54 protein-coding genes (1 of these 54 running past the window's edge) are annotated in these 57,671 nt (G+C 34.4%); 20 read left to right on the top strand and 34 right to left on the bottom strand.

Translation table 11 applies throughout. The features are described 5' to 3' along the window. The 3 genes in view from ACFSC2_RS04465 to ACFSC2_RS04455 are tightly spaced (at most 41 nt apart) and all read left to right on the top strand, a layout consistent with a single transcriptional unit that may run on beyond the window. Positions 1–646: the 3' portion of a hypothetical protein gene (locus tag ACFSC2_RS04465; protein WP_379817612.1), read on the top strand. 14 nt of this gene lie to the left of the window's left edge; the window shows 646 of its 660 coding nt (coding positions 15–660); the start codon falls outside the window, past its left edge; it ends in the stop codon at positions 644–646. A 41-nt stretch (positions 647–687) separates the two neighbouring features. Continuing rightward, positions 688–1,446 (top strand): hypothetical protein, encoded by a 759-nt coding sequence (locus ACFSC2_RS04460; RefSeq protein WP_379817613.1) that lies wholly within the window; start codon positions 688–690, stop codon positions 1,444–1,446. 38 nt (positions 1,447–1,484) lie between these two features. Next, positions 1,485–2,534, top strand: coding sequence for an XAC2610-related protein (locus ACFSC2_RS04455; RefSeq protein ID WP_379817614.1), 1,050 nt, complete (start codon positions 1,485–1,487; stop codon positions 2,532–2,534). Positions 2,535–2,584: 50 nt separating this feature from the next. Here ACFSC2_RS04455 and ACFSC2_RS04450 read toward each other — a convergent pair whose 3' ends face one another. The 8 genes from ACFSC2_RS04450 to ACFSC2_RS04415 all read right to left on the bottom strand — a co-directional run bounded on the left by ACFSC2_RS04450 (position 2,585) and on the right by ACFSC2_RS04415 (position 10,128). Further along, positions 2,585–2,815 (bottom strand): ferredoxin, encoded by a 231-nt coding sequence (locus tag ACFSC2_RS04450; RefSeq protein ID WP_379817615.1) that lies wholly within the window; start codon positions 2,813–2,815, stop codon positions 2,585–2,587. Beyond that, positions 2,815–4,056: a peptidase U32 family protein gene (locus ACFSC2_RS04445; RefSeq protein WP_379817616.1), complete on the bottom strand. Its 1,242-nt coding sequence runs from the start codon at positions 4,054–4,056 to the stop codon at positions 2,815–2,817. The genes ACFSC2_RS04450 and ACFSC2_RS04445 overlap by 1 nt, the downstream gene beginning before the upstream one ends. A 656-nt stretch (positions 4,057–4,712) precedes the next feature. Continuing rightward, complete coding sequence (tnpA, locus tag ACFSC2_RS04440) at positions 4,713–5,147, bottom strand: IS200/IS605 family transposase (protein ID WP_379817617.1); 435 nt, start codon at positions 5,145–5,147, stop codon at positions 4,713–4,715. Between the two features lie 25 nt (positions 5,148–5,172). Continuing rightward, positions 5,173–6,531, bottom strand: a complete 1,359-nt coding sequence (gene trhO, locus ACFSC2_RS04435; RefSeq protein ID WP_379817618.1) for an oxygen-dependent tRNA uridine(34) hydroxylase TrhO — start codon at positions 6,529–6,531, stop codon at positions 5,173–5,175. 360 nt (positions 6,532–6,891) lie between these two features. Then, positions 6,892–7,014, bottom strand: coding sequence for a FeoB-associated Cys-rich membrane protein (locus ACFSC2_RS04430; RefSeq protein ID WP_379817619.1), 123 nt, complete (start codon positions 7,012–7,014; stop codon positions 6,892–6,894). Between the two features lie 6 nt (positions 7,015–7,020). Beyond that, entirely contained in the window at positions 7,021–9,120 is a 2,100-nt protein-coding gene (gene feoB / locus ACFSC2_RS04425; protein WP_379817620.1) for a ferrous iron transport protein B, read from the bottom strand. Next, a complete protein-coding gene (locus tag ACFSC2_RS04420; RefSeq protein ID WP_379817621.1) occupies positions 9,120–9,359 on the bottom strand; it encodes a FeoA family protein in 240 nt (79 codons plus the stop codon). Before ACFSC2_RS04420 ends, feoB begins: the two co-directional genes overlap by 1 nt. Positions 9,360–9,462: 103 nt before the next feature. After that, positions 9,463–10,128 carry an SCO family protein gene (locus ACFSC2_RS04415; RefSeq protein ID WP_379817622.1) on the bottom strand — a complete coding sequence of 222 codons (666 nt, stop codon included), beginning with the start codon at positions 10,126–10,128 and terminating at the stop codon, positions 9,463–9,465. 313 nt (positions 10,129–10,441) lie between these two features. On the opposite strand from ACFSC2_RS04415, the gene ACFSC2_RS04410 reads away from it, so the two are divergent. Next, entirely contained in the window at positions 10,442–12,502 is a 2,061-nt protein-coding gene (locus ACFSC2_RS04410) for a M13 family metallopeptidase (RefSeq protein WP_379817623.1), read from the top strand. Positions 12,503–12,582: 80 nt separating this feature from the next. Here ACFSC2_RS04410 and ACFSC2_RS04405 read toward each other — a convergent pair whose 3' ends face one another. The 13 genes from ACFSC2_RS04405 to hemA form a co-directional block, all read right to left on the bottom strand. Further along, entirely contained in the window at positions 12,583–12,981 is a 399-nt protein-coding gene (locus ACFSC2_RS04405) for a c-type cytochrome (RefSeq protein WP_379817624.1), read from the bottom strand. 2 nt (positions 12,982–12,983) lie between these two features. Beyond that, positions 12,984–13,979 carry a porphobilinogen synthase gene (gene hemB, locus ACFSC2_RS04400; protein ID WP_379817625.1) on the bottom strand — a complete coding sequence of 332 codons (996 nt, stop codon included), beginning with the start codon at positions 13,977–13,979 and terminating at the stop codon, positions 12,984–12,986. 258 nt (positions 13,980–14,237) lie between these two features. Next, positions 14,238–15,128, bottom strand: a complete 891-nt coding sequence (locus ACFSC2_RS04395) for a fructose bisphosphate aldolase (protein WP_379817626.1) — start codon at positions 15,126–15,128, stop codon at positions 14,238–14,240. A 78-nt stretch (positions 15,129–15,206) separates the two neighbouring features. Continuing rightward, positions 15,207–16,145: a DUF4421 family protein gene (locus ACFSC2_RS04390; RefSeq protein ID WP_379817627.1), complete on the bottom strand. Its 939-nt coding sequence runs from the start codon at positions 16,143–16,145 to the stop codon at positions 15,207–15,209. Positions 16,146–16,286: 141 nt separating this feature from the next. Continuing rightward, positions 16,287–17,192: an oxygen-dependent coproporphyrinogen oxidase gene (gene hemF / locus ACFSC2_RS04385; protein ID WP_379817628.1), complete on the bottom strand. Its 906-nt coding sequence runs from the start codon at positions 17,190–17,192 to the stop codon at positions 16,287–16,289. A 364-nt stretch (positions 17,193–17,556) separates the two neighbouring features. Next, complete coding sequence (locus ACFSC2_RS04380; protein WP_379817629.1) at positions 17,557–17,982, bottom strand: hypothetical protein; 426 nt, start codon at positions 17,980–17,982, stop codon at positions 17,557–17,559. Further along, positions 17,969–18,523 (bottom strand): GNAT family N-acetyltransferase, encoded by a 555-nt coding sequence (locus ACFSC2_RS04375; RefSeq protein ID WP_379817630.1) that lies wholly within the window; start codon positions 18,521–18,523, stop codon positions 17,969–17,971. Before ACFSC2_RS04375 ends, ACFSC2_RS04380 begins: the two co-directional genes overlap by 14 nt. Position 18,524: 1 nt before the next feature. Then, positions 18,525–18,902, bottom strand: coding sequence for a hypothetical protein (locus tag ACFSC2_RS04370; RefSeq protein ID WP_379817631.1), 378 nt, complete (start codon positions 18,900–18,902; stop codon positions 18,525–18,527). A gap of 127 nt (positions 18,903–19,029) precedes the next feature. Then, on the bottom strand, positions 19,030–19,593 hold the full coding sequence (locus tag ACFSC2_RS04365; RefSeq protein ID WP_379817632.1) for a transposase: 564 nt from the start codon (positions 19,591–19,593) through the stop codon (positions 19,030–19,032). A gap of 115 nt (positions 19,594–19,708) precedes the next feature. Beyond that, positions 19,709–20,734 carry a uroporphyrinogen decarboxylase gene (gene hemE, locus ACFSC2_RS04360; RefSeq protein WP_379817633.1) on the bottom strand — a complete coding sequence of 342 codons (1,026 nt, stop codon included), beginning with the start codon at positions 20,732–20,734 and terminating at the stop codon, positions 19,709–19,711. Between the two features lie 53 nt (positions 20,735–20,787). Further along, positions 20,788–21,453 (bottom strand): uroporphyrinogen-III synthase, encoded by a 666-nt coding sequence (locus ACFSC2_RS04355; RefSeq protein WP_379817634.1) that lies wholly within the window; start codon positions 21,451–21,453, stop codon positions 20,788–20,790. Further along, positions 21,453–22,376 (bottom strand): hydroxymethylbilane synthase, encoded by a 924-nt coding sequence (gene hemC / locus ACFSC2_RS04350; protein ID WP_379817635.1) that lies wholly within the window; start codon positions 22,374–22,376, stop codon positions 21,453–21,455. The genes ACFSC2_RS04355 and hemC overlap by 1 nt, the downstream gene beginning before the upstream one ends. Positions 22,377–22,556: 180 nt before the next feature. Next, a complete protein-coding gene (gene hemA / locus ACFSC2_RS04345) occupies positions 22,557–23,807 on the bottom strand; it encodes a glutamyl-tRNA reductase (RefSeq protein WP_379817636.1) in 1,251 nt (416 codons plus the stop codon). 227 nt (positions 23,808–24,034) lie between these two features. Here hemA and ACFSC2_RS04340 point away from each other — a divergent pair, with 227 nt between their 5' ends. The 6 genes from ACFSC2_RS04340 (at position 24,035) to ACFSC2_RS04315 (ending at position 29,746) form a co-directional block, all read left to right on the top strand. Beyond that, positions 24,035–24,910: an AraC family transcriptional regulator gene (locus tag ACFSC2_RS04340; RefSeq protein ID WP_379817637.1), complete on the top strand. Its 876-nt coding sequence runs from the start codon at positions 24,035–24,037 to the stop codon at positions 24,908–24,910. Positions 24,911–25,165: 255 nt separating this feature from the next. Continuing rightward, complete coding sequence (gene hemH, locus ACFSC2_RS04335; protein WP_379817638.1) at positions 25,166–26,179, top strand: ferrochelatase; 1,014 nt, start codon at positions 25,166–25,168, stop codon at positions 26,177–26,179. 81 nt (positions 26,180–26,260) lie between these two features. Continuing rightward, on the top strand, positions 26,261–26,809 hold the full coding sequence (locus ACFSC2_RS04330; protein ID WP_379817639.1) for a CopD family protein: 549 nt from the start codon (positions 26,261–26,263) through the stop codon (positions 26,807–26,809). A 228-nt stretch (positions 26,810–27,037) separates the two neighbouring features. Further along, positions 27,038–28,453 (top strand): sensor histidine kinase, encoded by a 1,416-nt coding sequence (locus tag ACFSC2_RS04325; RefSeq protein WP_379817690.1) that lies wholly within the window; start codon positions 27,038–27,040, stop codon positions 28,451–28,453. Positions 28,454–28,463: 10 nt separating this feature from the next. Beyond that, positions 28,464–29,246, top strand: a complete 783-nt coding sequence (locus ACFSC2_RS04320) for an enoyl-CoA hydratase/isomerase family protein (protein WP_379817640.1) — start codon at positions 28,464–28,466, stop codon at positions 29,244–29,246. 101 nt (positions 29,247–29,347) lie between these two features. Continuing rightward, a complete protein-coding gene (locus tag ACFSC2_RS04315) occupies positions 29,348–29,746 on the top strand; it encodes a hypothetical protein (protein WP_379817641.1) in 399 nt (132 codons plus the stop codon). Positions 29,747–29,855: 109 nt separating this feature from the next. On the opposite strand, the gene ACFSC2_RS04310 is transcribed toward ACFSC2_RS04315, so the two are convergent. From ACFSC2_RS04310 to ACFSC2_RS04300, 3 genes are all read right to left on the bottom strand, one after another. Further along, complete coding sequence (locus tag ACFSC2_RS04310; RefSeq protein WP_379817642.1) at positions 29,856–30,509, bottom strand: metal-dependent transcriptional regulator; 654 nt, start codon at positions 30,507–30,509, stop codon at positions 29,856–29,858. A 96-nt stretch (positions 30,510–30,605) separates the two neighbouring features. Further along, a complete protein-coding gene (locus tag ACFSC2_RS04305; RefSeq protein WP_379817643.1) occupies positions 30,606–32,474 on the bottom strand; it encodes an Nramp family divalent metal transporter in 1,869 nt (622 codons plus the stop codon). 74 nt (positions 32,475–32,548) lie between these two features. Next, positions 32,549–32,941: a Fur family transcriptional regulator gene (locus ACFSC2_RS04300; RefSeq protein ID WP_379817644.1), complete on the bottom strand. Its 393-nt coding sequence runs from the start codon at positions 32,939–32,941 to the stop codon at positions 32,549–32,551. A gap of 93 nt (positions 32,942–33,034) precedes the next feature. Between ACFSC2_RS04300 and ACFSC2_RS04295 the strand changes: the two genes are divergently transcribed. The 6 genes from ACFSC2_RS04295 to ACFSC2_RS04270 all read left to right on the top strand — a co-directional run bounded on the left by ACFSC2_RS04295 (position 33,035) and on the right by ACFSC2_RS04270 (position 39,278). After that, positions 33,035–33,388 (top strand): MerC domain-containing protein, encoded by a 354-nt coding sequence (locus tag ACFSC2_RS04295; RefSeq protein ID WP_379817646.1) that lies wholly within the window; start codon positions 33,035–33,037, stop codon positions 33,386–33,388. A gap of 11 nt (positions 33,389–33,399) precedes the next feature. Next, the gene (locus ACFSC2_RS04290; RefSeq protein ID WP_379817648.1) at positions 33,400–34,308 is read left to right on the top strand and encodes an NAD(P)/FAD-dependent oxidoreductase; all 909 of its coding nucleotides are present in this window, start codon (positions 33,400–33,402) and stop codon (positions 34,306–34,308) included. Positions 34,309–34,543: 235 nt separating this feature from the next. Next, positions 34,544–36,793: a TonB-dependent receptor gene (locus tag ACFSC2_RS04285; protein WP_379817650.1), complete on the top strand. Its 2,250-nt coding sequence runs from the start codon at positions 34,544–34,546 to the stop codon at positions 36,791–36,793. Between the two features lie 89 nt (positions 36,794–36,882). Continuing rightward, positions 36,883–37,347: a thioredoxin family protein gene (locus ACFSC2_RS04280; RefSeq protein ID WP_379817652.1), complete on the top strand. Its 465-nt coding sequence runs from the start codon at positions 36,883–36,885 to the stop codon at positions 37,345–37,347. A gap of 17 nt (positions 37,348–37,364) precedes the next feature. Further along, on the top strand, positions 37,365–38,534 hold the full coding sequence (locus ACFSC2_RS04275; RefSeq protein ID WP_379817654.1) for a lycopene cyclase family protein: 1,170 nt from the start codon (positions 37,365–37,367) through the stop codon (positions 38,532–38,534). A gap of 333 nt (positions 38,535–38,867) precedes the next feature. Further along, positions 38,868–39,278 carry a BrxA/BrxB family bacilliredoxin gene (locus ACFSC2_RS04270; protein ID WP_379817656.1) on the top strand — a complete coding sequence of 137 codons (411 nt, stop codon included), beginning with the start codon at positions 38,868–38,870 and terminating at the stop codon, positions 39,276–39,278. A gap of 365 nt (positions 39,279–39,643) precedes the next feature. Here ACFSC2_RS04270 and ACFSC2_RS04265 read toward each other — a convergent pair whose 3' ends face one another. The 3 genes from ACFSC2_RS04265 to ACFSC2_RS04255 form a co-directional block, all read right to left on the bottom strand. After that, positions 39,644–40,288, bottom strand: coding sequence for an HD domain-containing protein (locus tag ACFSC2_RS04265; RefSeq protein ID WP_379817658.1), 645 nt, complete (start codon positions 40,286–40,288; stop codon positions 39,644–39,646). 167 nt (positions 40,289–40,455) lie between these two features. After that, positions 40,456–41,448: an acyl-ACP desaturase gene (locus tag ACFSC2_RS04260; protein WP_379817660.1), complete on the bottom strand. Its 993-nt coding sequence runs from the start codon at positions 41,446–41,448 to the stop codon at positions 40,456–40,458. A 45-nt stretch (positions 41,449–41,493) separates the two neighbouring features. Continuing rightward, positions 41,494–42,240 (bottom strand): lysophospholipid acyltransferase family protein, encoded by a 747-nt coding sequence (locus ACFSC2_RS04255; RefSeq protein ID WP_379817662.1) that lies wholly within the window; start codon positions 42,238–42,240, stop codon positions 41,494–41,496. A 125-nt stretch (positions 42,241–42,365) separates the two neighbouring features. Between ACFSC2_RS04255 and rnpA the strand changes: the two genes are divergently transcribed. The 4 genes from rnpA (at position 42,366) to ACFSC2_RS04235 (ending at position 46,142) form a co-directional block, all read left to right on the top strand. Continuing rightward, complete coding sequence (gene rnpA / locus ACFSC2_RS04250; protein ID WP_379817664.1) at positions 42,366–42,770, top strand: ribonuclease P protein component; 405 nt, start codon at positions 42,366–42,368, stop codon at positions 42,768–42,770. Between the two features lie 70 nt (positions 42,771–42,840). Then, positions 42,841–43,695: a DUF4349 domain-containing protein gene (locus tag ACFSC2_RS04245; RefSeq protein ID WP_379817666.1), complete on the top strand. Its 855-nt coding sequence runs from the start codon at positions 42,841–42,843 to the stop codon at positions 43,693–43,695. 2 nt (positions 43,696–43,697) lie between these two features. Continuing rightward, a complete protein-coding gene (locus ACFSC2_RS04240) occupies positions 43,698–45,335 on the top strand; it encodes a S41 family peptidase (protein ID WP_379817668.1) in 1,638 nt (545 codons plus the stop codon). Between the two features lie 3 nt (positions 45,336–45,338). Continuing rightward, positions 45,339–46,142 (top strand): OmpA family protein, encoded by an 804-nt coding sequence (locus ACFSC2_RS04235; protein WP_379817670.1) that lies wholly within the window; start codon positions 45,339–45,341, stop codon positions 46,140–46,142. Between the two features lie 76 nt (positions 46,143–46,218). Here ACFSC2_RS04235 and ACFSC2_RS04230 read toward each other — a convergent pair whose 3' ends face one another. From ACFSC2_RS04230 to ACFSC2_RS04200, 7 genes are all read right to left on the bottom strand, one after another. After that, a complete protein-coding gene (locus ACFSC2_RS04230; RefSeq protein ID WP_379817672.1) occupies positions 46,219–46,665 on the bottom strand; it encodes a GNAT family N-acetyltransferase in 447 nt (148 codons plus the stop codon). A gap of 183 nt (positions 46,666–46,848) precedes the next feature. After that, positions 46,849–47,493 (bottom strand): DUF1579 domain-containing protein, encoded by a 645-nt coding sequence (locus ACFSC2_RS04225; protein WP_379817674.1) that lies wholly within the window; start codon positions 47,491–47,493, stop codon positions 46,849–46,851. Positions 47,494–47,629: 136 nt separating this feature from the next. After that, positions 47,630–48,598, bottom strand: coding sequence for a DUF4837 family protein (locus ACFSC2_RS04220; RefSeq protein WP_379817676.1), 969 nt, complete (start codon positions 48,596–48,598; stop codon positions 47,630–47,632). Positions 48,599–48,645: 47 nt separating this feature from the next. After that, on the bottom strand, positions 48,646–50,481 hold the full coding sequence (locus ACFSC2_RS04215; protein ID WP_379817678.1) for a lytic transglycosylase: 1,836 nt from the start codon (positions 50,479–50,481) through the stop codon (positions 48,646–48,648). Positions 50,482–50,591: 110 nt separating this feature from the next. Further along, positions 50,592–51,779: a phosphoglycerate kinase gene (locus tag ACFSC2_RS04210; RefSeq protein ID WP_379817680.1), complete on the bottom strand. Its 1,188-nt coding sequence runs from the start codon at positions 51,777–51,779 to the stop codon at positions 50,592–50,594. Between the two features lie 157 nt (positions 51,780–51,936). Continuing rightward, a complete protein-coding gene (locus ACFSC2_RS04205; protein WP_379817682.1) occupies positions 51,937–52,902 on the bottom strand; it encodes a PorP/SprF family type IX secretion system membrane protein in 966 nt (321 codons plus the stop codon). A gap of 43 nt (positions 52,903–52,945) precedes the next feature. After that, a partial coding sequence (locus ACFSC2_RS04200) for a T9SS type B sorting domain-containing protein (protein ID WP_379818566.1) occupies positions 52,946–57,671 on the bottom strand: 4,726 nt, incomplete at its 5' end.

Genomic DNA, 57,671 nt, shown 5'->3' with positions numbered 1-57,671 from the left:
AAAAGAGCAACAAATCTGGGAACGTTGGATTACAATTGAAGACTATCATAACTATCCTCAATTAGCTGATAGTCTGGCAGATTTTGAAGGATCTCATCTTTTATGTTATGTATATATAGATCATGATGCTGGTACAACTTTAGATGTTGTAAAAATATTTAACAAAGTTGACGATAAAATAGAATTTACTGAAAGCCTAATAGATAAACAAATACGTGTTATTATGAGGTATTCTGATTTTTCGGAAATTCCATACGAAATTTTAAGCGACACCTCTTTAGGAAATTTCGAACTTATAAAACCACAGCATCTAAAATTTTATGATAGAGATGATTTGATTGATTTTAGAAAGCATGATACTGTTAATTATTTTAGAGCCGAAGGTTATCCCGATGATATACAGATATTACTATTTTCGGAGAATGATTATAATAATCCTGAATTAGTTTGGGGACGTGTCGAAAAATACAATATTACAACCTATATTGGAGTAGCAATTTTACTAGTACAGCCACATCAAAATTTTGGAATTAACAAAAATGAGCCTTTAGCATTTGCTTTAAGGACGTTTAAGGAAAAATTAGCGATTATAGGGATAGTTGATGGTGAGAAGGCAAAAACGAAGCCGTGGTGGAAGATTTGGTAATTATAGTATTTAAAAGTTTAATAAAAGAATAGAACGTATAAATGATCAAAATTATAAAACCTTCGCTAGTTATTACACTCATTTTATTGACTTTAACTGCTGTCAGTTGTAAAAAAGATTCAAAAGCAACAAAAACATCAAACACAGAAGTTGTCGATCTTAAACAAACACCCGAAGTTGAAGAACAAGCCGTTGAAGTAAAAAAAGAGCCCGCAGATTTTATACCCAAAAGTTACGTTCCTTTTGATACCATTTATGGTGATTTAAATAAAGATGGAGCCGAAGATTTGGTTTATATCATAAAAGGCACAGACAAGAGCAAATTCGTTACAGATGAATATCGCGGCGAGTTAGACCGCAACCGAAGAGGAATCATTGTTCTTTTGAATACTAAAAATGGTTATGAGCTTGCGGTTAAAAATTACAATTGCTTTTCGTCTGAAAATGAAGACGGCGGCGTTTATTATGCTCCAGAATTAGACATCGAAATAAGTAAAGGAAAACTTTATGTTCATTATGCACACGGAAGATATGGCTATTGGAGATATACTTTTAGACTTCAAAATAATGATTTAGAACTTATTGGTTATGATGCGAGCGATAATCACGGTCCAATTGTACTTAGCGACATCAGCATCAATTTCTTGACTGGACAAAAAATTGTCAATCGAAACGTGAATGAAAACACCTATGATGGTGATGAAATTTTTGAGAAAACCGTTAGTAAAATCGAAAGAAAAAAATTGACTAAATTATCTGAAATTAAAGACTTTGATGAATTTGATACTAGAGAAGAATAGCATTTTCTACTACATTTAATTAATAGATAAATCAAAAAATGAAACCAGCAATTGGCTTTTTACTTTTACTAGTAACAGGATTTAATAATTTACATGCCCAAAAAGCTTATCTTATAAATGATTTCATGAAAGGTTATACTTTGTATTTTGTTCAACAAGATTCAAAGCCAAATACCAAAGAATATTATACACTTACAGAAAATACAAGTAAAAAAACAGTACTAGAGTTTGGCACAAAAGAACTTTCTAATCCTCAGATAAAGAAGACTGCAAAAATAGCCACTTTCAAAAGTATTCCAAACATCAATATTCATGTATTGGGAGATGTTAATTTTGATGGCAGAGAAGATATTCTTATTGATGGAACAGAACTATTCGATGAAGGCTGTTACAATCCAAGACCATCATCAAGCATTTTTATTAATACAGCGAACTCCTTTGTTTATAATCAAAGTATAAGTAGTGTTTATGAAGGAGCGTATTGTTTGCGTGGCGGCTCGTTTGAAATTGATTCTAAATATAAAAGACTTATCACATCATCTAGTGGCGGTGCCTTAATCCGAGGTTATGAATATTATAGCGTCACGAAAAATGAAGCGAAATTAATCTCCAGTTTTGAAATAGAAGCTTCTTACCCATCTCCGTTTTCAAAAATCACAGGCAAGAAATTAGAAAACAATAAGTGGGTTTCGTTCACATCTCTTTCACTATATGAAGAAGGCTTAGAAAAAGATAAATTACTTGCTTTCGACACAAAAAATGGAAAAGGGCGTGTGATTCTGTTTAAAGTTGATGATGTATTGTATTATGTTTTTCAGCAGAATGATGAATACAAATTTGTTTCTTTTGCTCATCCATCTATCCCTGAAAAAGCAGATAAAGCATTATTCAAATTCACAAAACAAAATATCAGTTTTCAATTGGAGTTTAATAGCGGCAGTATAAAATACATAATCTACGAAACCCCTAATGAAGTTGGCATCAAGATTTATGTGAACGGAAAATTATCTGACTGGCAGGGAACGGCTAAAGCTGGGAGTTTGTCTGCATTAGGAAATTTAAAATTCAAAAATATGTTTACACAATAAACCATTTCGTAAAAAAGATCCCAAAAGGCTCTTTTTTTATAATGCAATTTCTAGGTTTCCTTAACCGTAATAATCTTAACCGGACAAGCTCTCGCCGCCAATTCGCAGCTTTCTACAATAGTATGATTGGGCGATTTTAAAGTAAAAAATCCTTTTGCATTCTGTGAATGAAGCAATACCGATTTCCCATCTTTCTTTGACATTTGAAAATGCATCGGGTCCATTTCAACGCAGTAATTACAGCCAATGCATTTGTCTCTTTGTAAAGTGATGATAACCATTACGCTTCCACAATTTTATATAGTTTGTCTGACATTCTGATTCTGAATGGCAGTTTGAAAGTACAATCGTCTCCTTTAGTTGCTTTTTCAGCCGTAAGATCATTTACAAACATTTCATCGATAATCATTTCCTGAGCTCCAGTACTTGGTCCGGTTACCAGAATTTTATCGCCGACTTTAATATCATAAGCTTCAATTTTAAATTGTCCAATTGCTGCTTTTGGGAAATAATGTGTTCCTTTCCCCACATAAATCTTTTTCTGTGTTGCTGCTGATCCAGGAATATCGCTCCACTCGCCTAGTTCTTGCCCTAAATAATATCCAGACCAGAATCCGCGGTTGTAAACTGTGTTTAAGGCTTCCATCCAAACTTCCGTTTTTTCTTTTGAGAAAGTTCCTTCGTAATACGAATCAATGGCTTCACGATAGGTTTTGGTAACCGTTGCCACATATTCTGGTGCACGGCCACGACCTTCTAGTTTTAAAACCTGAATTCCAGAATCAATTACTTGATCTAAGAAATCGAGCGTACACAAATCTTTAGGAGACATCATGTATTCGTTATCCAATTCGATTTCAAAACCAGTTTCCTGATCGATCACGGTATATTTTTTACGGCAATTTTGTTTGCAGGCACCGCGATTGGCAGATGAATTATGCGAATGTAAACTCAAATAACATTTTCCTGAAACGGCCATACATAAAGCTCCATGCCCAAAAATTTCGATTTCTACTAAATTTCCGTTTGGTCCTTTGATCTGTTCTTTTTCAATTTGTTCGGTAATTTTCTTTACTTGTCGTAAACTTAATTCTCGGCTTAAAACCATTGTATCAGCAAACAAACTGTAGAATCTGATCGTTTCAATATTGGTAATATTCAACTGTGTCGAAATATGCACTTCTGTTGCAATAGACCTCGCCATCGCAATTACAGCTTGGTCTGATGCAATTACTGCTGTAATATTGGCTTCTTTAGCTTTATTTAATAATGTTTTTACAACTGATAAATCGTGATCGTAAATTATGGTATTTAAAGTCAAATAACTTCGAACGTTTTTGGTTTCGCAGCGTTTGGCGATTTCTGGTAAATCTTCAATAGTAAAATTTACGGTCGATCGTGCACGCATGTTGAGTTGTTCTACACCAAAGTAAATAGAATCGGCGCCGTTATCAAGTGCAGCTTGCAAAGACTCAAAGTTGCCAGCAGGGGCCATTAGTTCGATTTTGTTGTTAATTGTCATTTTTGATTTATTATTTCGATGACATATTTTTCGAATTTAGCCATCTAACAATTGACAAAAATAATGTGGTGTAGATTAGATTTCTATGATTTATATCATAGTCTATATTTTAAAATTATTTGTAGTAGTTTTTTGAAGATAGTGTACGGTTCCAATCGTGCGAAACGTATTGTTGAACATTTTTCAATACAGAAAACCAATAAGTGGAAAAATCTAATCGCTATGGACATTCTTTGCGTTCCTGCGGTTGAAACCGCAGGCTATGTTTTCCTATTTGTATCTGCCGTTTCAAATATAGCCCGTGGTTTCAACCACGGGGAACGTATTGCTTGAACATTTTTCAATACAAAAAACATTAGTTGAAAAAAATCTAATCGCTATTTACATGCTTTGCGTTCCTGCGGTTGAAACCGCAGGCTATGTTTTCCTATTTGTATCTGCCGTTTCAAGTATAGCGCGTTGTTTAAACCACGGGGAACGTATTGCTTAAACATCCTCAATACAGAAAAAAATATTTGGAAAAAAACGTAAACGTTATGGAAATGCTTTGCGTTCCTGCGGTTGAAACCGCAGGCTATGTTCTCCTATTTGTATCTGCCGTTTCAAGTATAGTGCGTTGTTTCAACCACGAGAATCGTATGATTTAGACCAAGTAATCATTTATCTTTCAATCCATGCAATTTTACAAACTCATCAAATTCATCCTGCCCATTTTTCTTAAGATGATGTTCTTTTTGATTTTTGATATAATTGTAAACAGCATACAGTTGAGATTCACTGACAGAGAAAGCACCAAAGCCGGTTTGCCAAGCAAACTTTTCAAGGATAAATTCTCCTCTATTCATAAAATGAGAAGAACTTCCTTTTATTTGTTTTACAATGTCTGTAATAGTTTTTTGTGGATTTTGTAAAAATAAAACATGCACATGATCCGGCATTCCGTTTATGATTCTAACAGGGCATCCAAGTTCAGTTAACTCTTGCCAAATGTAATCGTACAGTTTTTTCTCAATTGAAAAATGAATTAATTCCTGACGATTTTTGGTCGCCCAAATTAAATGAATCCATAATTTGGTAAAAGATTGTGACATAAATAAATTAGCATAAAAATTTCGGCTAATTTACAATTTTATACAATTTATCTGACAATCTAACTCGAAAAGGAACTTCAAAAGTCACTTTATCACCAATTTTAGCAGATTGAGTTGCTGCTCCGTTAACGATGATTTTTTCTAAAACCAATTCCTGATCCCCTGTAGTTGGACCTGAAATTAAGATTTTATCACCACTGTTTAACTCTTGGTTTTCGATCATAAATTGTGCTACTTGCGCTTTAACATAGTAATGTTCTGCTTTTCCAAGTAATACTTTTTTGATTTTTATTTTTTGACGAATATCAGCAGGTTTTTGTGCTGTAGCCAAAGCAGTTTCTGGCAATTCTCCCGAATGTTTAAATTTTAAGTTTTCAGACTTTCCTTTTCTGAACACTTTATTTCCAACTTGTTTTCCAGTTCTTAAACGAACTTGGTCAACTAATGGCATATGGATGATTTCTAGACATTCTGTAGAACAGCAGTTATCCATTGCGGCTTTACATTCGTCACACTGAATAAACAACAAATGACAACCGTCGTTTTCGCAATTAGTGTGATTATCGCAAGGTTTACCGCATTGGTGGCATTGCGAAATGATATCATCAGTAATTCTTTCGCCTAGACGATTATCAAATACAAAGTTCTTTCCGATGAATTTGCTTTCTAGACCTTCTTCTTCAAGTTGTTTTTTATAATTAATGATACCGCCTTCCAGCTGATGTACGTTTTTGAAACCCTGATGTTTGAAATAAGCACTTGCTTTTTCACAACGAATTCCACCTGTGCAATACATTACAAGGTTTTTATCGTCTTTATGATCTTTAAGCTGTTCGTTGATTATCGGTAAACTCTCTCTGAAAGTTTCTACATCTGGAGTAATCGCACCTTTAAAATGTCCTACTTCACTTTCATAGTGATTTCTAAAATCAACTACAATTGTGTTTGGATCGTCAAGGATATCATTGAATTCTTTGGCTTTTAAGTGAACGCCAATATTGGTTACATCAAAAGTATCGTCGTTTAGACCGTCAGCAACAATTTTGTGACGCACTTTGATGGTTAATTTTAAAAATGAATGATCATCATGTTCTACAGCTTCATTCAAACGAATGCCTTTCATAAAATCATAAACTTCCAAAGTTGCTCTAAAAGCTTCCAGATTCTCAGCTGGAATACTCATTTGAGCATTAATTCCTTCGTTGGCAACATAGATTCGACCTAAAGCATCGAGTGCATTCCAGGCAATAAATAAATCGTCGCGAAATTTTTTTGGATCTTGAATTTTGGCATACGCATAGAAAGACAACGTAAGTCGTTGTTTACCTGCATCATCGATCATGATGGCTCTTTCTTCTGCGCTTAAAGTGTTATACAGTTGCATGCTATAAACAATTTTAAGTTAAGAATAAATTAATTACGAATCTATAAATGGAATAAATTCGGCGCAAAGGTAAGCTTTTCTTCGCATTTTCAAAATCTGACCTTGTTTTCTTTTTTAATTGAAAAGTCAAGAAAAAAACAGAAAAACAAAAATATTGAAATTGATGTTACTTTTATTCAATTTATAAGCAATTGAAAACAAATAAATTAATACACAATAAGCAACAGAATACCTACTATTTAAACATTGTTGCATTTAGTACTTTATGGACGTTTAATACTAGCATATAAAGAAAAAGCTTCAAAAGGAATTTAAAATCCCTTTTGAAGCTTCTTTTGCACGGCAGCAAAATAGTAAATTTTAGCCACAGCCACAATTTCCATCTCCGCAGTCTTTTTTCTTTTTCGATTTCCAAAAGAACTTTTTAATCAAAAAAGCGACTGCAAATCCTAATATCGCGAAGGCCATTATTTCTTGAATCATAACTTTTTATTTTAAAAGTTGATATGCAATTAATGCTGAAAAATAAGCAAGACCGCTCATGAAAACCAACTGCATTGCAGGCCATTTCCACGAATTGGTTTCTTTTTTTGTGATCGCCAATGTACTCGCGCACTGCATGGCAAAAGCATAAAATAATAATAATGAAATTCCTGTTGCAAAATCAAACACCTTCTTACCAGTATCTGGTCGAACTTCTGCCTGCATTTTGCTTTTTATAGTCGATTCGTTATCGGTGTCTCCTACGCTGTAAATTGTTGCTAATGTTCCAACGAAAACCTCACGCGCCGCAAACGAACTAATTAATGCAATTCCGATTTTCCAATCGTACCCCAAAGGCTCGATTGCTGGTTCGATCGCTCTTCCCATTAGTCCGATATACGAATTTTCTAGTTTTTGAGAAGCAACTTCATTTTCAAATTGTGTTTCGTCTAAAGTGGTATTAGCAAATCTTTCTTTTACAATAGTTTCGGCATCGTTAAATTCTTTTCCAGGTCCATAAGATGCTAAAAACCATAAAATAACTGAGATTGCTAAAATGATTTTACCCGCACCAACAATAAAGGCTTTGGTTTTTTCTACAACATTAATTCCGACATTTTTAAAAAGCGGTAATTTATAACTCGGCATTTCGACAACGAAATACGTTTTTGAATCAATTTTTAAAACCTTATTTAAAATATAAGCTGACAAAATCGCAGCAAAAAATCCTAAAACATACAGTGCCATCAGCGTTAAACCCTGAACATTTAAAAATCCGAAAACACGTTTACTCGGAACTACTAATGAAATAATAATTGCGTAAACTGGCAATCGTGCTGAACAGGTTGTAAATGGCGTAACCAAAATGGTAATTAAACGTTCTTTCCAGTTTTCGATATTTCTTGTCGCCATAATTGCCGGAATCGCACACGCAGTTCCCGAAATTAAAGGCACGACACTCTTTCCAGAAAGTCCGAATCTGCGCATGATTTTATCCATTAAAAAGACAACTCGGCTCATATAACCGCTTTCTTCTAGAATAGAAATAAAAAGGAACAAGAAAGCAATTTGCGGAATAAATATAATAACACCGCCTATTCCTGGAATAATTCCCTGAGAAAGTAAATCGGTCAAAATACCGCTTGGCAATTCTGATGCAGTCCAAGCACTCAAAGAAGCAAATGTACTGTCAATAAAATCCATTGGAATGGTTGACCAGCTGAATATTGACTGGAAAATCAAAAATAATATGGCAAAGAAAATAACGTAACCAAAAACCTTATGCGTTAAAACGCGGTCTAATTTTGCTCGAACGTCTTTTGCCATCGAGGCATCGACTTTTAAACCTCCTTTTAAAACCTCATTGATAAACTGATATCTTTTGATGGTTTCTTTTTGTTGTAAACGCTTTAATTCTGAATGTGATTTGGTAAACGTACTTCTTACTTCGTTTCGATCTAAATTCGAAAAATTCACGTCCTGAGTGATTACCAGCCACAATTTATACATTAATTGATTTGGAAAAGCATGTTGCAGCTTTTCAAAATATTCTGGGTCAATTACCGAAGCATTCAAACAAGGTTCGTGCGTAATGCTCTTATAAGAAACAATTAGTTCTTTTAAATTTTCTATTCCGTGGCCTTTTCGTGAACTTACTAATGCAATTTTAGTTTTTAGTTTATCTTCTAAAAACGGAATATCCAAAGAAATTCCTTTTCGTTCCATTTGATCAGACATATTGATGACCAAAATCGTCGGAATTTCAAGATCTTTAATCTGCGTATAAATCAATAAGTTTCTCTTCAGATTTTCAACATCTGTTACTACAACAGCAACGTCTGGATATAATTTATCGTTTTTATTTAACAAAAGTTCAATCACAACGCTTTCATCCATTGAACTGGCGTTCAAACTATACGTTCCCGGTAAATCAAGAATATTAGCTTTTACGTTGTTTGGTAATTTGCAGAAACCCATTTTTTTCTCAACCGTGATTCCAGGATAATTTCCAACCTGTTGATTAAGACCTGTTAATTGATTAAAGACAGAAGTTTTACCTGTATTTGGATTTCCGATAAGGGCAACATTGATATTTTGAACGCTCATTATAAATTGTTTTCAATAAGTTCAACTTCAATTTCACGAGCGGTTTCAACACGAATTGCCACATGAGATCCGTTAATATCTAAATATAAAGGATCTCCAAAAGGAGCAATCTGCAGTAATTCAACTAAACTGCCAGGGAGGCAGCCCATTTCTAATAATTTCAGAGGAATAAGATCGATATCAAAATCTTTGATAATGGCTTTCTCGCCTTTTTTCAGAGTGTGAATTGTATTTTGCAAGCTTATTTAGATTGAATTTAGATTGCAAAAATAGGTAATTATTCTTTATTTCAAGGCATTTAACACTTGGACAAATGCTAAATGTTTCTAAAAATGCGGTTATTTACTCGTTTGACAAGAAATCGATGTCTTCTAAAAGACGTTTAATGTCTTCTTTATTTGTTCCGTCATAAAACCCGCGAACTCTACGTTTTTGATCTACTAAAACAAAATTCTCTGTGTGCACCATATCATACAATTGATCTGGTCTTCCAAGCTTTACTGCTAAATACGATTTTCGGGCCATTTTGTAAATTTCTTTTTTGTCGCCGGTAACCAAATTCCATTTGCTGTCCACTACTCCATATTTTATAGCATACGCTTTTAAAACAGAAACGCTGTCTACTTCTGGAAAAACGGTATGCGAAAGCAGCATTACTTTCGGATTCTTTAAAACCGCTTTTTGAACCTCAACAAGATTGGTTGACATTTTTGGACAGATCGAACCGCAGGTCGTAAAAAAGAAATCGGCAACATAAATTTTTCCTTCGTAATTCTTTTGCGTTATAGTATCTCCGTTCTGGTTTACAAAAGAGAAATCTGCAATGGTATGATATTTACTTTTATATTGAATGGTACTGTCGACCAATTCTGGATTTACGTCGGATGGATTGTAGATTGGAAGTGTTTTTTTAGGCTTTAATGCATTATAAAATAAGGATATAGTAACGGCAGAAAATATAATTAGTACAATAAAGAATTTGCGGTATTTATAAAGAAGCGATTTCATAAAAATAATTTGGCGCAAAAATACAAAAAGCACTTTTTAAAATCTTAATTAAGCTTTTATTTAACGATGTTTCTCTCTGAAAATGTAAGCAAATAAAATTTTGTTTTTGATTTTAACAAATAAATACATGAAAGCTTTCTTTAAAGATGTAACAAATAAAACATTAAATATACTAACTAACTTAAAGTGCTTCAATTTTAAACATTTTAAAAAATAACTTGACGCTAACTTATTGTTAAATAATGCGAAATTTTAACACTATATTCAAATTAATAACAATAAGTTTGTGTTTTACCTAAAACAATAAACTATTATGAAAAAACAGCTTGTAAAACCTGTGTTTTGTGTCGTTTCTGCAATGTTCTCTTTTGCGACACTGCAGGCTCAAAATGGCACACCAAAAGAACCTGGTATTAATGTTTCAAACATGGATACTAAAGTTAGTCCAAAACAAGATTTTTTCCGTTACGTAAACGGAGCATGGTTAGACAAAACTGAAATTCCTAGCGATAGAAACGCATGGGGAAGTTTTAATGAATTACGTCAGAAAACAGACGAAAACTCTCTGAAGATTTTAAAAGAAGCTTCAAAAGATCCAAAATACAAATCAAACACAGATCAAGGTAAAGCAATTGCTTTATTCAATACAATCTTAGATACTGTTGGAAGAAACAAAAGAGGTATTACGCCTTTGCAGCCTTATTTAAAGAAAATTGATGCTATTAAAAACGTAGCGGATCTTCAAAATTTCCTTACTGAAATGCAGCTTCAAGGCGGAATCGGTTTCTTTGGTGTTTATGTAAGCGCTGATGCGAAAAACAGTAATAAAAATGCCGTAAGCTTAACTCCAGGAGGTTTAGGATTATCTGATAAAGATTACTACAACTCTGATGATAAAGATTCTAAAGAAAAACGTGAAAAATACGAAGTTCACGTAGCAAGAATGCTTCAGTTTATTGGTGAGTCTCCTGCAAAAGCAAAAGAAAGTGCTAAACAAATTCTTGCTTTAGAAATCGAAATGTCGGCTCCAAGATTGGATCGCGTTGAGAGAAGAGACCGTAGAAAACAATACAATCCGACAGCTGTTGCAGATTTGAAAAAGAATACTCCTTCTATTCAATGGGAGAAATATTTTACTGGAATCGGAATGGCAAAATTGGATACTGTAAATGTTGCACAGCCTCGTTACATGATCGCGCTAGAAAAAACTTTTACTGAAAAGAAAGTTGAAGCTTGGAAAGAGTATTTAAAATGGTCTGCTCTAAACAGAACAGCATCTACTTTAAGTACAGAAATCGAAAATGCAAATTTCGACTTCTACGGAAAAACTTTAACTGGAGCATTAAAACAACGTCCACGCGAAGAAGTAGCTTTACAAGTTATCAATACAGCTACAGGTGAGGCTTTAGGAAAATTATATGTAGAAAAATTATTCCCAGCTGAAGCAAAAGCAAAAGCAAAAGACATGATTGCTAATGTAATGCTTGCTTACGAAAACAGAATCAATGCATTGCCTTGGATGTCTCCTGAAACTAAGGTGAAAGCCATTGAAAAATTAAAAAAATTAACTGTAAAAATCGGTTACCCTGACAAATGGAAAGACTATTCTAAATTAGTTCTTAAAAATGTTTCTGAAGGCGGAACTTATTTTGACAACTCTGTAAATCTTGCTAAATGGGCTTATGCTGAAAACTTAGCAAAATTAGGCAAACCAGTTGATAAAACAGAATGGGGAATGTCTCCACAAACTGTAAATGCATATTTCAATCCATCTTACAATGAGATTGTTTTCCCAGCTGCAATTTTACAACCGCCTTTCTACAATTACCAAGCTGATGAAGCTGTAAACTACGGTGGAATTGGAGCAGTAATCGGACACGAAATCTCTCACGGTTTTGATGATTCTGGTGCTCGTTACAATGCAGACGGAAACCTTGTTGACTGGTGGACTCCTGAAGATTTAAAACAATTTACTGCTCTTGGAGGTGAACTTGCTGCTCAATACAGCGCTTTAGAGCCACTTCCTGGAATTCACGTAGATGGTAAATTTACGTTGGGTGAAAATATTGGTGATTTAGGTGGAACTAACGCTGCTTATGATGGTTTACAATTGTATTTGAAGAAACACGGAAATCCAGGTCTAATCGACGGATTTACACCTGAGCAAAGATTCTTTATTTCTTGGGCTACTGTTTGGAGAACTAAAGCTCGTGACGAAGCTATTAAAAGCCAGGTAAAAACAGATCCGCACTCTCCAGGAATGTACAGAGCGGTTGTGCCAATTAAAAACCTTGATTCGTTCTACGAAGCTTTCGGAATTAAACAAGGAGATGCTATGTATTTAGAACCTTCAAAAAGGGTTAAAATCTGGTAATCAAATTTATATAAAACAGAAAACGGCGCTGAATCAGCGCCGTTTTTATTTATATACTAATTAATAAAATTAGAAGAATATCATTTCAAGTGACTGTAAATGTAAGTTTCAATTGCTTTTAACTCTTCATCAGACATTGCTTTTGTTATTTCAAAATTGGTCTGCATTACCGAAAACTGACTTGGGTCAACAATTGGTTCTGCATTTCCTTTTAAAAAAGTCACCATATCCCCTTTTTTATCTTTATAGGTTTTTGCAATTTCTTTGATACTCGGACCAATCACTTTTTGATCCGGCTGATGACAGGCAGTGCAATTTCCTCTTCCTTCAAAAATTTCTTTTCCTAAATCTTCTGGAGTTTTGGCTTTCGCCGATTCCCCTTCCGAGTAAGATTCTGATGCATTTTGAGTATTTTCTGTCGCTTCTTTTTTACAAGCCGTAAAAGCAAGAACCGCAGATAAGAACAATACTTTTTTCATTATTATTTATTTAAAAGTATTGCTGCCTCTTTTGCAAAATAAGTTGAGATTAAACTTGCACCCGCACGTTTGATGCACATTAACTGCTCCATCATGATTTTATCATTATCCAGCCATCCTCTTTCGGCCGCTGCTTTGATCATGGCATACTCTCCAGAAACGTGATAAACCGTTACAGGAACATTTACAGCATTTTTAACTTCACGAACAATATCCAGATAAGCAATTCCAGGTTTTACCATAACCATATCGGCACCTTCTTCAACATCGTACAAAGCTTCTTTAATCGCTTCGATACGATTAGCATAATCCATTTGGTATGTTTTTTTATCTTTCGGCACCACAACATCAGCTTCTCTTGGTGCTGAATCTAAAGCATCTCTAAACGGACCGTAAAAAGCCGAAGCATATTTGGCAGAATAACTCATGATTCCTACATTCTGAAATCCGGCAGCATCGAGACCTTCGCGAAGGCGTAAAACCCTTCCATCCATCATATCGCTTGGCGCTACGAAATCGGCTCCCGCTTCTGCATGAGAAACCGCCATTTTTACTAGAGCTTCAACGGTACTGTCATTTTCAACATCACCGTTTTGAATAATTCCGTCATGACCATAAATAGAATACGGATCTAAAGCTACATCTGGCATTACAATCATTTCTGGACAAGCCTCTTTAATAGCACGAATTGCTTGCTGCATTAATCCGTCTTTGTTCCATGCTTCTTTTCCAGTATTATCTTTTAAGTTTTCACTGACTTTTACATAGATATTTACAGCACGAATTCCTAAAGCAAAAATTTCTTTCACTTCTTCTACAGTCAAATCGATTGTTCTGCGAAAGATTCCCGGCATTGACGGAATTTCTGCTTTATAATTTTCGCCTTCAGCAATAAACATCGGGAACATAAAATCAGATGGACTTAAACTTGTTTCGCGGACTAATGATCGGATTGATTCGTTTACTCTTAATCTTCTGCCTCTGTGTAGTGGGAACATATAAATTTTAGATTTTGGCTTTTAGATTTTAGATTTTTCCTAATATAAATTGGACATAAATCTTAACTCTAAAAATGCAGTTGTTTTTTATTTTTGAGAGTTTGCTTAATTTTTATTTTAAGCGTTGCAAAGTTAAGTAAAAAGTAACAAAACTAGGCTTTTAGCTCTTTATGGAAACCGTTAATATTATCTAAAAATTTCATTTTTTTATAAAACAAAAATCCCTGAATCAGATTGTTTCAGGGATTTTTATGATTTTTATTTAATCGAAGCTTCGTAAATCTCTTTTATTGAATTTTCTAATCGGGCATTAAATTCAGAATCGAGTTGTTGAGCGCTGAGTCCTTCTGATAATGCTCTGGAGAAACTCGCAATCAATCCGTTGTTTTTTGCCAGTTTCTTGTTGGCTTCTTCAAGAGAATAGCCACCCGAAAGTGCCACTACGCGAACAACATGAGGATCTGCCATTAAATCGCTGTAAAAATTATCTACTGTCGGAATGGAAAGTTTAAGTATGACTTTTACCTCTTTATCCAATAAACTCAATTGTTTTTGGATTTCTTCTTTCAGTATTTCTTCTGACTTTTGCTTGTCTGGACTATTAATATCAACTTCTGGTTCAATTATCGGAACAAGTCCTTTTTTAAAGATTTGCAGACCAACTTCAAATTGTTGTTTTACAACTTCCTGAATCCCTTTTTGATTTGCTTCTTTAATCACGGATCTCATTTTTGTTCCAAAAACATTTCTTTCAACTGCCCTATCTAGTAATTCGTCAAGATTAGAAATTGGTTTCATTAACTGAACTCCATCTGCAAGATCCGCAAGACCTTTGTCTACTTTCAAAAACGGAATAATATGCTTTTTTTCCCAAAGATAATCGGCAGTCCATTGCCCGTCGATTTTACGATCCATGGTGTTTTCAAACAAAATTGCGCCTAGAATATATTTGCTGTCAAAAGGTGGACTTTTAATAATTCGCGTTCGCATTTCATGTACAAGCCCATACATTTCTTCTTCATTTTTATACTGGTTTTCTAAAACGCCATATCCTGAAAGTGCTTTTGGCGTGCTTCCACCGCTTTGATCTAATGCTGCAATAAATCCTTTTCCGGAATGCATTAGATTTAATTGTTCTATATTTTTCATACTAATGAATTTTAGTGTTTTGTAAATCTCTCTAATTTAAGCATTTTTCGGCTTATTTTTCACAAATTGTAAGATTTATCACAAACCTATTTTTTCATTTACTTTATTGTAAACTTCTTCTACTTTTTTCGGAGGATCAAATCGATAACCAATAGAAAGTTTTACGGTAGCGATATTATCATTTAATCGCGGATCCACTTTTTCGTCCTGAGCAAAACTCACGGTATTCAGACTTGCAAAACCAAAAAAGCGATCGTTGTTGTAAGCTAATTTCAAATTAAATTCGGCCTGATATAAAGCTGAGGTATCTCCGTCAATATCATTAATTCCCGCACCCAAAGCAAGTCCTGCGCCAATTAAAACCCGATCGCTGATTACAAAATTGTAATAGTAAGCCGGAGCAAGTGTAAAAACATACAAATCACCTGGCGAAGAATCGGGAGTATTCAAATCGAGATTGGTATAATAAAACGAGAATGATGGAATGAAACTTCCTGAACTTTTAGTCTGCCATTCATTTTGGCTTGTCAGAGTTTTAAAAGAGAATTTATCATTAAAAATATAAGAAGTCGATCCGCCGATTTTTGTGGTTCGCATATTGGGCAGTTGCACCGTTAGATTATCATCACTAATGTAAAATCCTTTTTGATTGATGAAAGTAAAGGACTGCATCCATTTTTTGTAATAAAAACGCGTATGTAAATTGAAATTTTTGGATTTTGAATCGCCTTTATTGCCACTTAGGAATTTAGGAGCAAAACCAATTGAAATATCAATAATTCTGTAGCTTACGCTAAAGCCAATCTGTTCGCGACGATTGGGAATTAGATTGACAAATATTTTAGGATCTTGTGTACCAGAAGCAACTTGAAAACTATTGGAAGTATCTAAATAATAAATGCTGGTCGTGATTTTGTCATCGTACGATTTGAAATACCGATTTTGCAAAGTATCGTTTTGAGCGAAACACCCAAAAATGCTTACGAAAAATAATATATAAAATGGTTTTAAACACATAAAGACATAGTTTTACAAACCGAAGATATTTCACTAATTATAAATCACATAAAACTATGTGATTTATGATTTTCTAAAATTACCTCTAAGATAAGTCTTTAATATCTATGTTTCTATGTGTTTATGAAAATTAGATTATGATTATGAAACCCACTCACGCGGATTTTCCAATGTATAAATCAATTTCTCCTCTTCACTTCCCGATTCCGGATGATGATCGTAAACCCACTGAACATGCGGAGGCAAACTCATCAAAATGCTTTCAATTCTTCCGTTGGTTTTTAGGCCGAATAAAGTTCCTTTATCATGAACTAGATTGAACTCAACATAACGGCCACGACGGATTTCCTGCCACGTTCTTTGTTCTGGTGTATACGAAAGATTTTTTCTCCTTTCTACAATTGGAACATAGGCTTCAAGAAAACTATTTCCAACTTCGGTTACAAAATTGTACCAATCTTCCATTGACATTTCATCATTTGCTTTGCAGTAATCAAAAAATAAACCACCCAAACCACGCGCTTCATTTCGATGTGCGTTCCAAAAATACGAATCACATTGTTTTTTATATTTTGGATAAAACTCTGGATTGTGTTTGTCACAAGCCGTTTTACAAGTTTGGTGAAAGTGAATGGCATCTTCTTCAAACAGATAATAAGGCGTTAAATCCTGTCCACCGCCAAACCATTGCTGAATTACATTTCCAGCTTCATCATACATTTCAAAATAACGCCAATTCGCATGAACCGTTGGAACCATTGGATTTTGTGGATGTAAAACCAAACTTAATCCGCAGGCAAAGAAATCGGCTTCTCCAACGCCAAACATTTTCTGCATGGTTTCAGGAAGTTTTCCGTGAACGGCAGAAATGTTGACTCCGCCTTTTTCAAAAACATTTCCATTTTCAATAACACGTGTTCGCCCGCCCCCACCTTCTGGACGTTTCCAAAGATCTTCACGAAATTTTGCAGTTCCGTCAACAGCTTCTAATCCGGCTACGATTTGATCTTGTAAATTTTGTATGTAGGTGTAAAATTTGTCTTTCATGGTAATAACTTCTAAAAATTATATCTTTTCAATTTATAAAAAATTTGCCCAGATAATATATAGAAAAAGAGGTATTAGTATTAATTTAAAATAGATTCTTTTATGTTTTATGTTTTTTGAATAAACTGAAATACACACTAAATATATTATTGTGAGTACGCTTATAAATATTGGATAAAGAAAAGTCAGATAACCTGAAAAACAGGCTCTAATGGATGTCGAGTTTGTGTAATGAGAAAACAAATCTGAAAAAAGACAGTAATAGTAAAAGCTGAAAAAAAAGACTTTAAATAATCCTTTTATGATTTTTGTGCTTTCATCAATAAATTTCCCAAAATCGAAAGTTAATTTATCCTGCATATTCTTATTTTTCATCTTCTGGAAAAGTATCATGATATTTAAATGCAGCGTTCATATCAAATACCAATGTTGTATCTTTTTTAAAGATTTTTACAAATCTTGAATTTGCCTTTTTTACTAATGAATCTCCTATCTCAGTTTTTTCCCAAATAAAAGAATATCCATAAACTCCGCTTGAATCCTTCAATTTAAATGTGTGAGACATATGGTTGTGTTTATCTAAATATTTTTTTACAATTATTCCAGAAAAATTTTCTTTAAACATATTTTTATAAACTTCTTTACTAATTCTGGATTCGTTTGAAAAATAGGCGCAAGTACTTACCGTTATTGCAAAACCCAACATTAGAAAGAAGCCTTGATATAAAGGATTCAATTTTCTAAATTCAAAGTTAGAAAGGTCATCTAAAAACTTTTCAAAAGAATTCATTTGAAATATATTCTGATTTCAACAATCCAAAATAAACCGAGTTCTGCAGTTCACCATCACCATTTCTAAATTCATCTCGTAAAATTCCTTCTTGTTTAAAATTATGTTTCAACGCTATGCGCTGACTTGCCAGATTAATCTCAGAAGTACAGATGAAAACCTTATTCATCAATAATTCATTAAAACAGAAATTAAGTGCTTCAGAAACCATTTTCGATGTTATTCCCTTTCCTTGGTAATCTTCGTCAATAAAATAGCCTAATTCGCATTTAGAAATACGATAATCAATTGTTTTTACACACAAATAACCAATCAGTTCGTTTGTTTCTATATTTCTGGCATAAAAGAAAAAGCTTTCTTTGTTTTTCTCTTTATCAAGATTAAATGCTAGAAAATCTTTCGCTTTCGCTAAAGAATCAGAATTGGCAAGCGTTACAGGAAAAGTTTTCGCAATATGATTTGTATTCTTTTCAATAAGTTTATAAAACTCTTCAGGAAGAATAGTTTCAATTCGGTCTGTTTTCCAATCTGTAAAACTCATTTTATTTGTTTTTAAGAGATGAAATTTTCGAATTTATTCCGAAAGAAAAAACTTTGCTCTCGGCTTGAATGTATTGATAAACAGCCAAAGCTTTATCTTCAAAATTATAGTTTTCAGCTTTTGAAAATTCAATTAAAATATCAGCAAACAGTTCTAATTGTTCCCAGTCAAAATGAAGATTATTCAATAATGTAATTAAATCTTGATTAGAATAATCAACTAAAGTTTCGATGTTTAAGCCGAATTCTTTTAATTGATTTTCAATTTCAGATTTTTGTAAAGCATTCAAAGGATAAGGTACATAAACAAGAGTTCGTAACGTCTTAAGAACGTTATCAATTCTTATTTTTTCTTCGTCTCTTAGGCCTTTGTTGAGCATATTGTTTTTCGTTATCCTGCAAGGTTTCCAAAAACCTTGTAGGTATTACTTTTAAGTTGCTTTACCCTTAGTAATGGAAAATTATATCTACAAGGTTTTGGAAAACCTCGCAGGAAGACAAATCTCATTACTCAAAAGTGTAAATCTCGTTTAAAAGATTATTCTTTTGATTATGACAAAAGATAAAGTTTTCCAAGTCTCCAAATAGACTTATAGTTTCATCCCTTTCTATTCTTGTTTCTTTATCAGATAAATAAGCTTGGAATGATGAAAATTTAAAGTTTTTGAAATCTAAATCAAAATGATGTTTTGGATTCAGATGAACATAAATAATCAATTGTTTTAAATAATTTTCATCTTTTAGTTTTATTCTCTTAAAATGTTTTTCAAATAAACTTCCTGTTCTATTTATCTGTTTATTGAATGCTTTTGCATACGAATTAAACAAATTTGAGAATCCCTGAGTAACTTCTTTTTCTTCAGCTTTTAGACGAATAACCAAATGAAAATGGTTGTTCATCAAACAATAAGCAAAAATTGAAATTTTATTTTCTGTATATTTTGCTAATTGCTTTAAGAAGTAAAGTTTGTTAGAATCATTCTCAAAAATAGTTGTTCCGTTAATTCCGCGATTGTAGATATGATAATAATAATCTTTCTCTAAAACTTCTAATTTCATATGACTTCTCATTTTCTGCAAGGTTTTAAAACCTTGTAGATCTTCTACATATTTGCTAATCCGATTTTACAATTTATACCTACAAGGTTTTGAAAACCTTGCAGGAATGCTAAACTTCACCGGAATACTAATTCCCGTATTCCTTCACCGCGTCAATAAACGCTTTTGCGTGATCTACAGGGATATTTGGTAAAATACCGTGGCCTAAATTTACGATATATTTGTCTTTTCCGAATTCATCAATCATTTGATGAACCATTTTCTTGATGGTTGGAATTGGAGATAATAATCTTGAAGGATCGAAATTTCCTTGTAAAGTGATGTTTCCACCAGACAAATAACGAGCATTTCTAGCCGAACAAGTCCAGTCTACTCCTAATGCAGACGCACGGCTTTTACCCATGTCGCCAAGTGCAAACCAGCATCCTTTTCCGAAAACAATTACCGGAGTAATATCAGCCAAGGCGTCAACAATCTGATTGATGTATTTCCACGAAAATTCCTGATAATCAACTGGAGAAAGCATTCCTCCCCAAGAATCAAAAATCTGAACGGCATTTACGCCCGATTTTACTTTTTCTTTTAAGTATAAAATAGTCGTATCGGTGATTTTCTGTAATAAAGTATGTGCTGCAGCTGGGTTTGAAAAACAGAATCCTTTTGCAGTATCAAAACTTTTAGAGCCTTTTCCTTCAACAGCATAACAGAAAATTGTCCAAGGCGAACCAGCGAAACCAATTAACGGCACCTCATCGTTCAACATTTCTTTTGTCAGTTTTACTGCGTCGAAAACGTAGCCTAAAGTTTCATTTACATCTGGAACAAATACTTTGTGAACATCTGCTAAAGAACGAATTGGGTTCGGGATTATCGGACCTAAATTGTCTTTCAATTCTACATGAATTCCCATTGCGCGTGGTACAACCAAAATGTCTGAGAATAAAATCGCCGCATCTGGAGCAATTCTGCGGATTGGCTGAACTGTGATTTCAGCAGCTAATTCTGGAGTTTCGCAACGTGTAAAAAAATCATATTTATCACGAAGTTCTCTAAATTCTGGCAAATATCTTCCCGCTTGACGCATCATCCATACTGGCGGACGCTGAACTGTTTCTCCTTTTAATGCTTTTAAAAATAGGTCGTTTTTTAACATGAGTTTTTATATTTTAGTTGCAAAGTCACAAACCGACAGAGTTGCAAAGGTTTTTATTTATATTCGTGAATTACATCTTCGATCACATCCTCAATTGTAGGTTGATCTGCGACGATAATGTTTTTTGTGATTTTTACTAAAGCTTCTGCAGTGGTATCTCCAATGCAGAAACAGATTTGTTTATTTATGGTATTGTGTTTCAAATAACTTTTAACGCCAGACGGACTAAAAAACAAAATCGCTTCTGGATTTGCTTTTATTTTCTGAGGTTGCAAAGTAGTTTCGTAAACCTCAATTTCATTGAATTTAATTCCGTTTTCTTTTAAAGCTTCTGGCAGAGTATCTCTTCTCATATTTCCGCTGAAAAAAGTATAACTCTCATTTCTGTAAATCAAAGTAATAATTTCAGCTAAATCAGAAGCATAACCTGTGTAAGCAATAACATTGAAACCATTTTCTTCTAAAAGACTTTTAGTTTTTAATCCAACGCAATACACATTTTTCTTTTTCAGCTCTTCTGATTCCGGATGCGATAAAACACTGTGAACGGCATTCTGACTTGTGAAAATGAGACTTTCGTTGAGGTCTTTTAATTCGAAAGGTTTGTTTTCGGTTTTAATGAAATCGGCTTCGATTAACTCAACGCCATATTTCATCAGCTCTTGCTTGTGAAGGGGAGCTAATATTTTTGTAGAAACTATTTGAACTGGTTTCGCCATTATTTTTTCAAAGATTCTTTAATAGACTGCATCAATTCGGTTCCGCCGTTATTCAAAATTTCTTGAGCCGAGTTGAAACCTAATTTTTTCCATTCTGAAATATCAACCGTTTTATCGATTTCCAGTTTTTGTTTTCCGTCAATAGAAAGTAAAACGCCTTGAAAATGCAACGTGTCTTCGTCTTCATTATAACGAACCAAAGCTCCGATTGGTGCTGTACATCCGCCTTCCAAAGTTCTTAAAAACTGACGTTCGATATGTGTACAAATTTCAGTTTCGATATGATTTAATTGCGAAAGTGCATCTAACGTATAATTATCATTTTCCATTGCCACAACTAACATTGCTCCTTGCGCCGGCGCCGGAATCATCCAATCTAAATTAATAAAATTTTCAGGTTTCAGATTAATTCTTTCCAAACCAGCAGCAGCGAAAACAGCTCCGTTCCAGTCGTTATCTTGTAACTTCTGCATACGCGTATTTACATTTCCGCGTAAATCAACCACCGTATGATTCGGATATTTATTAAACCATTGTGCCTGGCGACGTAAACTTCCCGTCGCGATGGTACTTGGATTTGTAAAATCAGGATTTCCTTTATGAACTAAAATGTCCAAAACATTGGCTCTCTCTAAAACCGCCGCCTGAACAATTCCTTTTGGCAAAGCAGTTGGAACATCTTTCATAGAATGCACGGCAATATCAATATCGCCATTAATCATGGCAATATCTAAAGTTTTGGTAAAGATTCCCGTAATACCAAGTTCATAAAGTGGTTTGTCCAGAATAATATCACCTTGAGATTTTACAGCAACAATTGAGGTTTTATACCCCAAATCGTTTAGTTGTTTCTCAACAGTATGTGCCTGCCAAAGTGCTAATTCGCTGTCGCGCGTTCCTATCCTGATTGTTTTTTCAGCCATGTTTTGTTTTTTGAACCATATAAGTTATATAAGTAAATTTAAGCGGTTTAAGTAAAACACATTTTAAATAATCTGATACAACTTTGTTTTGTTTTTTGAACCATATAAGTCATATAAGTAAATTTAAGTGGTTTGCACATGGCATTTTTAAATGAACTTATATGACTTATATGGTTTAAACTAAGATGCTTTTATTTTGAAGACTTTTTCGATCCATTCGATGCTTTCATCTACCATGGTGTTGTCGTCTTTTAAATGATTTGCAAAATGAGTAGTGATTTTCTGGATGATTCTGTTACTGATGATTTCTGCTTGTTCTTCATTGAAATCAGTAATTTTTTTACTTTGAAAATCCAGTTCCGAAATTTTGATTGCATTTAGTTTTTCTTTTAACGCATTGATGGTAGGAGCAAATTTTCTGCCTTTCATCCAAGTAGTGAATTCTTCCTTAACTTCTTCAATAATCGCTTCAGCTGCTGGAATGTGTAATTTTCTGTTTTCCAAAGTTTCATCTGTCAACTGAGACAAATAATCCATGTGGATTAAAGTTACGCCTTCTAATTCCTCAACATTTTCATTCACGTTTTTCGGAATAGACAAATCCAAAATCAACAACGGCTTTTTAAGATTTAAAATCGCTTTATCAACTGTTGGATTTTGCGCGCCTGTTGCAACAACAACAACATCCGCTTTTTGAAGTTCTAAGTGTAATTCAGAATAATCTTTAACAATCAGATTTAGTTTTCCAGCTAGTTTTTCAGCCTTATCTTTGGTTCTGTTGATTAAAGTAATATGTTCGTTTTTAGTATGTTTTACTAGATTTTCGCAAGTATTTCTGCCGATTTTCCCAGTACCGAATAACAAAATGTTTTTGTTGCTGATATCGTCCACATTTTTAAGAATGTATTGAACCGATGCAAAAGAAACCGAAGTAGCACCAGAACTAATTTCTGTCTCCGTTTTGATTCTTTTACTTGCTTGGATAACTGCATTTACCAATCTTTCTGTAAAAGCATTGGCTAAGCCCATTGATTTTGAGTGCGAAAAACTCGTTTTAATTTGAGAGATGATTTCGAAATCGCCTAAAATCTGGCTGTCTAAACCAGTTCCTACGCGAAACATATGGTTAATAGCTTCTTGATTTTTGTAAACAAATCCAACTTTTTGGAATGAATCTACAGATCCGTTACTATTATCGCAAATAAGTTTTATTAATTGAAAAGGGTGCTCAGCAAAACCGTAGATTTCGGTTCTGTTGCAAGTTGAAGTGACAATTAAACTTTCTATTCCTTCGCTTTTAGCCTGCTCCAGCAAACGCGTTTTCGCCACTGCATCCAAACTAAATTGACCTCTTACCTCAGCATCCGCTTTTTTGTAACTCAGGCCAACTGAGTAAAAATAAAGGTGTTTCGGTACGTTATTGTTTTCCATAAATTCACTTTCTAAAAAGTGCAACAAAATTATTACTATACCATTGATAAAAATAACGCTAAAAGTACTTTTTATGTCGCTGTATGTTTTTTTGATCCTAAATAGGTGTTTTTGAGTAAAAAAGGCTACTTTTGTAGCAAAATCAACTCCTTCGAAGTGATTAGTTTAGAGTCATTCTAAATAATATTTCAACTTTGATTTGATTTTCGTTTCTAAAAAATATCGCTATGGGTTCTCAAGAAATTATAAAAATTGAAGACGACTTTACGCTGATCCGTTTTCAAAACGACGGTTCCGAACCATTTTTTGCTCAGCACGAAATTGTAGGTACTGGTCTGATACAGTTTCACTTCGGCATAAAAGGCAATGCCAAATTCCTGTTTAATCAGGGAACTTATGCCTTGGAATTGAAAGAAGAGAAATCGCTTCTTTTATACAATCCGCAGAAAGAATTACCGCTTCATTTAGAACTCGCTCCAAACTCATGGGCGATCTCAGTAATTGTTTCGATCAAGAAATTTCACGCGTTATTTTCGGCGGAAGCCAATTATATTACCTTTCTAAGTCCGGACAATAAAGATAAGAAGTATTATAACGAAGGAAATATCAGTCCGTCGATGGCGATTGTGCTGAGTCAGTTGTTTCATTACAATCTTCATCCGTCCATAAAAAACCTTTATTATAAAGGAAAAGGTTATGAATTGCTGAGTTTGTATTTCAACAGAACCGAAGATCCAAATGCAGAACAATGTCCCTTCTTAATTGACGAAGACAATGTTTTGAAAATCAGAAAAGCGAAAGAAATTGTAATCGCCAATATGGCCGAACCACCAGGATTACAAGAGCTCGCTGACGAAATTGGTTTGAATTTAAAAAAGCTGAAAATGGGCTTCAAACAAATTTACGGCGACACGGTTTATGGTTTCCTTTTTGATTATAAAATGGATTTCGCTAGAAAACTTCTGGACAGCGGCTCTTATAATGTAAATGAAGTTGGGCTGAAAATCGGTTACAGCACTGGAAGCCACTTCATAGCTGCATTCAAAAAGAAATTCGGAACTACACCTAAAAAGTATTTGATGTCGATTAATGCGAATGTTTAAGTTTAAAACACGGATTTCACAAATTAACACAAATTAGAATTTGCTAAATCTGCTTTAATCTATAATCTCGATAGCTATCGGGAGCGTGAAAATTTTCACTAACTATTTAAAATCAATTTTGAATATTCAACAATAAATAAAAAGTAACAATTATCATATTTCCAATAAAGTACAGTACTTACTTTTGCCGAAAATTTAAAAACAAAATAAAATGCTTAAAGCCTAGAGCTTAAAGCAAAAGCAAAAAAAACAATAATGAAAGGCGTATTATTAGTAAATTTAGGTTCTCCAGAAAGTCCAACACCAAAAGATGTAAAACCTTATTTAGATGAATTTTTAATGGATAAATACGTGATCGATGTTCCGTATTTGTTGAGAGCATTATTAGTTCGCGGTATTATTTTGAGAAAAAGACCAGAAGAATCAGCGCATGCGTATGCAAAAATATGGTGGGATGAAGGTTCGCCTTTGGTAGTGCTTTCTGAAAGAATGCAGAAAAAAGTACAGCCTTTAGTAAATGTTCCTGTTGCACTTGCAATGCGTTATGGAAGCATGACTATCGAAAAAGGACTTCAGGAATTAAAAGACAAAGGCGTTACTGAAGTTTTGCTTTTTCCGTTGTATCCTCAATATGCAATGGCTTCAACGTTGACGATTTTAGTTAAAGCTGAGGAAATTCGTAAAAAGAAATTTCCAGAAATGACTTTTACAGATGTTCCAGCATTTTACAACAAACCAGATTATATTAAGAATCTGGCAGATTCTATCAAAAAACATTTAGCTGGATTTGATTATGATCATTTATTGTTTTCTTATCATGGAATTCCAGAGCGTCATATCCGCAAAACTGATGTAACAAAATCACATTGTAAAATAGACGGTTCTTGTTGCAACACGCCTTCGCCGGCGCACGATTTCTGCTATCGTCACCAATGTTATGAAACTACAAGACAAGTTATAAAACTATTAGACATTCCTCAAGACAAATACAGCCTTACTTTTCAATCAAGATTAGCGGGCGATAAATGGCTGGAACCTTATACTGATGTTGAAATTGACAATATGCCTGCTAAAGGAATTAAAAAGCTGGCTGTTGTGACTCCTGCTTTCGTATCAGATTGTCTTGAAACTTTAGAAGAAATCGCAATGCGTGCCAAAGAAGATTTCGAAGCAAAAGGCGGAGAAGAGTTTTTAGCAATTCCATGTTTGAATGATGACGACGAATGGTGTGAAACTGTTTCGAACTGGATTAATGACTGGGCTAAATAATATTTGTTTCAAGTTTCATGTTCCAAGTTAGCCAACTTCATGAAAACCTGAAACTTGAAACCTGAAACAAAACAAACAAAAATGGAGTATTATAATTACTTAAAATCACTGCATCTTATATTTGTAATAACTTGGTTTGCGGGTTTATTTTATATTGTGCGTTTGTTTGTCTATCAAATAGAAGCCAATGAAAAACCTTCTCCTGAAAAGGAAATCTTGCAGGCACAATACAAAATTATGGCCTACCGTTTGTGGTACATTATTACATGGCCATCGGCGGTTTTGGCGAGTATTTTTGCTTTTTGGATGCTGTTTTTTACAGAAGCTGGTCATATTTGGATAAAAATGCCGTGGATGCATGTAAAATTATGCTTCGTTTTCCTGCTGTATTTGTATCACGGAAAATGCCATCAGATTTTTAAACAATTACAAAACGACGAAGTAAAATATACCAACAACTTTATGCGTTTATGGAACGAAGGCGCAACGATTATTTTGTTTGCTGTGGTTTTTTTAGTAGTTTTAAAAAGCGCCATCAACTGGATTTTCGGCGTAATCGGAATTATTTTATTCTCAGTTTTAATTATGCTGGGCTTTAGATTTTACAAACGAATTCGAGAAAAAAAATAAAAAAGGTTTCCACGAATTTCACAAATTGACACTAATTTTATAGTTGCCACAGATTAAAGAATTTCAAATGATTTTTTATAAAATCCGAATAATCCTTTTAATCTGTGGCAAAAAAATATCAAAAATAATTCGTGGCAATTCGTGTAATTCGTGGCAAAAAATAAAAAACAAATGCTGAACAACTTCAAAATGTCAATGCTTTCGCTTCGTACCAGGATTTTCCTGTCGATGATTGTATTGATTGTTGTGGCATCTTTTTTATTGGCTTCCATTTCGATTATTCAGTTTAAGACGGAGGCCAAAGAATATCATCAGGAACGTTTAGAACGAAAAGAAAATGCAGTAAAAGAACATATCAATTATGTTCTGGCAACAACGACTTATCCGCTGAAAACCCAAAATCTGGATTTGATTTTTAAAGATAAAATCCACGAACTGGCGCAGATTCACAAAATTGAAATCAACATTTTCAGCCTTGACGGAAAACTTTTGAAATCTTCCAAAGAATCTTTTGCAGTTGATAAAGTCGCTCCGCCAATTCCAGAATATATTCTAAAACTCGTTCGTTCTTCAATCGAAAAACGTTTTGTAGACATTAAAACAATAGACGGTGTCAAAAACCGCTCTTCCTACAGTTTAATAAAAGACGAAAAATTCAAACCACTCGGAATCCTGAATCTTCCGTATTTAGAAGACGACGGTTATTACGACAACGAGCTGAATACTTTCCTAATTCGTTTGAGTCAGGTGTATTCTTTTATGCTGATAGTGGCTTTCGCGTTAGCCTATTTCCTTTCGACTTACATCACAAAATCGCTTAAAACTATTTCCGATCGTTTGGAAGAAACCAATCTGGATCAGAAAAACGAGAAAATTGTTTTGGAAGCTAATAGTAAAGAAGTCAACTTCCTGATCAAAGCCTACAATGGAATGGTTGACAAATTGGAAAGCAGTGCGATCAAATTAGCGCAAAGTGAACGTGAAGAAGCTTGGCGCGAAATGGCAAAACAAGTCGCACATGAAATCAAAAATCCGTTGACGCCGATGCGTTTAACAGTTCAGAGTTTTCAGCGAAAGTTTGATCCAAATGATCCAAATGTTAAGCAGAAAATGAATGATTACTCCGAAACCTTAATTCAGCAGATCGACACGATGACTTCTGTCGCTTCAGCCTTTTCGAACTTTGCTTCGATGCCGGCGCAGCAGAATGAAACGCTGAATGTTGTTGAGGTTGTCGAATTGGCGTTGGATATTTTCAACGAAGATTATATTGTTTTTGAAAAAGAAGAAGAAGAAATTATTTCCAAAATGGACCGTACACAATTAATTCGTGTGATTACCAATTTGGTTAAAAATGCTACGCAGGCAATTCCAGAAAGTCAGTTTCAGAAATCCATTGTGGTTACGGTAAAACGAAGAAATAACAATGTTGAAATCGCCGTAAAAGACAACGGAATCGGAATTCAGAAACAAGATATCAGCCGAATCTTCGAACCAAAATTTACCACGAAAACCAGTGGTATGGGACTGGGACTTGGAATTATCAAAAACATCATAGAAAATTACAAAGGAACAATTACCTTTGAGTCAACTTACGGAAAAGGAACCACTTTTAGAGTTTCTTTGCCAATAACCAACTCTTAAAATTAGTGTTATGAGCTACGAAAATATTTTAGTTTCGATCGAAGAAAGAATCGCAACGATTACCATAAACAGACCCGCAAAATTAAATGCTTTAAACAAAGCTACAATCGGCGATTTAAGCAAAGCTGTTTCGGCTTTGGGAAGCGATGAAAATGTTCGTGTAATCATTATAACCGGAACAGGCGAAAAGGCTTTTGTTGCTGGAGCCGATATTTCGGAATTTGCAAATTATAATGTTGTCGAAGGAGCACAATTAGCAGCAGAAGGACAAGAAGCGTTATTCGACTTTATAGAAAACCTAAGAAAACCTGTAATTGCTGCCGTTAATGGTTTTGCTCTTGGCGGAGGTTTAGAATTGGCTATGGCGTGTCATTTCAGAGTAGCTTCAGACAATGCAAAAATGGGATTACCAGAAGTAACTTTAGGATTAATTCCTGGTTATGGAGGAACACAGCGTTTGCCACAATTGGTTGGAAAAGGCCGTGCAATGGAAATGATTATGACTGCTGCAATGATTTCTGCAGAAGAAGCAGAAAAATACGGTTTAGTAAATCACGTAGTTTCGCAGACAGAACTTTTATCTTTTACAACTGTAATTGCTCAAAAAATAATCAAAAATGCTCCATTTGCGATTGGAAAAGCAATAAAATCAATCAACGCCAACTTTAAAGACGGCAAAAACGGATTTGAAACTGAAATAAAATCTTTCGGAGAATGCTTCGGAACAGCTGATTTTAAAGAAGGAACAACTGCATTTTTAGAAAAAAGAAAAGCAGAATTTACAGGAAAATAAAATTATACCGCAAAGCCGCACAAAGATTTCACAGAGATTCGCAAAGAATTTAAATCTTAGAGGCTTAGAACCTCTGCGCCTTTGAACCTAAAAGAAAAAAAATGTACGAACCAATATTTGCCCTTTTCTGTGAACGAGTTAAAGAAAGTATCCAGTCTGGAACTTTCGCCAAATTAACTCTGGCCAAAACAATGGGTGATACCGACTTAAAAAATGTTTATTTCCGTTTGGTTTTAAACGAAGACAATACGTATTCTATTTCGCTTACTTTTCGTTATAAAACAGAAGAAATTGAAAGCATTCATACTTTAGAGGAAGCGTTATTGATTTTGGGTTCACACATTAAAAAACCGTTTTTAACCGCGCTTTTATTTACAACAAATGATGATGTAACTTTCAAAGTAAATAAAAAGAATGCCGGAAGTATTATCGAACAACCTCCAACATTTAAAAACGCATCGCCTGTAATGTTGGAAATGATTGAAAAAGGAATCGTTTAGATAAAGATAAAACAATAAAAAAATCCCAAAACTACTCAAAAATTGAAGTTTTGGGATTTTTTTTGTGAATCTCTGTGAAGCCTCTTGGCAAATCTCTGCGAAATAAGCTTTAAACCAGCTTTACAAACAAATTAGAAGCGATTTTATTCGAAATAGATAATTCCCTTCCATCGACTTTAATTTTAACCGATAAATCAAAAGATTCGCGAGAAAGGAATTCAATTTTAGAACCTAAAGCGATTTCTTGTTTATCCAGATATTTCAAAAACTCTGAAGAAGTATCTTTTACACCCACACAAACTCCAATCTGACTTTCGTTTAATTCAGAAAGCAGTTGTTTTTCGATCTTAACAATACGACCGTTTGCATCGGGAATTGGGTCTCCGTGCGGATCTTCAGTTGGATTGCCAAGAAAATCATCCAAACGATTAATCAATTGTTCGGATTTGATGTGTTCCAATTGTTCCGCGATATCGTGAACCTCATCCCAGCTGAAGTTTAGTTTTTCAACCAAAAACACTTCCCACAAACGATGTTTCCTCACAATCATTTTAGCTGCAAGTTTTCCGTTTTCTGTTAACGAAACACCTTGATACTTTTTGTAATTCACCAAATCCTTTTCAGAAAGCTTTTTAAGCATATCCGTTACCGATGAAGCTTTTGTTTCCATCATTTCCGCAATCGCATTGGTACTCACTTCCGAATCGGCGGTTGCCGTCAGATGATATATAGATTTTAAGTAGTTTTCTTCTGAGAAAGTCATTTTATTTTTAAGCTTCTAAGCCTCTGAGTTTCTAAGCTCCTAAGCTCAAAGATTGGAAATCTCAGAAGCTTAGCATCTTAGCAACTTAGAAGCTTTTTATTTAACAATCAACAAAGGTATCGAAATTTTATGTCTCAATTTATCTACCGTTGTGCCAAAAAGAATATCTTTTAATCCAGTGTGGCCGTGGGTTCCCATAACGAGAATATCAAAATTGCCTCCGTTTATGATTTCTGGAATTATCTTGTTTGGTTTCCCAAAACCGAGTTCGGTTTCGATCTTGAAACCTTTTTCAGTCAGCATATCTTTATACTGCAGTAAAAGCTTTTCGTCAATTGTGGTTTCGTGATCATGCGTGTGGATTCCGTACATCAAAGCGCCGACAGTTTCTACTACGTGAATTAACGTATAATTTGTTGTTGCACCGCCCAATTCAAACGCCTTGTTTAAAGCTGCTTCATCTGCATTAGAAAAATCAACAGAAATCGCTATGTTTTGAATGGTCTGACTTTCTCTCGGAGAAAAACGAAGCTGTAAATTATGCGGCGAATGATTAATCGTTTTTAATTTTGCTTTGGCAATAAAGGGTTTAAAAACGATATAAAGCAACAATCCTAAAAAGCCAAAAGCCAGCGGAACTACTGTAAACCAAAGAAGTGCAGGATGATTAGAAGTTTCAAGCCATGAAGTGATTTCATCATAAACTAATTTTGCATTCAACGAAACAATGATCAAGGCGATAATCCAAGAAACTACCTGAGTGGTTTTTGAAATATGAAACCCATTCATTTTTGATTTATCACTCACAAAATGAATCAGCGGAATTATGGCAAATCCCAACTGCAGACTCAAAATAACCTGACTTAAAATCAATAATTTTCCTGTAACGTCTTCTCCATAAATGTAAATTACAATTAACGCCGGAACAATTGCAATTAGACGGGTTATGATACGACGCACCCAAGGCTGAATTCTTAAATGCAGATAACCTTCCATTACGATTTGTCCCGCCAACGTTCCGGTTACAGTTGAACTTTGTCCGGCAGCAATCAAAGCTACAGCAAATAAAATGGGCGCCCATTTATTTCCTAAAAGCGGTTCCAAGAATCTGTGAGCATCCTGAATTTCGGCTACCTCAAACATTCCGTTTTTATGAAAAGTCGCTGCAGCAAGAATCAATATAGCCGCATTTACAAAAAAGGCAAGGTTTAGAGCAATGGTCGAATCGATAAAGTTGTATTTTAAAGCCTGTTTGATTCCAGCAGGTGTACGATCAAATTTTCGGGTCTGCACCAAAGAGGAATGCAGATAAAGATTGTGCGGCATAACCGTTGCTCCAATAATTCCGATAGCAATATACAAAGCGGCAGAATTTGGAATTGAAGGAACCAATCCGCCAATGATTTTATGGATTTCAGGTTCTGCAAAAATCATTTCGAAAATGAAAGAGAAACCAATAATCGCCACTAAAGCAATGATGAAAGCCTCCATTTTTCGAATTCCTTTATTAATTAAAAACAAAAGAATAAAAGTATCCAGAACAGTAATCAAAACACCTTCGAGAAGCGGAATACCGAATAAAAGATTAATACCAATTGCCATTCCGAGTACTTCTGCCAAATCGCAGGCTGCAATCGCAATTTCGGCAAGGAAATATAAAATGTAGTTAATGTATTTGGAATAGGTTTCTCGAGAAGCCTGCGCTAAGTCACGCTGTGTTACAATTCCTAGTCTTGCACTTAAACTCTGCAAAAGCAAAGCCATCAAGTTACTCATCAATAAAACCCAGACAAGCGTATATCCAAATTGGCTTCCTCCTGCAATATCGGTGGCCCAGTTTCCTGGATCCATATAACCAACGCTGACTAAATATGCTGGGCCTAAAAAGGCTAAAATTTTCCTGAATCCTGTTTTTTTGTTTTCTGTAGAGACAGATTCGTGTACCTCTTCTAAAGATTTACCCATTGTAAAAGTATTGTTTTCACAAATATATAGAAAAATTATATTCGCGAAACAATATTTTTAGACGAGTCTAAATGTTAAATGTTAGAATTTAAACATTTCGGACATAATCCCGAAAGTGTAAAGTTGATCTCATTTACTTTGTAATTATGAGGCATAATATAACTTGGTTTTACACTTTCTAGACAAGTAATTTCATGACAACTTTCACAGCTGAAATGAGCATGATTATGTATGTGCACACGTTGATGTGAATGATTGCATTTTGCATATTTTACCGTTCCGTCAAGATTCGAAATTTTATGAACAATATCTTCGTTTACGAGACGATCCAAGATTCTATAAATAGTAACGCGATCACAGACATCATTCAACTGTTTTTGAATTTCGGTGTGAGACAACGCAGTTTTAGATTTATCAAAAACCTCTAAAACGGCCGTCCTTGCTGTAGTGTTACGTGTAGTTTTCATTTTATTTTGAATTAAAAAATTAACGCAACAATGTTGCAATTGATTTTATTATGTATATTTGCAACAAAATTGCATTAAACAAATCTACAGATAATGAAGAAAATAACCTCATCCTTTTACGATATTTTAGGAATTTCAAGCGCTACGATTTGTCTTGTACATTGTTTGATTTTTCCTCTTTTAACAATTCTTCCGTTAGGCTTAAGTCATAATCCAATTATCGATTTACTATTTGCTTCGATAGGCTTATTTGCTGTTTTCAAAATTACGAAAAAATCAAGTCTTTTGGTTTCTTCAATTTTGATAGTTTCAATGGGATTAATCTGGATTAGTATTTTGATCGATCTTTTTTTAGAAATACATCTTGACCTGATTTATTTTGGAGGAATTGGAATGATTATCGGGCATTTGATTAATTACAAATTACACAGAAAACAAAATCATTAAAAGCACTAATTATGGAACAAAAGAATTTTGACGTGGTTATCATTGGCGGAAGCTACAGCGGATTATCTGCCGGAATGAGTTTAGGACGTTCCCTTCGTCAGGTTTTGATTATTGACAGCGGTCTGCCGTGTAACAAACAGACACCGCATTCTCATAATTTTATTACACAAGATGGTGAAAAGCCCGCTGTTATTTCGGCGAAAGCTAAACTTCAAGTAGAATTCTATAAAACCGTTCAATTTTATAACGGACTTGCAGTAAAAGCGCTCAAAACAGAAAAAGGTTTTGAAATCACAACCGAATCTGGAGATGTATTTACAGCTCGAAAAGTATTATTTGCAACGGGAGTTAAAGATATTCTACCCGAAATAAAAGGTTTTGCAGCATGTTGGGGAATTTCGGTTTTACATTGTCCATATTGTCATGGCTATGAAGTTAAAAACGAAAAAACCGCGATTGTTGCCAATGGCGAAATGGGATTTGAATTTGCAAAATTGATTTCGAATTGGACAAAAGATTTAAGATTGTGTACCAATGGAAAATCGGAACTGACTTTGGAACAAACCGAAATCCTGAAGAAAAATGGTGTTCTAATTTTAGAAGAAGAAATAGATGCTTTCGAACATAATGAGGGTTATGTTTCGAATATTGTTTTTAAGAATGGAGATAAAGTTGAAGTAAAAGCAGTTTACGCCAGAATTCCGTTTGAGCAGCATTGTCCGCTTCCAAAAGATTTAGGATGTGAAATAAATGAGCAAGGTTATTTGAAAGTTGATTTTATGCAGAAAACAACCGTTCCTGGCATTTTCGGAAGTGGCGATGCTACAACACAAATGCGCTCGGTAGCATTGGCGGTTTCATCGGGATCTTTTGCTGGAGCGGTTATTAACAAAGAACTGATTGACGAAGATTTTTTATAATTGAATTGCCCCAAGCTTTAGCTAGGGGATTAAGATTTAATGAGGCAAGGGCTTCAGACAAAATATACAGGTTTGGCTAAAGCCCTTTCTCATCATTTATATTTTCATCTAGCTAAAGCTAGACGCAATTCATTTTTTTTAACGGATTGAAATTGAAATGTTTTAAAAATTTCATTTAAGAATAATCATTTGTCAAATTTAATTTTTAGATTTGTCTAAATTTAATTTTAAAAGAATGAAATATTTATTTTTGACAATATTAATACTCATTACTAAAAACATTTACTCACAAAACATTTCTGGAAAAGTGGAATCAATAACTCCTACTATTCAAGAAATTAAAGTCTCTTTATTAAATACTAACTTTAAAACACAAACCGATTCTTTAGGTTTTTATAAATTGGAAAATATTCCGAAAGGAAATTATAAAATCGTTGTGACCTCGACTGGATTCAAAACTATAACCCAAAGAATTTCAGTAGAAAATGAAAATTTAAATCTTGATTTTGAATTACAGGAAGACAACAACGAATTAAACGAAGTCGTAGTTTCTGGAACTTTAAAACCTGTAAAACGATTAGAAAGTGCGGTTCCGGTTGAGGTTTACTCTCCAACCTTTTTCAAGAAAAACCCAACGCCGAGTATCTATGATGCGCTTCAGAATATAAACGGAGTCCGTCCACAGTTGAATTGCGGTGTCTGTAACACTGGCGATATTCACATAAACGGATTAGAAGGCCCGTACACTTTGGTCATGATTGATGGAATGCCGATTGTAAGCAGTCTTTCGACAGTTTACGGATTATCTGGGATTCCGAATTCTTTGGTTGAAAGAATTGAAATTGTAAAAGGTCCCGCTTCGTCTCTTTACGGGAGTGAAGCTGTCGGCGGTTTAATCAATATTATTACTAAAAACCCAACCAATGCGCCGACTTTTTCTGCGGATTATTTTACTACTTCTTATTTTGAAAGCAATCTTGATTTGGGTGCGAAGTTTAATGTCGGCAAAAAAGCAACATCTCTTATTGGTGTAAACTACTTTAATTACGATCAGGTTATTGATAAAGACCACGATAATTTTACCGATGTTACGCTTTCTGAACGTATTTCGGTTTTTAATAAATGGAGTTTTCAAAGAAATCACAATCGTCTTTTTACGATTGCAGCACGCGGAATGTACGAAGATCGTTGGGGCGGAGACATTCGCTGGGAAAAGAAATACCGTGGCGGAGATGAAATATACGGTGAAAGCATTTATACCAAAAGAGCAGAATTAATTGGAAGTTATCAATTGCCTTTTGAAGAAAAGCTAATACTTTCTTTTTCTGGAAATGTTCATTATCAGGACAGCCGTTATGGAACAACTTCTTATATAGCGAATCAGAAAATTGGATTTTTGCAATTGACTTGGGATAAAAAAATTGGCAGAAACGATCTTTTAGCCGGAATCGCCAGCCGATATACCTACTATGATGATAATACGCCCGCAACACAAGAAGCTGAAAACACCTGGCTTCCCGGGATTTTTGTTCAGGACGAAATTACGTTTTCTCCAAAAAGTCAGGTTTTGTTAGGAATGCGATATGATTATAATTCCATTCATGGATCTATTTTCACTCCAAGATTTGCCTATAGATTTAAAGCCAATGAAAATACGATTTTCCGTTTAAATGTGGGAACTGGATTTCGTGTCGTGAATTTGTTTACAGAAGATCATGCCGCACTTACGGGTTCACGAGATGTTGTAATTGCGAACAATCTAAATCCAGAGAAATCGGTAAATGTGAATTTGAATTACATTCAAAAGATTAATTTCGGAAACGGTACTTTTATGGGAATCGAAACAACTGCTTTTTATACCAGATTCAGCAATAAAATTATTTCAGATTATGAATCAGATCCAAATAAAATCATTTACGACAATATTGATGGTTATGCGATAAGCCAGGGAATCAGTACGAATATCGATTTGAATTTTCCGTCGGGATTAAAATTCATTGTAGGCGCAACAGTTTTAGATAACAAAAATGTTCAAGACGGAATTTCAGAAAGACCTTTTTTAACTGAAAATTTTACAGGAACGTGGAGTATTTCGTATAAAATCCAGCCTTGGGATTTATCTTTAGATTATACAGGAAATGTTTATAGTCCGATGAATCTGCCATTGCTGAGTGAAACCGATCCGAGAAGTCCGAAATCACCTTGGTATAGTATTCAGAACATTCAGTTTACGTATTCTGGCTGGAAGGGTTTTGAAGTTTACGGCGGAATCAAAAATCTGTTGAACTTTACTCCTAAACAAAATAATCCGTTTTTGATTTCTAGAACGAATGATCCTTTTGATAAAAATGTACAATATGATTCGGCTGGAAAAGTATTGGTAACACCAGATAATCCATACGGATTGACATTTGATACCACTTATGTTTATGGGCAGAACCAAACTATTCGTGGATTTTTGGGATTGCGATATACTTTTAGGTAAAGATTTTTTTGCCACGAATTACACAAATTTCACTAATTAATTTGTGTGAATTGGTGTAATTCGTGGCAAAAAAAAAAAACAGCAACAAAATGAAAAAACTATTTTTACTTATTCTTTTCTTCGGAATAACTTCAACGGGATTCTGCCAGTTAAAAAGCAGGCCTTTTGAAGAAGTAGACAGTTTACAGCAAATCCAAAAACGAAAAACAATCATTTTCATTCACACAGATTGGTGTCAGTTTTGCCAGCGAATGAAAGCGACGACTTTTAAGAATGAGGAAATTATAGACAAACTAAACTCTGATTTTTACTTTATTGATTTTAATGCCGAAGAAAAACGAGATATTACTTTTCAAAACCAAACATTCAAATTCAAACCAACGGGAAATAATGTCGGCGTTCATGAACTGGCTTTACAGTTGGGAACGATCAATAAACAAATCACTTATCCCGTTTTGTGTGTTTTGAATGAAAAGAATGAGATTATTTTTCAATACAATTTTTATCTCAGCCAAAAGGATTTTAAACAGCTTTTGGAGAAACTGAAAGAATAAAATTCCTATTTTTGAGAATGAATTCTTCGCAAATCCCACATTACGATTACATTTTTACAGGAACCGGTCTGGCATCTTTAATGACGGTTTACAAAATGATTTTGTCTGGAAAATTCACTGATAAATCCATTTTACTACTCGATCAAGATGTGAAGAAAACCAATGACAGAACATGGTGTTTTTGGCAAAAAGAAAAATCAGTTTGGGATACGGTTATTTATAAAAAATGGGATTCGGCTTTGTTTGCCAATAAAGATTTTAAACGAAATCTTGAAATAAATCCATATACCTACAATAAAATCAACGGATTAGATTTCTATACTTTTATTTTTGATGAAATCTCTAAACATTCCAATATTACTTTTTTAAATGAAAAAGTAACTGACATTAACGAACTCGAAACGCATGTTTTTGTTGGGACCGAAGAAAACCGATATACTTGTAATTTTCTCTTCAACAGCATTTATACCAAGGCTTTCGCCGAAAGGCAAACTCAATATCCAGTTTTGCAACAGCATTTTGTGGGCTGGTTTGTAAAAACGAAAAAAGAAGTTTTCAATCCCGAAGAAGCCACTTTTATGGATTTTTCGGTAGAGCAAAAGGGAAATACAAGGTTTATGTATGTTTTGCCGACTTCTAAAACTGAAGCTTTGATAGAATATACTTTGTTTTCAGAAAAACTGCTTCCAATTGAAGAATATGAAAATGAAATCAAGCTTTATCTTCAAAAACTAGGAACATCTCAATTTCAAATACTTGAAAAAGAACAAGGAAGTATTCCAATGACTTGTTTTCCTTTTTGGAAAAGGAATACCAATCGTGTTTTGAATATTGGTACGGCCGGCGGATGGACAAAAGCAAGTACGGGTTATACTTTTAAAAATTCGGATAAAAAATCTTCCGAATTAGTTGATTTTATTGAAAATACAGAGTCGCTTAGTATGACAGCGTTTCATAAGAGAACCCGATTTTGGTTTTATGATTTACTGCTTTTGGATATTCTCTATCGTCATAACGAATTGGGAAGTTCGATTTTTTCTTCCTTATTCAAAAAAGGAAATCCGAAACTGATTTTTAAGTTTTTAGATGAAGAAACCACCTTTGTTGAAGATGTTAAAGTTATTTTAAAGTGTCCCAAAATTCCATTTTTAAAAGCGTTATTTAGAGTGATTTTTCTTTCAATATAAACTCCAAAAGTTAGACGAGGCAATTTCAATTTTTGATAAAGCACTAAAAATATATCCACAATTTTCTGATGCAAAGTTTTATAAGGGAATCTGCTGGTATAAAAAAGGCAGGTCAAAAGAAGAGATTATGGCTTTAATAAATGAAGGAAAAGAAGATACCAAAAAAGGATTTACCATCAATGAAGACAACACAGTTTATGAAACTTATCCGTATCAAAAGAGACTAAGGTAAATTACGATCGAACTATAACAAAACTTTATACTTCAAATTAATTAGTTGCGAGTAAACTTTGTAACTTTGCAGTTCAAAAGTAAAATTTAAAAACATAGAATATGTATCCACTAGACATGGTAAAACCAATGGAGGCTGAATTAACAGCTGCTGGTTTTCAAGATTTACATAGTGCTGAGGCTGTTGAGAATGCTATCAAAGCTGAAGGTACCACTTTAGTTGTTGTTAACTCTGTTTGCGGGTGTGCTGCTAGAAATGCGCGTCCGGGAGCAAAAATGAGTTTGGATAATGCTAAAAAACCAGATCACTTAATCACTGTTTTTGCAGGGGTTGACAAAGAAGCTGTTGATGCTGCAAGACAACACATGTTTCCTTTTCCTCCATCATCGCCATCTATGGCTTTGTTCAAAAACGGAGAATTGGTTCACATGTTAGAGCGTCACCACATCGAAGGACGTCCAGCTGAATTAATTGCTGAGAACTTACAAGATGCTTTTAACGAGTATTGCTAATTTTTAAGCTTCTAAGGTGCTGAGATACTGAGTTTCTAAGATTTAATTTAGCGACAGAGGATCAAAGTAACAAAGAGACAAAGATTTTGAAAAGCACCTTTTTAGGTGCTTTTTCTGTTTTACCCTATAATGATATAATTAAGACTTTTCAGGGCAATACATTTTTATGATAGAATTTAATTTTACTCAATTTTAAATTCCTTTATTATGTCTGAGCTAGAAAAAATTGAAATTATAAGAGACAATAGAGTAACTAGATTGTTATGGTTTTCTGTTGGATTTATCTGCGCCTTTATTATTAGCTTTTTAGCGTTCCATCTAAAGATTTCTTAAAACTACAAAAAACGCATGATTCCTAATCTTTTTTACTTCACACCCTCCCACTCTGCGTAAAACTGTGCTAGAAAACTTTCCATAAAACGATGTCTTTCTGCAGCGATTTCTTTTCCTTTTTCGGTATTCATTTTATCTTTTAGAAGTAAAAGCTTTTCGTAGAAATGATTTATTGTTGGAGCATTATTCTTTTTATACTCTTCTTTTGTCATATTAGTTACAGGAGCAATTTCCGGATTATATAAAGCTCTGTTCTTAAATCCGCCATAATTAAAAGCTCTTGCAACTCCAATTGCACCAATTGCATCTAAACGATCGGCATCTTGCACAATATCCAATTCGACCGAAGAGAACTTTCTTTCGAAATTTCCGCCTTTATAAGAGATATTTTCGATGATATTCACAACGTGGGCAATTATCTCCTCAGAAACGTTTTCTGCCTCTAAAAATACTCTAGCCGTTTTTGGGCCAATTGTTTCGTCACCATTATGAAATTTACTATCTGCAATATCATGCAGCAAAGCTCCTAATTGCACAACAGTTTCATCACAATTTGTATCTTTTGCAATTAAAAGCGCATTTTTATAAACACGTTCGATATGAAACCAATCATGTCCGCCTTCGGCATCATTTAATTTTTCTTTTACAAAAACAATCGTTTTATTAATTAGTTCCATATTCATATAAAGCTTCAAATTACATTATAAAAAATGTTGATTGTCAAAGATTTAAAAACTTCAACAATCAACAAATATATTTTAATTTCATATTAAAGCAACAAAGTTGCTTTTGTGAAAATCTTAAATTTCAAAGTCTGAAATCTGCATTCTAAAATCTAAAATTTCTAAAGTCTCGCTGGTTCAACCCATTTAAAGATGTGAGATTCTTGTGGAATTACAATTCTTTCAGAAATTTTTGCCATACGCGCTGGCAGTTTCATTAAGTAATCACGTGCTTTTTCTGCTTCGTCAGTCAAATTCGAAATTTTGTCAATTTCCCATTTGTTGATTAATTTCTGCATGATATCTACATAATCTGAAGCAGTGTAAACACCGATACGCTGTGCAGAATCTGAGAATTGTTCAAAAGCTGTACTGATTTTTTGCCCAGATTCTCTCAAGAAGTGCGCCGGCATAACGATTTTTTGTTTCATCATGTATTGAAACGCCAACATCATTTCGCTAGGATCTACTTGGAAAATTCTGGTTACAAATTCGCTGTATGCATGATGGTGACGCATTTCGTCCCCTGCAATCATTTTACACATTTTAGACAACTTGTTATCACCAAATTTCTTTGCAATCTGTGATACTCTGTTATGCGAAACATAAGTTGCTAATTCCTGAAAACTAGTGTATACAAAGTTTTTGTACGGGTCAGTTCCAGTTCCAATATCAAAACCGTCGTTGATCAAGTGCTGTGTTGTCATTTCGATTTCACGCATATTCACACGACCAGACAAATACAAGTATTTATTCAAAAGATCTCCGTGACGGTTTTCTTCTCCGGTCCATTGACGGATCCATTTAGACCAACCGTTTCCACCATTTTCTACTTGGTCAACACCTTCTACATCCATTAACCAAGACTCATATGTAGGCAAAGCTTCTTCGGTAATTGTATCACCAACAAGCGTAACCCAGAAATCGTATGGAAGTTCTTTAGCAATTTCGCGTAATTCTTTTACCTCTTCAAAGAAATTTTCTCCTTGCGAATTAGGTAAGAAATCTGTCGGCTGCCAAATTTTTTCCACCGGAATTAAATACTGTTCAACGAAGCTATCCACGTTTTTTTCCAAAAACTGCATTACTTCTAATCTAATGTTTTTTATAGACATTACTTATTTTAAATTTGGGTTTTACGTTTTAGCTCGGACTAAAACTTAAACCTGTTTATACTCATTTATTCCTTCTTTAACTGCTTTTTCAGCAATCTCCATCAACTCTTCAAACTTATAGTCTTTTACAGCCAAAGCTTTGTGAGCTGTAAATCTTAAGTGATTTCCTAAACCAACAGGAAAAAAACCAAACTTTACCATTTTCCAAGAATTGTTAATACTTACAGGCACAACATACGCAGAAGGCGCATATTTGCATAAAATTTTTAAACCGCTTTGCGCAAATTCTTTAGGTACACCCGTTTTACTTCTTGTCCCTTCTGGGAAAATAACGGCAGATCTTTTGTTTTTTTCGATATATTCAGACAAGCCCTTGATAACTGGTATCGCTTGTTTAGGGTCTTTTCGGTCAATTAAGACAGATCCTCCGTGTTTCAAATTATACGAAACACTTGGAATTCCGCTTCCTAATTCCTTCTTACTTACAAATTTACAATGAAAACGTCTAAAATACCAAATCATTGTAACGATATCATACATACTTTGGTGATTGGCAACAAAAATGATTGGAGCTCCTTTCGGAATAGTATCTACATTTTCGATTGTGTATCTAGTTCCAACAAGCCTTGTACAGGTTAAAAGGCAGAAATTTAGATAATCAACACTTTTTTTGTGAGCCTGGTAACCAAATACATTTAAACAAATCCACTGAATTGGATGAAAAACAGCCAAACACAAACCAAATAATAAATAATAAATTACCGATATGGGATAAGAAATAATTTTTTCCATGCTTCAAAAATTAATGCGCAAAAGTAGTAAATATATTTTTAGACTTATTAAAATTGAAAACAATAACCGTTTTTCTTCTTTAATTGTACCTTTGTACAAGAATTTGCAATTATTTTCTGAACGAAATGAACTTTACATACCCTAAAAACGAGCGATTAAAAAGCAAAACGACCATCGGATTATTATTTTCTGAAGGAAAATCGGTATCTAAATATCCGCTTCGTTTGGTTTACCGTCAAGCGGAAGCAAATTCAGAAGAACAAACCAAAATTGGCGTTTCAGTTTCAAAGAAATATTTCAAGAAAGCCGTTGATCGAAATTACTTCAAAAGAGTTTTACGAGAAACGTATCGATTAAATAAGCATTTGCTTTTAGACAATCTAGATCAGCCGTATTCCATAATGCTTTTTTATCAGACCAAAGACCGATTATCTTATGACGAAATCAATACTAAAATGATTCAGTTGTTTGAAAAATTTTCACTTCAAATAAACAAATCCCAAGAATCTGAAACAAAAACAGAAGCATAAGTTCCAAAAAGCAAGATTATCCATCAAGTTAGGCAAAAAAATCGTAGTTTTAGCTCTAAATTGAAATTTTATGCGTCGACTTTTCTTTTTATCGGTTTTGGTTTTAATTCTTTCTGGATGTAGTAAATCTTCGGCTTCGGCAGAAGAAAATTATGATATAGCGACAGTGAAGCTTCCGCCAAAAAGTGAAAATGTTGCTTATGATAAAAAAGCAAGTCCGAACGATGCACCACCTCCGCCTCCACCTCAAAAAACAGGTCAGCAAATTGAACAAAAAATCATAAAAGAAGCAACATTAAAATTTGAAACTGATAATTTAGAAAATTCATTCAGCCAAATTCAAAAAGCTGTTTCAAATAGTAGAGCAAGAATTATTAATGATTCTGAAGGAAAAGATTTTGCAACTCTTTTTAGAAATCTTACTGTAAAAGTACCAAGTCAGAATTTTGATCGTTTTATAAATGATGTTTCAAAAGGCGTTTCTTATTTTGAAGTCAAAAATATATCCGCCCAAGATGTTACAGAAGAATATATTGATCTGACTTCTCGATTAAAAACAAAGAAAAAACTCGAAGAACGTTATCTGGAAATTTTAAAGAAAGCGAACAAAGTCAGTGAGATTTTGGAAATTGAAGAGCAAATTTCAACGATACGCGAAGAAATCGAAGCCAAAGAAGGCCAGCTGAAATATCTGGAAAGCCGAGTTTCTGAAAGTACAATTACCATAGAATTTTACAAAACAATTGCCGAAAAAGAAGGTGTCAAAATATCTTACGGTTCCAAACTTTGGAGTGCCATTGAATCAGGATTCTATACTTTATCCGATTTATTGCTTTCACTACTAAGTGCTTGGCCGTTTGTCATTTTATTTGCTGTATTTGCCTATTTTATTAGAAAAAGATTAAAAAGAAGAAAAAAAGAATAATCATGTATCCGTATTTCAAAAAGAAATTTATTATACCAGTCGCTGCGGCGGGAATGTTGTTTGTTGGAACCAGTTTTAAAGAAGATTTCTTTGAAATTGCCAAACAGATCGAAATTTTTACAACCTTATTCAAAGCTGTAAATACCAATTATGTAGACGACACCAATCCTGGAGATTTGATGGACAAGGCTATAAAAAGCATGTTGGGAAGTCTGGATCCGTATACGGTTTATTTTAACGAACAGGATGTTGTCAATTTTAAAATCAACAATACGGGAGAGTACACTGGAATTGGTGCTTTGATTTCTAGAAAGAAAGACCGCTTGATTGTTCGTGAACCTTATAAAAATTATCCGGCAGATAAAGCAGGCTTAAAAGCGGGTGACGAAATTATTCAGATTGGAGATATTTTAATCGCCGATTTTAAAGATGATGCTTCGTCTTTATTGAAAGGAACAAAAAACACTAAAATCAACATCAAATATCTTCGTCAAGGAAAAGTCAATACAACTGTTTTGGTTTTGGATGAAGTAGACATCAAATCGGTACCTTTTTACGGAAAAATTGATGATAAAACAGGATATATCGTTTTGGCGCACTTTAGCAGAAAAGCTTCTAATGAAGTAAAAGAAGCTCTTGAAAAATTAAAAGCGGACGGAGCGAAACAAATCGTTTTGGATTTGAGAGGAAATCCTGGAGGTTTATTAAACGAAGCGATCGATATCTGTAATTTATTTGTTCCGAAGAATGAAGTAATTGTAACGACTAAATCTAGAATTGAAAAACACAATAACACTTATAAAACTCAGAAAGAACCAGTTGACACTCAAATTCCGCTTGCGATTTTAGTTAATGGAAGAAGTGCTTCGGCTTCTGAAATTGTTTCGGGTGCTTTGCAGGATTTAGATCGTGCAGTAGTTTTAGGAAGCAGAAGTTTTGGAAAAGGTCTTGTGCAGCGTTCTGTTGATCTTACGTACGGAACTCAATTAAAAGTTACGATTTCCAGATATTATACTCCGTCAGGAAGATGTATTCAAGCTTTGGATTACGCGCACAAGGATAAAAATGGCATAGCTCAAAAAACGGATTCGAAAAACTTTAATGCTTTTAAAACCAGAAAAGGAAGAACGGTTTATGATGGTGGCGGTGTTTTGCCGGATATTGAATTGGAAGAAGCTAAAACAAGCGCTATCGCGACGGCATTAATTAAAAATGATGGTGTTTTTGATTATGCAACGACTTACTATTACAAAAATCCAAATTTGGGTGATAAGATCCCAACCATTACAGATGCAGATTATACGGCTTTCAAACAATATTTAAAAGCAAACAAAATTACATTTGACACTGAAACCGAAGTGGCTTTGAAAAACACTTTAGCTGCGGCTAAAAATGAAAAAATCGACGAGACAATTGCTCCAGAATATCAGCAATTATTAGCTGCTTTAGAAAAAAGCGAAACTACTTTATTGGATAAAAATCAGAAGGAAATCAAAAACATGATTTTAGAAGAATTGATTAAAAGATATCAATACCAGGAAGGTTTGTATCAATATTATATCAAAAACAATTCTGAAATTAAGAGAGCAGTGAGTGTATTAAATAATCAAACAGAATATAAAACGATTTTAAAAATGTAGTGAATGAAACTAACTTTTGCCTTACTTCCATTCAATTTTTACACAGTATCGGCGCAGCAAAAACCTGTTGAAACCATTTATTTTGAGTTTGACAAATATGATTTGACATCAAAACAAATAAATGTAGTAACCCATTTTGTGAAAAATATAGACACGGCAAGAGTAGAATCTATTCAGATTTACGGTTATTGTGATGATCGCGGTAATGACGACTACAATTTTAGATTATCGAACAATCGAGCCAATACAATTCAGAGTCTTTTATTAAACTGCGGTTTTAATCAGAGTAAAATAATTATTCTGGAAGGAAAAGGACGTGTGGTAATCAAACCCGATACGGTCGAAAATCTTTATGAAACACGTCTAAGAAATCGGCGGGTTGACTTGATTGTGGTTAAAAAGAATAGTTTTGGAAAAGACATTCAAACTTCATTCAAAGACAATCTCAAAGTTGGCGACAAAGTATTTTTAGAATCCATTTTATTTGATATTGGAAGTGCGCGACTGACTCATAATTCTAAAAGGGTTTTAGATAAAGTTGCGGTTATTCTTCAAAACCATCGAAATTTAAAGTTTGAAATCCGCGGACATGTCTGCTGTACTCCAGAAATTTATGCCGACGGAATTGACAGAGATACAAAAGAAAGAAGGCTTTCTTGGAATCGAGCCAAAACAGTTTTTCATTATTTAATGGCCAAAAAAGTGTCCAAAAGCCGCATGACTTATCTAGGATGCGGCAATAAATATCCTTTGGGAAAGGGAGATAATTATGATCGGCGGGTGGAGTTTGTGATTACTCAGGTTTAGTTTTTTTTAAGTTTCTAGGATGCTGAGTTGCTAAGATTCTAAGTTTTTCTCACTGACTAGTTCTACTAACTTTTGATTATTCTTTTACCATCTCAATATGCGGAATATCATCTTCTAGATACATTTCGCTAGTTTGTACAAAACCGTGGCTTTCGTAGAATTTCTTTAAATACAATTGTGCTCCGATAGTTATTTTATCTTTTCCGAAATTAGATTTTATTTCTGCTATAGCTTCTCGCATTAAATCGTGTCCAAATTTTCTATCTCTGTAATTGGCATCAACCACTACTCTGCCTATTGATGCATTATCGAATGAAATTCCAGCATCAAATAAACGGGAATAGGCAACAATTTTACCATTCAATTCTCCTATTAGGTGTAATGCTTTCTTGTCTTTGCCGTCAAGATCCAAATAAACGCAATTTTGCTCTACTACAAAGATTTCACTTCTTAGTTGGAGCAAATCATATAACTCTTGAACAGTTAATGCCTCAAAAGGCTTTATTTTCCATTTTAATTCCATTATTCTTTTGTTTTTGCCGCGAAGGCACAAAGGCGCGAAGTTATATTATTTTTTTAAAGTTTTTGATATAAATACTTTTGCATAGAAGTCGTTAGTTACTTTTAGCGCAAAGGCGCAAAGTTAAATTTCATAGTAATTTGAAATAAAACTTTACGCCTTTGTCTCTTTTGGATTTTCAAAAAACTATTTTTTCGTCATCACAATTTCCATGCTTTTATATTCGGAACCATTTTTTACATCGAACATTTCCATTTTACGTGTCTTTGGATCTACTATCGTGTAAACTTCTCTGTATGGTGCTTTTTTCCCGTTAACCGGATTTACGACTTCGCCTTTGTACTCTATACTTTTTGATCCTTCATTATATTTACCCACAGCAACCATCATTCCGGTTCCCATATTGTCAATAAAAGTAGTTGTAAATTCTTTACTGGCGTTATTAAAAGCTACTGTGCTTTTTCCTTCAAAAGGCCCGCCCATTATATTTCCTTTATAATTTGCTTCTTGGTAACGTCCTCCGAGAATCATTTTAATATCTGCAACAGAACTTGCTTTTTCAGGTTTTCCGTCTGGTCCGTCCCAAAACGTCATATCGCAGTTCCATGTTCCCACTTCATCTGCCATTAATTTATGTTCACTTCCTGGTGTTGCATAAGCTTGCCAAGCTTTTACTTGTGCTGCAGAATCTACTGGTTCTTCAACAACTGGTTCTGCTGTCTTTACTGTATCAATGGTGTCGTTTGTGGTTACAACTTCTGTTTTTACTTCTTTTTTACATGAAATAAAACACATACTAATTATTGTGAAGATTGTCGTTAATTCTTTCATAACTATTTGTTTTTATGTTTGTTACAAATAAAATTACAAAAAAAAACAATACTGTTTGTTTTTGGGGTTCAAGTTTCAGGTTTCACGTTTTTGCGCCACGTTAACTTTGAAACTTGAAACCTGAAACAAAACCTTTTTATCTTTTATCAATTTTGACTGATTTGATAATTGCTTCTAAGTCCAGCATTAAATCTCTTTCTTGATTTGAGGGCGAATAACAGAATCCTTCAATTACGAGAAGTCGATTGTATTTTGGGTCAACAATAGCATAATTAACGAAAGGACCAGCCATAAAATCATTCTTTAATTCCCAAGTTCCTTTTGTTTCAAAAGCTTTTTTTCCGTCCAAAGTTATATTAGAAAAATAAGGTGCATATGCTTCTCCAGTAATCATGCGGGTATTTGGTTCTCGGCCTTTAATGTATTTTCCGACTGAATCACGCATTTTGATGATACTTCCGACTACATCATTTTTCATTTTAAAACTTCTCAATGGAATTTGATAAATTAAAAGACTCGTATTTCCGCTGATAATATCTTTTTTCAGCCAAATAAAATTCTTTTTATGAAGCATATATTCATAACCTGTCGGAATCTGAAGATCAACATGGAATTTATTTTTAATAACAGCTGGATTCAATAAGGATTTACTGTTATCCTGCTGAATTTTTTGAATTTCAGCATCTCGAATCATTTTGATGATCTGAGTCGAATTCAATTCGATACTACAGATAATATCATCTACAGATTTGCCATAAATTCGAAATGTATTATGAGGTAATGCTTTGCTGTGAAGGATTTCAAATTTATCCGATGCTGTTTTTTTGACTACAATGATACTTCGGCTGTCTGTAACAAAGCCTTCTAGTAATCGAGCGGGATATTGATTGATTGTAAAAATCGGTTCTTCCTGTGTGAGACCAAGAACCGGCGAAGCAAATTTATTTCGAATACTGTCGCCCACTTCTCCATACCACAACTGATCGTCAATAATGATCGAGATTGTATTGGTTTTTCCAGAAACGGGTTCGGACTGTTTATCGTTTTTAAAACAAGAAACAAAAAACAACGAAAGTATAAGCAATAAAAAATGGGTTTTATTCATTTTTTTAATTTATGAAATAAAACCCAAATTTAAATAAGATTTTTCTTTTATCCGTTTATTTTAAGTTTCATTCCCGGTTTAATATCTTCATCTTTAATTCCGTTCCATTTTTTAATATCTGAAATAGTTACTCCAGGATATTTTTTTGAAATACTGTATAAAGAATCTCCTTTTTTAACGTAATAATCTTCGCTTAAACTTTTTGCTGAAGCTGATTTTTTCTTGAATGAATCTACAGAATTTGAAGCTATCGCTGTTGAAGCAGGTTCTTCGATTTCTGTAACTATTTTAGAAACCACCAAAGTCTTTCCTAAACCAATGTTGTTTGAAGCTAGATTATTTAATTCTTTTAAGTCAGCAATAGTCGTACCGAATTTTTTAGCAATGCTTCCTAAATTGTCTCCGGCAGCAACAGTGTACTCAACAGTTTGTACAGAAACTTTGTCTTTATCTTCTGCAGATGCCAATGCTTCTTCTGTATTTTTCTCCATTACTGGTATAGATTTAGGCTCTTTTACCACTTTTGCAGAAGCGTCAATGTCTGATTTAATTTTTAATGTTTTTCCTAAAGCAATTGCATTTGATTTAAGATTGTTCCATTTTTTTAATTCAGAAACATTTACGTTGTACTTATCTGCAATAGCACCTAAGTTATCTCCTTTTTTAACTTTATAAAACTGAATATCTTTTGCTGTTTCTTTAGCTTCTCTTACAGGTCTTCCTTTTGGAGCAATTTTAGCCGCTAAACGCGTTGGAATTGTTTTAAACATTGCTTCGTGCTGCACGTAAGCATAAATTTTATCTTCGTTTGAAACGAATGTAGCGATTTTATCTTTTGGTAAACGAAGGAAATTCTGTTCGCCATGATATGCCGGAACGACATTTAATTTATAAGATGGATTTAAAAGCTGTAACTGTGCTTGCGGCATGTCTAACAAATCGGCTATTTGCTTGAATGATATTTGATTTTTGATTGCAACAGTATCTGTCTCGAAGTTTTTTATGACAGCTCTATCTGGATTGATGCCGTGTTCTTTGTGGTATTCAAAAAGATACATTGTAGCGTAAAATGCTGGAACGTAACCTTGAGTTTCTTTTGGAAGATTATTACGAATATCCCAATAACCTGTTTTTCCTCCCGAACGACGAATTGCTTTGGTAACATTTCCTGGTCCTGAATTGTATGATGCTAAAACTAATTCCCAGTCATTAAAAACGCTGAACATTCTGGTCATGTAATCTGAGCATGCAGCTGTAGCTTTAAGAGGGTCACTTCTTTCGTCGATATAAGAATCGATTTTTAAAGCGTATTGTTTTCCGGTTCCGTACATAAACTGCCAAAGTCCCGTGGCGCCCATTTTAGAAACTGCTTTAGGGTTTAAAGCAGATTCTACAACGGCTAAATATTTTATTTCCAACGGAATATTTTGTCTTGCAAATGTTTCCTCGAATATTGGAAAGTAGTATTCTGATAAAGCCATTAATCGAGAAAACGATTTTTTACGATTCTTAAGAAATGACTTTATTACATTTTCTAATCCTTGATTGTATTGGATTTCAAATGGTGATTTCTGATTCATTGCTGCCAATCGCTGTTTTAGCAATTCTGTCGGCAGTTCTTCATCAACGGTAACATCTTTGTTGATGGTTTGAATGTCTTTGGTTAAGTCATCATAAATATCCAGACTTACTAATTCTTTCATCCATAGACTGTCAGCTTTAGAAGCTAAGTCGTCTGTTTTGAATGTACTTTTAATAGAATCTAAATACGAAAGCTTAACTACTGGTTTGATTTCCAATTCTGTTTTTGCCATTTCTTGTGCAAACGCTGTCATTGAAAAAAAAGCCGAAACCACTAATGATAATCTTTTCATTACAATCATATAACATTTTTTTAAAATTCTATAAATCAGCAGATTATAGAAGTGTTATTTTTGCAAACTTAAGTTCTTTATCGAAGAAAACTAATTAAAAAAATGTTAATTGTGATATTTTAGTCTAAAATCGCAGCGATTCCAGGTAAAATTTTTCCTTCTAACATTTCAAGCATAGCCCCGCCACCAGTAGAAACGTAGCTCATTTTGTCTTCAAAACCAAATTGTTTTACAGCTGCAACTGAATCGCCACCTCCAACTAATGAAAATGCTCCTTTTGAAGTTGCCTCAGCGATATAATCTCCTAATGCAATTGTTCCTTTAGAGAAAGTTTCCATTTCAAAAACTCCTAATGGACCGTTCCAAAGAATAGTTTTTGATTCTAAGATTACTTTCTTGAAATTCTCCAAAGATTTTGGACCTGCATCAAGACCTTGCCATCCGTCAGGAATAGCTGTTACATCAACCACTTGTGTATTTGCTTTGTTAGAGAAATCGTCTGCAGCAATAACATCAACTGGAATGTGTACTTGCACGTTTTTCTCTTTTGCTAATCTTAAAATTTCTAAAGCTAAATCTAATTTATCGTCTTCACAGATCGACTCACCGATTTTTCCTCCTTGTGCTTTGATGAATGTAAATGTCATTCCGCCTCCAATAATCATGTGATCAACTTTATCTAAGATATTTTCGATAACCGTGATTTTAGAAGAAACTTTAGAACCTCCAAGAACTGCTGTAACTGGTTTTTCGCTGTTTTTAAGAACTTTGTTTAAACTGTCAATTTCTTTTGCTAATAATGTTCCGAAAGTTTTATCGTTTGGAAAAAATTGAGCAATAATGGTCGTCGATGCGTGTGCTCTGTGAGCTGTTCCGAATGCATCGTTTACGTAGATGTCTCCAAGAGAAGCTAATTCTTTAGCGAAAGCTACATCTCCAGCTTCTTCTTCAGCATGAAAACGTAAATTTTCTAATAGTAAAACTTCACCTGGTTTAAGGTCTTTTGCTGCAGACTGTGCTGGTTCTCCAACACAGTTTTCAGCAAATTTTACTTGAACTCCTAAAATATCAGAAGCTGTTTTTAATATATGTTTTAAAGAGTACTTTTCTTCAGCACCTTTTGGACGTCCTAAATGAGACATTAAGATTACGCTTCCGCCTTGAGCTAAAATAGCATCAATTGTTGGCTTTGCTGCTTCAATACGTGTTGTATCTGTTACATTAAAATTTTCATCTAATGGCACATTGAAATCAACACGGATAATTGCCTTTTTATTTTTAAAATCGAAATCGTTTAAAGTTTTCATTGCTAAATTTTTTTAATTTTTTGAAAGAATAACAAATATAGAACTTTTACAGTAGTATAAATTTCAAAAAACTAAAAATATTGCCGCAATAAAAGCGAAAACGTTGTAATTTGTGAAAATAAACAAATTTAGTTCGTAAAATGATAAAATTTGTTGTCTAATCTCGAATCGGACTTTGTGTACAAGGACAGTTACTAATAGACTGTAAGAAATCGAATCCAATAGTAATGGAATGCGTTCCTGAATTGTACGATGAAAGACCATTGAACATAATCTGGTACGAGTATGCGAAATAGAATTTCGATTTCATGAAACCAGCCATCGGACTAATAGAAAGCGGTTTTGGAAATTGGTCGTTTAAGAAACGATAAGAAACTCCTACCCAGTAGTAATCTTCGTAACGATTGTATCTACGATATTTAAAGTTAAAATCGGTAGTAGAACGCTGGTCACTTGCAAAGTATTGGTAAAATACAGACGGCTCATATTCGATACGTCTGTTTTCTCCATCTTTAAAAGTAAATCCTGTAAATACTTGATAATTCGAAAGTAAATCCGGCTCGTTTACTCTTTCAATATTAATGTTTTTCTTTAAAACGTTGTTGGCATTGAAACTGATATAAAATCCTCTGTTACGGTATAATGCACTTAAGTCAAAGTTATTGTTGGCAGAGTAACGTCTATCTGTAAAAGGCGGTGGAGTTCCGTTTTGATCCACAAATTGATCAACATCAATCTGAAAACTATTGAAGTTATAAGAAATACCAAAAGATAAATACTGCTCTGTACGATAATCTAAAATCAAGTGATGAGCAAAAGAGACTTTTGCACCAGTTTGTCTGGTATAACCGTTTTTATCATTGTAAATAGATATACCAACACCTGAACGGTCTAAGATTCTAAAATCGGCATACAGCGACTGGTTGTCCGGTGCATCTTTAATTCCGACCCATTGTGTAAGACCATTTGCCCTAATTCTCAAGTTATCTCCAATACCTGCATAAGCGGGTGAAAGGATAAAAGGGTTGTCTGCCAAATATTGGGTAAACACTGGTAGGTTTAACTCTTGGCTGTAACTTGTTGTTACAGCCATGAGTACTAGGGATAAAAATAATCTTTTCATTGTAATAATTTTTTTAGATAACATCATTGGGGCTCAAATTTTGTTATCTGTATAAAGTGAAATGTCCTACAAACTCTCTATTGTCTTTTTCATCATTCAGTTTAAGAACATACCAGTAATCACCTGTTGGTAATTCTGCACCGTTGTACTTACCATCCCATTTCTCTCCAACATGGTATTTAGCAACTACACGTCCGTATCTGTCAAAGATATCGAATGTTAAGCCTTTGTAAGCTAATGCACCACAACCTGGACCAATTAAATCATCACGTCCGTCTCCGTCAGGTGTGAAGTAGTTTGGTAAACAGAAATCGTAGAATGTTGCAGGGAATTGTTTAGTCACTTCACAACCATTTTGGTCACGAACAGTTACTGTGTAAATACCTGTTTTATAAATTCTGTATGTATTAGTAGTAGAGAATGCACCACCCTCAAAACTATACTCATATGCAGGAGCACCTCCGATACCTGTTACTGAAATCACATTAATTTCAGCTTGTACAGCAGAAAGCTGCAGATCCAGTTTATCAAATGCCTGAATTGTAAAACTTGCTGTAGGCTGCGTACATCCATTAGAATATTGCGCATAAATAACGTGAGTTCCTGGAGCTACATCTTTAAATTCATTTTCTAATTGATATGTTCCGTTCGGATCATCTAATGCATAAATTACTTGACTAGCATCTAGGTTAGGATTAACATTTACAGTTACTGTATTTGTTTCACATCCGTATACTACAGTTGCAACTGGCTGAACATCTACTGCAGCAGGAACAATAATTTCTACTTCATTATCACAACCATTCGCATCTTTAACGAAAGCTGTGTATGTACCACCTTTAAGATTTTCAAAAGTGTACTGAGTTCCTGTTACTTCTACATATGTACCACCAAAAGTAAGACTTACATAATATGGAGCGGTTCCACCTGCAAGATCAACTGTAAACTCACCGTTTAAGTCACCTACGCACTGCTCACCTGATATAGATCCCGGTGTAACTGCTATAGTTACTGGCGAAGTTGGCTGCATAATGGTCACATCTGTCATTACATAACATCCATTTTCGTCTTGAGCAATTACTGTATAAACTCCGAATGGAAGTTTGTCAAACACTCTATCAGTATCAAACAGATTCAAGTTTGGAGAAATTGCATATTTAATTACTCCTGTTCCTCCTATAGCGGTTACTTCAATTTTACCATTGCTTTGACCATAACAAGTAACATTCGTTGGTGTAAATGTAGCTTGTAAAGCAGCTGCAGGTTCTTCGATTGTTATTACCGCAGATGCTGTATCACAATCTCCACTTATTACCTTAACTACATAGTCACCAATAACTAAGTTCTCAAAAATTCCGTTTGCCTGTGGTCCTTGAAGAACAGTTCCTGTTGCATTTTCTAATGAGTAAACATAGTTTCCTAAACCACCTTTAGCCTCAGCTACGATAACTCCAGTAGCTTCACCTGTACATTTTACAACAGCGTTTTTAACATCTACTTCAATATCAAGCGGTTCTAAATCATCTATTGTAATTTCATTAGAAATAAATCCAACACAACCATAATTATCTCTTACATAATAACTGTGTTTACCTACCGCTACAGCGAAAGTAACATCTGTTGTAAACGAACCTAATGTCGTTGCAAAATTAGCATCTGTACTATAAGTGTAAGGAGCGGTTCCTCCTACTGCACTTAATGTAAGTGTTGCATCTGTTAAACAAGTTTTAGAAGTTTCAATTACTAAACTTGGAATTACCTCTGTTGGCTGCGTAATCGTAATACTTGCTGAAGTTGCACTACAGCTATATCCGTCTGTTACTGTTACACTGTATGTTCCGACACCTAATCCGCTGAAAACAGGATCAGACTGAGGACCTGAAACAATAACTGGGTTAGCAGATAAAATATTCAAAGTATACATGTAATTACTTCCTTGACCTCCTGTCGGCGGTGCTACCGTAATTACACCATTCTTATCTCCAAAACACGTTAACATTGTAGCGTTTGCCGTTGCGTTAATTACAATTGGAGCTGGAATAACCAACGTTTCGCTTGCGCTTACAGAACAATCTTTACCGTCTTTAACATTTACTGTGTAAGTACCTGCTGTCAATCCAGTGAATGTCGATTGCGTAGAGTAATCTACAACAATAGTAGTTCCGTTCATTAATTGATACTGATAAGTACCTAACCATCCACCTGTTGCAGTTGCAGTGATTTCACCGTCATTGTTTCCAGCCACGCAAGTGATGTTCGATTTATTAAGTGTCAATGCTAATGCAGCATTTGGCTGTTCGATCGAGAACATATTTGTAACTGTACAATATGGTCTTCCTACTAATGTAGCTTGAACTGTATACTGACCTGCTGTTAAACCTGTTAATCTCACAGGACCAGCATTTGTTGATGTTCCATTGCTTGGCACCGGACCAGTAACTATATAATTAAATATTCCTGCGTCGTCTGTTGGATCTAATTGGTTGTCAACAAAAGTAAGATCAACAATTCCGTCAGCTGTACCGAAACAGATTTTTCCGTTTACTGCTACTGCTTTAATTTCAAAAGTATTCGCATTGTTTACGTAATGTATCTTCTGAATAGAACATCCTGTCGCAGGATTTGTAACTGTAATTACATAGTTTCCAATTGTTAATCCAGTGAATACTCCACTTGTATTAGATTGGTTGTATGTATTACCGTCAGTTCCAGCGATGTTATAATTTAAAAGAACTGGAGTTCCACCTGTACTTGTTACCGTAACTGTAATATCTTCATTAGAGATACAAGTCATTGGTGCATTTACCGTCACATTCACAGCATCTAAACTGATAAATGGATCAATTCTGATAGTTCCTGTTGAAGAACCCATACATCCTTTATCGTCGTATACATTGATGGTATAAGTACCACCTGTATAGTCAGATTCAGTATATACATTTTCAGCACCTTTTTGAACTGAAATACCATTTTTAAAGAACTCATAAGTAACAAAGTTTCCAGAACCACCTGTAACTGTGTTAACAGTGATTGTCGCATATCTAGAAGTATTAGTCCCAGAAGCACAACTGTATTGAGCGATAACTGGAGTTCCTACAATAATTGCTGAAGGATTGATAATTCTCCAATCTTTCGAAACAACACAACCTCTACCTGAAGTCACTCTTACTGTATAATCTCCCGCCTCAAGATTAGCAAATACATTATTTGTCTGAGCTGGTCTATTTACCGCCACCCCAGTAGCTGATGTACCAAATAATGTATAAGTGTAAACAGGATTGTCATTTACTCCTGGCGCATTCGGCGCAAGAGTTGCTGTAATATTTCCGTCTGAACCACCTCTACAAGAAACCGGAGTTCCCGTTACTTCAAATCCTGTAATTGGTGTTGCTGGTGCAATCTCTACTTTTACATCAAATGGACAGTTCGTAACAAGATCTATTACACGAACAATGTGTGTACCTGGCATAACACCAATAAATGTTGCTGGTGTCGTTGTAGAAGGTATACCTCCATTAAGAGTATAACTATAATTTCCTGAACCGCCTGTTGCAGTAGCTCTAATTACACCATTGTTTAATGTACAACTTGGTAATGCTGTTACTAGTGCCTCAAGCTGTAATGCTGGAGAAATTGTAACTACCGCTGGTACTGTTACTGTACATGCATTAGCATCTCTCACTGTTACATCGTAAGTTCCTGCAGCATTTACTGTAAACGTTGGGCTGGATTGGAAACCGTTTCCAATGCTGTATTCATAAGGTCCTACACCAGTTCCTACTGTTACTGTGAATGTGTATTCACCTGCTGTAGTTGGACACTGACTTGCTACCGTTGCAGTTACTGCTGATGGCATTGGATCTGTTCCGATTGTAATTGGAATAAATGTTTCACAACCTTTAGAATCGATCACATATGCTCTCCAGTTTGTATTTGTCGCAGGATTCAATACAGCACTATTACTGTTTGAATAATCCGTAGATGCTGGAGTTGCAGTTCCTGGCATAAATGCATACATATAATTTGGAGTTCCGCCACCAGCTGTTACGCTCACTTTGGCACCTGTATTACAATTTGCATTTACATTTGTTGCTTGAGTTAAAGTTAATATGTCTGGCTGACCAACTAATACAGAAGCAGAAGTTCTGCACTGTGTTGTATTATCTACCACTTCAACCGTATAATTTCCAACAGGTAAATTAGTTAAAGTAACAACTTTTCCTGTTTGAGTAAGTGTTCCTGTTGTTGGACCTCCAATTAATGTCGCTGTATAAGCACCACTAAAGTTATCCACATCAAATTTCACAGATCCATTTGATTCACCATTACAGATCACGTCATTTACCAATTGACCTGCAATTGTAATGTTTACTAATGGCTCTACTGTATGAGTAGCTTTATCTGTACATCCGTTTGCATCTGTTACTTGGAAAATGTAAGTACCAGCTGTTAAACCTGTAAATATACCGTTAGAAGCACCTGTTACATTTCCTACTGCGCTTGCAGGAGAAAGTATTTCATAGTGTAATGTTCCAACTCCATTAGAAACTGTCACGGTAACTGTACTAGTAGTACTTGCCGCTGGAGCACAATAAATTGGTGTTCCTGTAACAGTGTTAATTACTGGCGGATCTAACGCTGGAATATTAATAGATACCGGCACTGCAATAACACATCCGTTAGCATCTCTAACATAGGCAGTAACTGTTCCTGCTGTTAAAGTGGTGTATGTGTTAGTATCATTGTAGTCTGTTCCTCCATTGAAACTG

This window comes from Flavobacterium artemisiae, assembly GCF_042678225.1.
GTDB lineage: Bacteria > Bacteroidota > Bacteroidia > Flavobacteriales > Flavobacteriaceae > Flavobacterium > Flavobacterium artemisiae.
The sequence above is the reverse complement of the archived record's forward strand: the minus strand, read 5'-3'. Positions and strand labels throughout refer to the sequence as shown.

Bases quoted from the DNA above. Each gene is read 5' to 3' on its own strand.
- ACFSC2_RS04460 (WP_379817613.1), top strand. From the start codon at position 688: ATGATCAAAATTATAAAACCTTCGCTAGTTATTACACTCATTTTATTG.
- ACFSC2_RS04455 (WP_379817614.1), top strand. From the start codon at position 1,485: ATGAAACCAGCAATTGGCTTTTTACTTTTACTAGTAACAGGATTTAAT.
- ACFSC2_RS04450 (WP_379817615.1), bottom strand. From the start codon at position 2,815: ATGGTTATCATCACTTTACAAAGAGACAAATGCATTGGCTGTAATTAC.
- ACFSC2_RS04445 (WP_379817616.1), bottom strand. From the start codon at position 4,056: ATGACAATTAACAACAAAATCGAACTAATGGCCCCTGCTGGCAACTTT.
- tnpA (WP_379817617.1), bottom strand. From the start codon at position 5,147: ATGTCACAATCTTTTACCAAATTATGGATTCATTTAATTTGGGCGACC.
- trhO (WP_379817618.1), bottom strand. From the start codon at position 6,531: ATGCAACTGTATAACACTTTAAGCGCAGAAGAAAGAGCCATCATGATC.
- ACFSC2_RS04430 (WP_379817619.1), bottom strand. From the start codon at position 7,014: ATGATTCAAGAAATAATGGCCTTCGCGATATTAGGATTTGCAGTCGCT.
- feoB (WP_379817620.1), bottom strand. From the start codon at position 9,120: ATGAGCGTTCAAAATATCAATGTTGCCCTTATCGGAAATCCAAATACA.
- ACFSC2_RS04415 (WP_379817622.1), bottom strand. From the start codon at position 10,128: ATGAAATCGCTTCTTTATAAATACCGCAAATTCTTTATTGTACTAATT.
- ACFSC2_RS04410 (WP_379817623.1), top strand. From the start codon at position 10,442: ATGAAAAAACAGCTTGTAAAACCTGTGTTTTGTGTCGTTTCTGCAATG.
- ACFSC2_RS04405 (WP_379817624.1), bottom strand. From the start codon at position 12,981: ATGAAAAAAGTATTGTTCTTATCTGCGGTTCTTGCTTTTACGGCTTGT.
- hemB (WP_379817625.1), bottom strand. From the start codon at position 13,979: ATGTTCCCACTACACAGAGGCAGAAGATTAAGAGTAAACGAATCAATC.
- ACFSC2_RS04395 (WP_379817626.1), bottom strand. From the start codon at position 15,128: ATGAAAAATATAGAACAATTAAATCTAATGCATTCCGGAAAAGGATTT.
- ACFSC2_RS04390 (WP_379817627.1), bottom strand. From the start codon at position 16,145: ATGTGTTTAAAACCATTTTATATATTATTTTTCGTAAGCATTTTTGGG.
- hemF (WP_379817628.1), bottom strand. From the start codon at position 17,192: ATGAAAGACAAATTTTACACCTACATACAAAATTTACAAGATCAAATC.
- ACFSC2_RS04380 (WP_379817629.1), bottom strand. From the start codon at position 17,982: ATGAATTCTTTTGAAAAGTTTTTAGATGACCTTTCTAACTTTGAATTT.
- ACFSC2_RS04375 (WP_379817630.1), bottom strand. From the start codon at position 18,523: ATGAGTTTTACAGATTGGAAAACAGACCGAATTGAAACTATTCTTCCT.
- ACFSC2_RS04370 (WP_379817631.1), bottom strand. From the start codon at position 18,902: ATGCTCAACAAAGGCCTAAGAGACGAAGAAAAAATAAGAATTGATAAC.
- ACFSC2_RS04365 (WP_379817632.1), bottom strand. From the start codon at position 19,593: ATGAGAAGTCATATGAAATTAGAAGTTTTAGAGAAAGATTATTATTAT.
- hemE (WP_379817633.1), bottom strand. From the start codon at position 20,734: ATGTTAAAAAACGACCTATTTTTAAAAGCATTAAAAGGAGAAACAGTT.
- ACFSC2_RS04355 (WP_379817634.1), bottom strand. From the start codon at position 21,453: ATGGCGAAACCAGTTCAAATAGTTTCTACAAAAATATTAGCTCCCCTT.
- hemC (WP_379817635.1), bottom strand. From the start codon at position 22,376: ATGGCTGAAAAAACAATCAGGATAGGAACGCGCGACAGCGAATTAGCA.
- hemA (WP_379817636.1), bottom strand. From the start codon at position 23,807: ATGGAAAACAATAACGTACCGAAACACCTTTATTTTTACTCAGTTGGC.
- ACFSC2_RS04340 (WP_379817637.1), top strand. From the start codon at position 24,035: ATGGGTTCTCAAGAAATTATAAAAATTGAAGACGACTTTACGCTGATC.
- hemH (WP_379817638.1), top strand. From the start codon at position 25,166: ATGAAAGGCGTATTATTAGTAAATTTAGGTTCTCCAGAAAGTCCAACA.
- ACFSC2_RS04330 (WP_379817639.1), top strand. From the start codon at position 26,261: ATGGAGTATTATAATTACTTAAAATCACTGCATCTTATATTTGTAATA.
- ACFSC2_RS04325 (WP_379817690.1), top strand. From the start codon at position 27,038: ATGATTGTATTGATTGTTGTGGCATCTTTTTTATTGGCTTCCATTTCG.
- ACFSC2_RS04320 (WP_379817640.1), top strand. From the start codon at position 28,464: ATGAGCTACGAAAATATTTTAGTTTCGATCGAAGAAAGAATCGCAACG.
- ACFSC2_RS04315 (WP_379817641.1), top strand. From the start codon at position 29,348: ATGTACGAACCAATATTTGCCCTTTTCTGTGAACGAGTTAAAGAAAGT.
- ACFSC2_RS04310 (WP_379817642.1), bottom strand. From the start codon at position 30,509: ATGACTTTCTCAGAAGAAAACTACTTAAAATCTATATATCATCTGACG.
- ACFSC2_RS04305 (WP_379817643.1), bottom strand. From the start codon at position 32,474: ATGGGTAAATCTTTAGAAGAGGTACACGAATCTGTCTCTACAGAAAAC.
- ACFSC2_RS04300 (WP_379817644.1), bottom strand. From the start codon at position 32,941: ATGAAAACTACACGTAACACTACAGCAAGGACGGCCGTTTTAGAGGTT.
- ACFSC2_RS04295 (WP_379817646.1), top strand. From the start codon at position 33,035: ATGAAGAAAATAACCTCATCCTTTTACGATATTTTAGGAATTTCAAGC.
- ACFSC2_RS04290 (WP_379817648.1), top strand. From the start codon at position 33,400: ATGGAACAAAAGAATTTTGACGTGGTTATCATTGGCGGAAGCTACAGC.
- ACFSC2_RS04285 (WP_379817650.1), top strand. From the start codon at position 34,544: ATGAAATATTTATTTTTGACAATATTAATACTCATTACTAAAAACATT.
- ACFSC2_RS04280 (WP_379817652.1), top strand. From the start codon at position 36,883: ATGAAAAAACTATTTTTACTTATTCTTTTCTTCGGAATAACTTCAACG.
- ACFSC2_RS04275 (WP_379817654.1), top strand. From the start codon at position 37,365: ATGAATTCTTCGCAAATCCCACATTACGATTACATTTTTACAGGAACC.
- ACFSC2_RS04270 (WP_379817656.1), top strand. From the start codon at position 38,868: ATGTATCCACTAGACATGGTAAAACCAATGGAGGCTGAATTAACAGCT.
- ACFSC2_RS04265 (WP_379817658.1), bottom strand. From the start codon at position 40,288: ATGGAACTAATTAATAAAACGATTGTTTTTGTAAAAGAAAAATTAAAT.
- ACFSC2_RS04260 (WP_379817660.1), bottom strand. From the start codon at position 41,448: ATGTCTATAAAAAACATTAGATTAGAAGTAATGCAGTTTTTGGAAAAA.
- ACFSC2_RS04255 (WP_379817662.1), bottom strand. From the start codon at position 42,240: ATGGAAAAAATTATTTCTTATCCCATATCGGTAATTTATTATTTATTA.
- rnpA (WP_379817664.1), top strand. From the start codon at position 42,366: ATGAACTTTACATACCCTAAAAACGAGCGATTAAAAAGCAAAACGACC.
- ACFSC2_RS04245 (WP_379817666.1), top strand. From the start codon at position 42,841: ATGCGTCGACTTTTCTTTTTATCGGTTTTGGTTTTAATTCTTTCTGGA.
- ACFSC2_RS04240 (WP_379817668.1), top strand. From the start codon at position 43,698: ATGTATCCGTATTTCAAAAAGAAATTTATTATACCAGTCGCTGCGGCG.
- ACFSC2_RS04235 (WP_379817670.1), top strand. From the start codon at position 45,339: ATGAAACTAACTTTTGCCTTACTTCCATTCAATTTTTACACAGTATCG.
- ACFSC2_RS04230 (WP_379817672.1), bottom strand. From the start codon at position 46,665: ATGGAATTAAAATGGAAAATAAAGCCTTTTGAGGCATTAACTGTTCAA.
- ACFSC2_RS04225 (WP_379817674.1), bottom strand. From the start codon at position 47,493: ATGAAAGAATTAACGACAATCTTCACAATAATTAGTATGTGTTTTATT.
- ACFSC2_RS04220 (WP_379817676.1), bottom strand. From the start codon at position 48,598: ATGAATAAAACCCATTTTTTATTGCTTATACTTTCGTTGTTTTTTGTT.
- ACFSC2_RS04215 (WP_379817678.1), bottom strand. From the start codon at position 50,481: ATGATTGTAATGAAAAGATTATCATTAGTGGTTTCGGCTTTTTTTTCA.
- ACFSC2_RS04210 (WP_379817680.1), bottom strand. From the start codon at position 51,779: ATGAAAACTTTAAACGATTTCGATTTTAAAAATAAAAAGGCAATTATC.
- ACFSC2_RS04205 (WP_379817682.1), bottom strand. From the start codon at position 52,902: ATGAAAAGATTATTTTTATCCCTAGTACTCATGGCTGTAACAACAAGT.